This is a genomic window from Pedobacter jejuensis, assembly GCF_003725795.1.
In the GTDB taxonomy this organism is placed as follows: Bacteria; Bacteroidota; Bacteroidia; order Sphingobacteriales; family Sphingobacteriaceae; genus Pedobacter; species Pedobacter jejuensis.
Window position 1 is genome coordinate 1 of record NZ_RBEE01000045.1, and the last position, 57,671, is coordinate 57,671.

50 protein-coding genes and 3 tRNA genes (1 of these 53 running past the window's edge) are annotated in these 57,671 nt (G+C 35.5%); 17 read left to right on the top strand and 36 right to left on the bottom strand.

Features of this window, described 5'->3' with window-relative positions; translation table 11 throughout:
* Positions 1-388 precede the first annotated feature (388 nt).
* The 6 genes from tnpA (at position 389) to D7004_RS19255 (ending at position 6,750) form a co-directional block, all read left to right on the top strand.
* Positions 389-823, top strand: coding sequence for an IS200/IS605 family transposase (gene tnpA, locus D7004_RS19230; RefSeq protein ID WP_123207455.1), 435 nt, complete (start codon positions 389-391; stop codon positions 821-823).
* Positions 824-826: 3 nt separating this feature from the next.
* A complete protein-coding gene (locus tag D7004_RS19235; RefSeq protein WP_123207456.1) occupies positions 827-1,384 on the top strand; it encodes a GNAT family N-acetyltransferase in 558 nt (185 codons plus the stop codon).
* A gap of 235 nt (positions 1,385-1,619) precedes the next feature.
* Entirely contained in the window at positions 1,620-2,606 is a 987-nt protein-coding gene (locus D7004_RS19240; protein WP_123207457.1) for a pyruvate dehydrogenase complex E1 component subunit beta, read from the top strand.
* A 326-nt stretch (positions 2,607-2,932) separates the two neighbouring features.
* Positions 2,933-3,508 carry a pentapeptide repeat-containing protein gene (locus D7004_RS19245; RefSeq protein WP_123207458.1) on the top strand — a complete coding sequence of 192 codons (576 nt, stop codon included), beginning with the start codon at positions 2,933-2,935 and terminating at the stop codon, positions 3,506-3,508.
* Between the two features lie 42 nt (positions 3,509-3,550).
* Positions 3,551-3,925 (top strand): iron chaperone, encoded by a 375-nt coding sequence (locus tag D7004_RS19250; protein WP_123207459.1) that lies wholly within the window; start codon positions 3,551-3,553, stop codon positions 3,923-3,925.
* Between the two features lie 533 nt (positions 3,926-4,458).
* On the top strand, positions 4,459-6,750 hold the full coding sequence (locus D7004_RS19255) for a Tex family protein (RefSeq protein WP_123207460.1): 2,292 nt from the start codon (positions 4,459-4,461) through the stop codon (positions 6,748-6,750).
* Between the two features lie 222 nt (positions 6,751-6,972).
* Here D7004_RS19255 and D7004_RS19260 read toward each other — a convergent pair whose 3' ends face one another.
* Positions 6,973-8,052, bottom strand: coding sequence for a mechanosensitive ion channel family protein (locus D7004_RS19260; RefSeq protein WP_123207461.1), 1,080 nt, complete (start codon positions 8,050-8,052; stop codon positions 6,973-6,975).
* Positions 8,053-8,170: 118 nt separating this feature from the next.
* Between D7004_RS19260 and D7004_RS19265 the strand changes: the two genes are divergently transcribed.
* The 8 genes from D7004_RS19265 to frr all read left to right on the top strand — a co-directional run bounded on the left by D7004_RS19265 (position 8,171) and on the right by frr (position 14,363).
* Entirely contained in the window at positions 8,171-8,710 is a 540-nt protein-coding gene (locus tag D7004_RS19265; RefSeq protein ID WP_123207462.1) for an ORF6N domain-containing protein, read from the top strand.
* A gap of 385 nt (positions 8,711-9,095) precedes the next feature.
* The gene (gene rplM / locus D7004_RS19270) at positions 9,096-9,539 is read left to right on the top strand and encodes a 50S ribosomal protein L13 (RefSeq protein WP_116248884.1); all 444 of its coding nucleotides are present in this window, start codon (positions 9,096-9,098) and stop codon (positions 9,537-9,539) included.
* A 3-nt stretch (positions 9,540-9,542) separates the two neighbouring features.
* Positions 9,543-9,929, top strand: a complete 387-nt coding sequence (rpsI, locus tag D7004_RS19275) for a 30S ribosomal protein S9 (protein ID WP_055913282.1) — start codon at positions 9,543-9,545, stop codon at positions 9,927-9,929.
* A gap of 18 nt (positions 9,930-9,947) precedes the next feature.
* Positions 9,948-10,808 carry a 30S ribosomal protein S2 gene (rpsB, locus tag D7004_RS19280; RefSeq protein WP_123207463.1) on the top strand — a complete coding sequence of 287 codons (861 nt, stop codon included), beginning with the start codon at positions 9,948-9,950 and terminating at the stop codon, positions 10,806-10,808.
* A 128-nt stretch (positions 10,809-10,936) separates the two neighbouring features.
* On the top strand, positions 10,937-11,782 hold the full coding sequence (tsf, locus tag D7004_RS19285) for a translation elongation factor Ts (RefSeq protein ID WP_123207464.1): 846 nt from the start codon (positions 10,937-10,939) through the stop codon (positions 11,780-11,782).
* A gap of 111 nt (positions 11,783-11,893) precedes the next feature.
* Positions 11,894-12,988, top strand: coding sequence for an N-acetylglucosamine-6-phosphate deacetylase (gene nagA, locus D7004_RS19290; RefSeq protein WP_123207465.1), 1,095 nt, complete (start codon positions 11,894-11,896; stop codon positions 12,986-12,988).
* 64 nt (positions 12,989-13,052) lie between these two features.
* Entirely contained in the window at positions 13,053-13,757 is a 705-nt protein-coding gene (gene pyrH / locus D7004_RS19295) for a UMP kinase (RefSeq protein ID WP_123207466.1), read from the top strand.
* Positions 13,758-13,799: 42 nt separating this feature from the next.
* On the top strand, positions 13,800-14,363 hold the full coding sequence (gene frr / locus D7004_RS19300; RefSeq protein WP_123207467.1) for a ribosome recycling factor: 564 nt from the start codon (positions 13,800-13,802) through the stop codon (positions 14,361-14,363).
* Positions 14,364-14,503: 140 nt separating this feature from the next.
* On the opposite strand, the gene D7004_RS20780 is transcribed toward frr, so the two are convergent.
* Positions 14,504-14,647, bottom strand: a tRNA-Asp gene (locus D7004_RS20780).
* A 75-nt stretch (positions 14,648-14,722) separates the two neighbouring features.
* Positions 14,723-14,830, bottom strand: a tRNA-Asp gene (locus D7004_RS20785).
* A 159-nt stretch (positions 14,831-14,989) separates the two neighbouring features.
* Here D7004_RS20785 and D7004_RS19310 point away from each other — a divergent pair.
* A complete protein-coding gene (locus tag D7004_RS19310) occupies positions 14,990-15,466 on the top strand; it encodes an Lrp/AsnC ligand binding domain-containing protein (RefSeq protein WP_056848148.1) in 477 nt (158 codons plus the stop codon).
* Between the two features lie 987 nt (positions 15,467-16,453).
* On the opposite strand, the gene feoB is transcribed toward D7004_RS19310, so the two are convergent.
* The 24 genes from feoB to D7004_RS19430 all read right to left on the bottom strand — a co-directional run bounded on the left by feoB (position 16,454) and on the right by D7004_RS19430 (position 49,664).
* Entirely contained in the window at positions 16,454-18,559 is a 2,106-nt protein-coding gene (feoB, locus tag D7004_RS19315) for a ferrous iron transport protein B (RefSeq protein WP_123207469.1), read from the bottom strand.
* A 9-nt stretch (positions 18,560-18,568) separates the two neighbouring features.
* On the bottom strand, positions 18,569-18,784 hold the full coding sequence (locus D7004_RS19320) for a FeoA family protein (protein ID WP_123207685.1): 216 nt from the start codon (positions 18,782-18,784) through the stop codon (positions 18,569-18,571).
* Between the two features lie 134 nt (positions 18,785-18,918).
* A complete protein-coding gene (locus D7004_RS19325) occupies positions 18,919-21,681 on the bottom strand; it encodes an outer membrane beta-barrel family protein (protein ID WP_123207470.1) in 2,763 nt (920 codons plus the stop codon).
* 144 nt (positions 21,682-21,825) lie between these two features.
* Positions 21,826-24,630, bottom strand: a complete 2,805-nt coding sequence (locus D7004_RS19330; RefSeq protein WP_123207471.1) for an outer membrane beta-barrel protein — start codon at positions 24,628-24,630, stop codon at positions 21,826-21,828.
* 254 nt (positions 24,631-24,884) lie between these two features.
* Positions 24,885-25,301, bottom strand: a complete 417-nt coding sequence (locus tag D7004_RS19335; protein ID WP_123207472.1) for a VanZ family protein — start codon at positions 25,299-25,301, stop codon at positions 24,885-24,887.
* On the bottom strand, positions 25,294-25,674 hold the full coding sequence (gcvH, locus tag D7004_RS19340; protein ID WP_123207473.1) for a glycine cleavage system protein GcvH: 381 nt from the start codon (positions 25,672-25,674) through the stop codon (positions 25,294-25,296). Before gcvH ends, D7004_RS19335 begins: the two co-directional genes overlap by 8 nt.
* A gap of 106 nt (positions 25,675-25,780) precedes the next feature.
* A complete protein-coding gene (gene sov, locus D7004_RS19345) occupies positions 25,781-32,959 on the bottom strand; it encodes a T9SS outer membrane translocon Sov/SprA (RefSeq protein ID WP_123207474.1) in 7,179 nt (2,392 codons plus the stop codon).
* Between the two features lie 12 nt (positions 32,960-32,971).
* Positions 32,972-33,556: a Holliday junction branch migration protein RuvA gene (gene ruvA / locus D7004_RS19350; RefSeq protein WP_123207475.1), complete on the bottom strand. Its 585-nt coding sequence runs from the start codon at positions 33,554-33,556 to the stop codon at positions 32,972-32,974.
* A 51-nt stretch (positions 33,557-33,607) separates the two neighbouring features.
* Entirely contained in the window at positions 33,608-35,929 is a 2,322-nt protein-coding gene (locus D7004_RS19355; protein WP_123207476.1) for an NADP-dependent malic enzyme, read from the bottom strand.
* 105 nt (positions 35,930-36,034) lie between these two features.
* Positions 36,035-37,480 carry a lytic transglycosylase domain-containing protein gene (locus D7004_RS19360; protein WP_244214387.1) on the bottom strand — a complete coding sequence of 482 codons (1,446 nt, stop codon included), beginning with the start codon at positions 37,478-37,480 and terminating at the stop codon, positions 36,035-36,037.
* A gap of 120 nt (positions 37,481-37,600) precedes the next feature.
* On the bottom strand, positions 37,601-39,031 hold the full coding sequence (gene gatA, locus D7004_RS19365; protein WP_123207477.1) for an Asp-tRNA(Asn)/Glu-tRNA(Gln) amidotransferase subunit GatA: 1,431 nt from the start codon (positions 39,029-39,031) through the stop codon (positions 37,601-37,603).
* 15 nt (positions 39,032-39,046) lie between these two features.
* A complete protein-coding gene (locus D7004_RS19370) occupies positions 39,047-39,247 on the bottom strand; it encodes a Sec-independent protein translocase subunit TatA/TatB (protein ID WP_029287719.1) in 201 nt (66 codons plus the stop codon).
* A gap of 11 nt (positions 39,248-39,258) precedes the next feature.
* Positions 39,259-39,645: a Sec-independent protein translocase subunit TatA/TatB gene (locus D7004_RS19375; protein ID WP_123207478.1), complete on the bottom strand. Its 387-nt coding sequence runs from the start codon at positions 39,643-39,645 to the stop codon at positions 39,259-39,261.
* Between the two features lie 47 nt (positions 39,646-39,692).
* Positions 39,693-40,997: a murein hydrolase activator EnvC family protein gene (locus D7004_RS19380; RefSeq protein ID WP_123207479.1), complete on the bottom strand. Its 1,305-nt coding sequence runs from the start codon at positions 40,995-40,997 to the stop codon at positions 39,693-39,695.
* Between the two features lie 114 nt (positions 40,998-41,111).
* Positions 41,112-41,903 (bottom strand): DUF4292 domain-containing protein, encoded by a 792-nt coding sequence (locus tag D7004_RS19385; RefSeq protein ID WP_123207480.1) that lies wholly within the window; start codon positions 41,901-41,903, stop codon positions 41,112-41,114.
* Positions 41,881-43,575, bottom strand: coding sequence for a tetratricopeptide repeat protein (locus tag D7004_RS19390; RefSeq protein WP_123207481.1), 1,695 nt, complete (start codon positions 43,573-43,575; stop codon positions 41,881-41,883). The genes D7004_RS19385 and D7004_RS19390 overlap by 23 nt, the downstream gene beginning before the upstream one ends.
* A gap of 280 nt (positions 43,576-43,855) precedes the next feature.
* Positions 43,856-45,340 carry a lipopolysaccharide biosynthesis protein gene (locus tag D7004_RS19395; RefSeq protein WP_244214388.1) on the bottom strand — a complete coding sequence of 495 codons (1,485 nt, stop codon included), beginning with the start codon at positions 45,338-45,340 and terminating at the stop codon, positions 43,856-43,858.
* A 122-nt stretch (positions 45,341-45,462) separates the two neighbouring features.
* Entirely contained in the window at positions 45,463-45,735 is a 273-nt protein-coding gene (locus tag D7004_RS19400) for an acylphosphatase (protein ID WP_123207483.1), read from the bottom strand.
* Positions 45,736-45,800: 65 nt separating this feature from the next.
* Positions 45,801-46,757: an NAD(P)H-dependent flavin oxidoreductase gene (locus tag D7004_RS19405; protein ID WP_123207484.1), complete on the bottom strand. Its 957-nt coding sequence runs from the start codon at positions 46,755-46,757 to the stop codon at positions 45,801-45,803.
* Between the two features lie 6 nt (positions 46,758-46,763).
* Positions 46,764-47,027, bottom strand: coding sequence for a Txe/YoeB family addiction module toxin (locus tag D7004_RS19410; protein ID WP_123207485.1), 264 nt, complete (start codon positions 47,025-47,027; stop codon positions 46,764-46,766).
* Positions 47,018-47,215, bottom strand: coding sequence for a DUF2683 family protein (locus tag D7004_RS19415; protein WP_123207486.1), 198 nt, complete (start codon positions 47,213-47,215; stop codon positions 47,018-47,020). Before D7004_RS19415 ends, D7004_RS19410 begins: the two co-directional genes overlap by 10 nt.
* Positions 47,216-47,269: 54 nt before the next feature.
* On the bottom strand, positions 47,270-48,430 hold the full coding sequence (locus D7004_RS19420) for an amidohydrolase family protein (protein ID WP_123207487.1): 1,161 nt from the start codon (positions 48,428-48,430) through the stop codon (positions 47,270-47,272).
* A gap of 123 nt (positions 48,431-48,553) precedes the next feature.
* A tRNA-Thr gene (locus D7004_RS19425) sits at positions 48,554-48,626 on the bottom strand.
* Between the two features lie 63 nt (positions 48,627-48,689).
* Positions 48,690-49,664, bottom strand: coding sequence for an App1 family protein (locus tag D7004_RS19430; protein ID WP_123207488.1), 975 nt, complete (start codon positions 49,662-49,664; stop codon positions 48,690-48,692).
* A gap of 63 nt (positions 49,665-49,727) precedes the next feature.
* Here D7004_RS19430 and D7004_RS19435 point away from each other — a divergent pair, with 63 nt between their 5' ends.
* Positions 49,728-50,582, top strand: a complete 855-nt coding sequence (locus D7004_RS19435; RefSeq protein WP_123207489.1) for a diacylglycerol/lipid kinase family protein — start codon at positions 49,728-49,730, stop codon at positions 50,580-50,582.
* Between the two features lie 57 nt (positions 50,583-50,639).
* On the opposite strand, the gene D7004_RS19440 is transcribed toward D7004_RS19435, so the two are convergent.
* The 4 genes from D7004_RS19440 to rbfA are packed head-to-tail and all read right to left on the bottom strand — an operon-like array spanning position 50,640 to position 52,792.
* Positions 50,640-51,029 (bottom strand): hypothetical protein, encoded by a 390-nt coding sequence (locus tag D7004_RS19440; protein WP_123207490.1) that lies wholly within the window; start codon positions 51,027-51,029, stop codon positions 50,640-50,642.
* Entirely contained in the window at positions 51,029-51,682 is a 654-nt protein-coding gene (locus D7004_RS19445; RefSeq protein WP_123207491.1) for a TonB family protein, read from the bottom strand. Before D7004_RS19445 ends, D7004_RS19440 begins: the two co-directional genes overlap by 1 nt.
* 39 nt (positions 51,683-51,721) lie before the next feature.
* Complete coding sequence (locus tag D7004_RS19450) at positions 51,722-52,408, bottom strand: peptidoglycan DD-metalloendopeptidase family protein (RefSeq protein WP_123207492.1); 687 nt, start codon at positions 52,406-52,408, stop codon at positions 51,722-51,724.
* Between the two features lie 6 nt (positions 52,409-52,414).
* Positions 52,415-52,792, bottom strand: a complete 378-nt coding sequence (gene rbfA / locus D7004_RS19455) for a 30S ribosome-binding factor RbfA (protein WP_208646888.1) — start codon at positions 52,790-52,792, stop codon at positions 52,415-52,417.
* Between the two features lie 100 nt (positions 52,793-52,892).
* Here rbfA and D7004_RS19460 point away from each other — a divergent pair, with 100 nt between their 5' ends.
* Complete coding sequence (locus tag D7004_RS19460; protein WP_123207494.1) at positions 52,893-53,249, top strand: four helix bundle protein; 357 nt, start codon at positions 52,893-52,895, stop codon at positions 53,247-53,249.
* A 62-nt stretch (positions 53,250-53,311) separates the two neighbouring features.
* Here the strand turns inward: D7004_RS19460 and hflX are convergent, their stop codons facing one another.
* From hflX to D7004_RS19490, 5 genes are all read right to left on the bottom strand, one after another.
* Complete coding sequence (hflX, locus tag D7004_RS19465) at positions 53,312-54,508, bottom strand: GTPase HflX (protein ID WP_123207495.1); 1,197 nt, start codon at positions 54,506-54,508, stop codon at positions 53,312-53,314.
* Positions 54,509-54,722: 214 nt separating this feature from the next.
* Positions 54,723-55,109 (bottom strand): hypothetical protein, encoded by a 387-nt coding sequence (locus D7004_RS19470; RefSeq protein ID WP_123207496.1) that lies wholly within the window; start codon positions 55,107-55,109, stop codon positions 54,723-54,725.
* A 304-nt stretch (positions 55,110-55,413) separates the two neighbouring features.
* A complete protein-coding gene (gene trpC, locus D7004_RS19480; RefSeq protein ID WP_123207498.1) occupies positions 55,414-56,196 on the bottom strand; it encodes an indole-3-glycerol phosphate synthase TrpC in 783 nt (260 codons plus the stop codon).
* Positions 56,197-56,307: 111 nt separating this feature from the next.
* The gene (locus tag D7004_RS19485; RefSeq protein ID WP_123207499.1) at positions 56,308-56,919 is read right to left on the bottom strand and encodes an anthranilate synthase component II; all 612 of its coding nucleotides are present in this window, start codon (positions 56,917-56,919) and stop codon (positions 56,308-56,310) included.
* Positions 56,920-56,963: 44 nt separating this feature from the next.
* Positions 56,964-57,671: the 3' portion of an anthranilate synthase component I family protein gene (locus tag D7004_RS19490; protein WP_123207500.1), read on the bottom strand. 690 nt of this gene lie beyond the right edge of the window; only the last 708 of its 1,398 coding nucleotides appear in the window; the start codon falls outside the window, past its right edge; it ends in the stop codon at positions 56,964-56,966.

Here is a 57,671-nt window from a genome sequence, read left to right on the forward strand (position 1 = left end):
TTAAAGATCAGTATGTACATTTACCATTTCATTACCGTTGGTTGAAACCAACGGCAATGAATTATGCAAATGGTGAAATAAATCATCCAATTTTTTGCCCTTTCCTTGGTTGAAACGCTATGAAAATTAGGCTAATGCCATATAACTATCGCTATATACATTATCCATTTCATTGCCGTTAGTTTCAACCAACGGTAATGAATTATGCAAATCGTTAAATAAATCATCCAATTTTTTGCCCTTTCCTTGGTTGAAACGCTATGAAAATTAGGCTAATGCCATATAACTATCGCTATATACATTATCCATTTCATTGCCGTTGGTTTCAACCAACGGATTATGGATTAAATAAAAAAATGATATATTAGCTTTAGCCAAACCTTAAAATATGTCGTATGTAAAAATTTGGGTTCACTTAGTGTTCTCAACCAAAAACCGACAGCCCTATCTAACAAAGAACATCCGTTACAAACTTCAAAGCCACATCATTGAAAACTGTAAAGCAAAATCAATTTATTTACAAGCAATCAACGGTTACACAGAACATTTACATTGTTTAATCTCATTGGGCAAAGAACAAAACATAGCAAAAATTGCGCAGCTTATTAAAGGAGAATCAGCTTATTGGGTAAATAAAAATAACCTAACCAATGAAACTTTTATTTGGCAAGATGATTATTTTGCAGTCTCAGTAAGTGAATCAGGAGTAGAAAGGGTAATAAATTATATTAAAAATCAGGAAAAGCATCATCAATGGAAATCATTTAATGATGAAGTACAAGAATTCGCTAACAACTATAAATTTGACTTACAAAAGGAATAACAAATGCTAATCCTCAATTTCACTAAATTCCCAGTTCTAGAAACCGAACGCTTAATTCTACGCGAACATGCTCTTTCGGATGCTGAAAATATATTTAAAATGCGCACAAATGAAGCAGTAATGAAATATATCGACCGCGAGAGACCAAAAGATTTGACAGATGTTAAAACATTCATTACTACATTTAACGAAGGATTCGAAAATGGCGACAATCTGGCCTGGGTAATTGCACTAAAAGAGAATCCAAACCAAATGATTGGCTCGGTTGGCTATTGGCGTACTGATTATGCAAACCACAGGGCAGAAATTGGCTATATGCTACATCCAGATTATTGGAGAAAAGGTATTATATCCGAAGCTTTAAAAAGAACAATCGATTTTGGTTTTAACAACATGAATCTCCATACCATTAAGGCAAATATTAATGTCGAAAATGATGCATCACGACAAATCCTCATCAAACACGGTTTTGTAAAAGAAGCACATTTTAAACAGGATTATTATTTCAGAGGAAAATTTTTGGATAGTGAAATTTACGGATTGTTAAATCCGAAGCATTAAAATAAATATAATACCATCAATATTTTGTTAAACCAACAAACTTTAACACAATTACCACTTCATTAACAGATATTCACAATATTATTTTTAAATATCTACAAAACTCAACAACGCTTTAAATTTTTGGTCAAAAAAACAACATTAATCAACCATAATTATTACAAAATACACGCTTAATTCCCTTTGGTTTCAAAGCGATTAATAATTATATTTGCCACCGTTATTAAAATTTACAATGAGAGAAATCCAATTTAGAGAAGCACTACGCGAAGCCATGAGCGAAGAAATGCGCAAAGATGACCGCGTTTTTTTATTAGGTGAAGAAGTAGCAGAATATAACGGTGCATATAAAGTGAGTCAAGGCATGCTTGATGAATTTGGCGAAAAACGTATTATAGATACGCCAATTGCCGAACTAGGTTTCGCTGGTATAGCAACTGGTGCTGCAACAGCTGGCCTTATTCCAATTGTAGAGTTTATGACATTTAACTTTTCATTGGTAGCAATCGACCAAATCATCAACGGCGCTGCTAAAATTTTATCAATGAGCGGTGGTCAGTTTTCCTGTCCAATGGTTTTTCGTGGCCCAACGGGTAATGCTGGTCAATTAGGTGCACAACACTCTCAAAACTTCGAAAACTGGTTTGCAAACACACCAGGTTTAAAAGTTGTTGTTCCATCAACTCCTTATGAAGCTAAAGGTTTACTAAAACAAGCTATTATAGATCCAGATCCAGTTATTTTTATGGAATCTGAAGTAATGTACGGCGATAAAGGTGATGTTCCAGCAGAAGAATATTATATCGAATTTGGTAAAGCAAATGTAACCAAACAAGGTACTGATGTAACCATAGTAACGTTTGGTAAAATGTTAACCCGCGTTGTAAACCCTGCTGTTGAAGAGTTAACTAAAGAAGGTATTAATGTAGAAGTTATCGATTTGCGTACCGTTCGTCCAATTGATTACGATACCATTATCGAATCAGTTAAAAAAACCAACCGTTTAGTTGTAGTAGAAGAAGCTTGGCCATTAGCATCACTTTCAGGTGAAATTGCCTTCATGGTTCAGAAAAAAGCCTTCGATTATCTAGATGCTCCGGTTATACGCATCACTTGCGCTGATGTACCACTTCCATATTCTCCAACTTTAATTGCTGCCAGCTTACCAAATGCAGAGAAGGTAATTAAAGCAGTTAAAGAAGTAATGTACGTTAAAAAGTAATTATAAATTGTCAGTCTGAGTTTACCCAAGACTAAAAATATACAAATCCTCCAAAGCAATTTGGGGGATTTTTTTTTATTTACCACCCAAGATATCCGAACTTATATGAATCTTATGTTTCATGTATGGTAAAATAATTCGAAAACCAATGTCAGGAGCTTTTGGGTTTCAGCAGTCCCGCTGTTTGCTATAGCCTCGCAGAAAAAGCTCGGTCTGCCGCGTCCATCGGGTTTATTTTACAAAAACCTGTTCAAGAAACGCAGTTCTGTTCCAGGCAAATTCTAAAATCAGACGTTAATTTTTACCTTCGCTAAAACAAACAACCAATGTCTAATAATTACATAGCTGAGCAAACATTCAACAAAGAAGATTTCACTTTAAGAGCATTACCAAAAGCAGAATACGAAAATTGTAAATTTATTAACTGCAACTTCTCCAACGCTGATTTAAGCGGTGTAAAATTTCTCGATTGTGAATTCATTTTATGTAACTTAAGTTTAGCAAGCTTAACCAAAACCTCATTTAATGACATTATTTTTAGCGATTGTAAAATGCTTGGACTACGTTTCGAAAACTGTAACGATTTTGGTTTAGCTTTCAGTTTTGACAATTGCAAGTTAGACCACTCTTCTTTTTACAAACTAAAACTGAAGAAAACCAATTTCAAAAACACTCAACTGCACGAAGTTGATTTTTCAGAGTGCGATTTGACAAACGCCGTTTTCGACAACTGCGATCTACTCTGCGCAACATTCGATAGAACTACATTAGAAAAATCCGATTTCAGGACAGCATACAATTTTTCCATCGACCCTGATAATAATCAAATTAAAAAAGCAAGGTTTTCTAAAGCTGGTGTAGCAGGTCTTTTGCATAAATACGACATTCAAATTAGTGAATAAGTATTGCGGATTTTCGTATTTTCATTCCAAGATTTCAATGCTATGGAAAAACCAGAACCAAAAATAATTGATGAATACATTGCCTTATTCCCAATAAAAACGCAGCAAATTCTACAACAAATTCGCGAAACCATTCATAAAGCTGTACCAAATGCAAAAGAGGTAATTAGTTATAAAATGCCAGCCTTTAAACAAAATCGTGTTTTGGTTTATTTCGCCGCTTACGAGAAGCATATTGGTTTTTATCCAACTGGTTCGGGCATCGAAGCTTTTCAGCACGAATTCAAAAATTATAAATGGAGTAAAGGGGCTATTCAATTCCCAATAGATAAACCTATGCCTTTAGATTTAATCACAAGAATCACCAAATTTAAAGCACAAAAGGATTTAGAGAAAGTGGCGGAACAGAAAAAATAAGCGCCTCCTTCTTACGCAGCAAGCAACCAAAGATAGCAGCAATACCCAAAGTACCTAAACGGGATTGAAGCGGTATATCACGATTTTTCATCGGGAATTTAGTGTAAAGCCCGACGAACAATAAATAAAGCTTCTGCCATTGCTTTCCAGAAAATGGAACTACAAAATCTTAAAATCATCTAATCATTCAAATCCTGGTACGCGAAGCGATTAATTATTCACAAATTTTAGTGGAAAACTTCATCTTAAAAATCCTTAAATCCCGCAAATCCTGGTACGCGAAGCGATTAATTACACACAAATTTCAGTGGAAAACTTCATCTTAAAAATCCTTAAATCCCGCAAATCCTGATACGCGAAGCAATTAATTACTCACAAATTTCAATGGAAAACTTCATCTTAAAAACCCTTAAATCCCGCAAATCCTGGTACGCGAAGCGATTAATTACACACAAATTTCAGTGGAAAACTTCATCTTAAAAATCCTTAAATCCCACAAATCATGATTAGCTTTGCCACTTTAATTTTAAAATATGTTAACCCACCATAAAACAATTGCAACCGAATTAAAAGTTGCAGAAAAACAAGTTACCGCAACCGTAAGCTTATTAGACGAAGGTGCAACCGTGCCATTTATTTCGCGTTACCGCAAGGAATTAACGGGCAGTTTAGATGAAGTTCAGGTTACGGCAATACGCGATAGGGTTTTGCAATTACGAGATTTAGACAAGCGCCGCGAAGCCATTTTAAAATCAATGACTGAGCTTGGAAAACTAACGCCAGAGCTTGAAAAAAAAATAAACCAAGCAGAAACCATTTCGCTTTTAGAAGATATTTATTTGCCTTACAAACCGAAACGCAAAACCCGTGCTTCTATGGCGAAAGAAAAAGGTTTGGAGCCATTGGCTTTACAAATTTTCGACCAGCAGAATTTTGATTTAGAAGCTCTGGCAGATACATTCATTGATGCGGAAAAGGGTGTAAATTCTTTGGATGAAGCTTTGGCCGGCGCTCGTGACATCATTGCAGAAATGATATCGGAAAATGCAGAAGCCAGAACTAAAATGCGTACCTATTTTCAGGAAAAAGCGGTTTTTAAATCGGAAGTAATTAAAGGAAAAGAAGAAGAAGGCATAAAATATAAAGACTACTTTGAATGGAGTGAACCCGTAAAAACAGCGGCTTCTCACCGGGTTTTAGCCATGCGCCGTGGCGAGAAAGAATTGATTTTACGTCTGGATGCCTTACCTCCTGCAGAGGATGCGTTGGCGATTTTGGAAAACCAATTTATTACGGCTAACAACAGTGCATCGAGGCAAGTTCAGCAAGCTTTAGAAGATGGATACAAACGTTTGTTAGAGCCTGCAATGGAAACCGAACTTAGGGTTTTAACGAAACAAAAAGCAGATGAAGAAGCGATTCGTGTTTTTGCAGAAAATGCTCGGCAATTGTTACTGGCCGCACCAATGGGGCAAAAAAATGTACTCGCTATCGACCCCGGTTTCCGTACAGGTTGCAAAGTGGTTTGCCTGGATAAGCAAGGTCAGCTATTAGAAAACACCGCAATTTACCCACATACCGGACAAGGAAATATAAAAAATGCAGAAGTAACTATTCAAGAACTTTGTAAGAAATACGATATCGAAGCAATCGCAATTGGAAACGGTACAGCAGGTAGAGAAACAGAAGCTTTTGTTCGTGGATTAAATTTGCCAAATACAACTGTTGTAATGGTAAATGAAAGTGGTGCATCAATTTATTCGGCATCAGATGTTGCCCGAGAAGAATTTCCTACACAGGATATTACCGTTCGTGGAGCCGTTTCAATCGGTCGCAGATTAATGGACCCGTTGGCGGAACTGGTAAAAATCGACCCAAAATCTATCGGCGTTGGGCAATACCAACATGATGTTGATCAAAATAAACTGCAAGCCAGTTTGGATGATACCGTAGTTAGTGCCGTAAATGCGGTTGGTGTAGAATTGAATACTGCATCGAAACAAATTCTAGCTTATGTTTCAGGCTTGGGGCCAACTTTAGCACAAAACATTGTTGATTACAGAAACACAAATGGTGCTTTCAAAAATCGTGAAAGCTTGAAAAAAGTTCCTCGTTTGGGTGATAAAGCTTACGAACAAGCCGCAGGTTTTTTACGCATCCGCAATGCCGACAACGTGTTAGACATGAGTGGCGTTCACCCTGAGCGTTATGATGTTGTAGATAAAATGGCTAAAGATTTAGGCACAACCGTTTCAGTTTTAATGAAAGATACGCAGCTGCAGAAACAAATTAAATTACAGCAATATGTTTCGGATGAAATTGGTTTACCAACCTTAACCGATATTTTGAAAGAACTCGCAAAACCTGGTCGCGACCCGCGTGAGCAATTCGAGGCTTTCAGTTTTACCGATGGTGTAAATGAAATCAGTGATTTAAGAATCGGAATGAAGTTACCAGGCATTGTTACGAACATCACCAATTTTGGTGCCTTTGTAGATATTGGTGTGCATCAAGATGGCTTAGTACATACCAGCCAATTGGCAAATCGATTTGTAGCTAACGCGAATGATATTGTTAAAGTTCATCAAAAAGTTGAGGTAACAGTAATGGAAGTTGATGCGGCTCGTAAAAGAATTTCGCTGTCGATGAAGACGGAAGTTAGTCCGAAGTCGGAAGTGCGCAGTTCGAAGCCTAAAGAGCAAAAACCTAAACAAGATTTCAAGGCCAATAATCAAAAGCAAAACTCCAAACCACGTAATGAACCAAAAGATGCAGACGGAGATTTACAGGAAAAACTGGCGAAGCTGAAAGGAATGTTTAAATAACATCTTTAACACGCAGGCAATTAATTGAGTGGCAACCTTAAATTGTTATTTTACACTCTCACCACCTTAGACACCTAAGTAAACCTAAGCAATTTACTTTAATGGCATCAGGTTTCTAAGGTGGTTTAATATTTCCTAACTTATTATTTAAACTTAGATTGTAATTCTTCTATCTAAACAATTCGCTTTATTGGTCTTAGGCACCTAAAGTGGTTTATTAATTCATATACTCTCAAACTTGTCTTTAAACTCAAGCCTTTTCTTAGGTAAGCTTTCTGGATAGTTGTTTTGAATAAAGGTTATCATCGCTTCACGCACATTACAACGTAAATCAAATGCCCTTGATGAATTGGATGCGCTCATTAAAAACCTAATTTCTATCGAGCCATCTTTATTGGTATCTGTAACTTGTACAACATTTACTCTTTTATCCCAAAGCGGATTATTGGTTAAAAGTCTAGTTAATTCCTGCCTCAAGGGCTCAATCGGGATAGAATAATCCATATAAAGAAAAACGGTTCCAAGTAAATCAGCAGAAACCCTCGTCCAATTTTGAAATGGTTTTTCAATAAAATAAGTTATAGGTAAGATCAATCTCCTCTGGTCCCAAATATTTACGACAACATATGTTAATGTTATTTCTTCTACCTTTCCCCATTCTCCTTCTACAATTATTACATCATCAATACGTATTGGTTGTGTAAAAGCAATCTGAAACCCAGCCAATAAATTTCCAAGCGATTTTTGGGCTGCAAAACCTATTATAATTCCACCGATACCTACACCAGTAAGTAAGCCCGCTCCTATTTTACGCATACTTTCGAAACTCAAAAGCACAATTGCAGCGGTTACCAAAACGATTAAAGAAACAATAACCTTTCTTACAAATTGCAACTGGGTTCTTATTTTTCTTTCTTTTAAATTATTCTCTTTGTTTAAATCATATTTAAGAAAAAAGTAATCTTCAAGAACATTAATAACTCGAATCAGGATTAAAGCAAATGTAACAGTCAATGCTATTTCTAACGTTTTCGTTAGTGGCAATCGCCAATCAGCACTCATTACCATTAACGATAACGAAAAGTTTAAAAACAAAAGCGGAATAAATAAACCTATCGGATTTCTAAGGTGCTTGATGGTTGATTTAATAATAATTGAACTCCACCAACGTGATAACAGCAAGAATAATTTATGAATGATAAACTTTACGAAAGCACCTATTATTAATGCTACTATACCAATTATAATATTTTTTAAAAACAGAGGAATGGGATAACCGAAAATATTATCGAGATACTGCATACATTAAATTTGATGGTTAAGGATTTAACAACAGCTATTGGATATTGTTTGAGATCACAAATTGTGACCTCAAATCCAAATCAATTTTTGTATCTTACATTTTAAATCCAAAAATGATATGACAGCTAAACAAACGCTCTCAATCATCCCTGAAAATATTTTAGTTAACAAAATTTATGAAATCCGTGGACATAAAGTTATGCTGGATAGTGATTTGGCGGAGCTTTATGGAGTTGAAACGAAAAGATTAAATGAGCAAATACGTAGAAATCAAGATAGATTCCCAGAAGATTTTATGTTCCAACTTACGGAAAGTGAATGGGAATCTTTGAGGTCGCAAATTGCGACCTCAAAGATTGGAAGAGGTGGAAGAACCTATTTACCAAATGTTTTTACCGAACATGGTGTGCTAATGCTTTCTAGTGTTTTAAATAGTCAGCAAGCCATTCAAGTAAATATTCAAATTGTAAGGATATTTACAAGATTGCGAAAATGGATAAGTGAGAATGGTGAATTAAAATACGAGATTGAAGACATAAAAAGGAAACTCAACAATCAAGATAAAAACATCGAATTGGTTTTTACTTATCTAGATAAGTTGATGGATAAGAAAAACGAACCAAGAAAAAGGATTGGTTATAAGCCTGATGATTTGTAGATATTGCCAATTCACATTAATAGGATTGCAAGCCAAAGTTTTTCAAACCCGATTGCAGCAGTATCCTTTTTATTTTCTCTTAAAACTTTGACAACTTTAATAGCGCTATATAAAGAAAGTTGTCAAAGCTGAAAACAAAAAGATTTAGCGGAAAGTCCGACTAGAACACTCCCAAGCATTACTGTTATTGCTTTCCAAATCACTAAAAAACACCCCGCCTTTCAGGCACCCCTCTAAAATAGGGGAATTCCCCTCAAATCGCAAATACGATATTTATATCAACTTTTTTCTCTCCAACTATTTGATAATAAAAGTTTTCTATCTATCTTTGCAGTCCCAAATTTAATGGGAATAAATAATTGTTTAATAAATTAAATACAAGCAAGTGAATACGTTAAGTTACAAAACTGTCTCTGCCAATGCGAAAACTGTTAACAAACAGTGGATTGTTGTTGATGCACAAGGCGAGATTTTGGGGCGCTTGTCATCGAAGATCGCTATGATCATCCGTGGTAAAAACAAGCCTGAGTACACCCCACACGTAGATTGCGGAGATAACGTTATTGTTATCAATGCAGACAAGGTTAAATTGACAGGAAACAAATTCAGCGAAAAGCAATATGTTTCTTATACTGGTTATCCAGGTGGTCAGCGTTTTATTTCTCCGAAGGAGTTAATGGCGAAACACCCTCAACGTGTAATCGAGAAAGCGGTACGTGGTATGTTACCGAAAACTAAATTGGGTAAAAAATTATACACAAACCTTTTTGTGTATGCAGGTGAAACTCACCCTCATTCAGCTCAATCTCCAAAAACCATTAAACTTTAAGAAATGTCAGTTACTAACACTTCAGGAAGAAGAAAAACAGCTGTTGCACGTATCTACTTAAAAGATGGTGCTGGAGCAATTACCGTTAACGGTAAAGATCACAAAGTTTATTTCCCAACTTTACCTTTGCAATATATCGTAAACCAAAGTTTAGAAGTTTCTGAACTTACAGGTCGTTATGATATTACTGTAAATGTACAAGGCGGTGGAGTAAAAGGACAAGCAGAAGCTGTTCGTTTAGCTATTGCTAAAGCGATTGTTGAACTAGATGCGGAGAAAAAACCTGCATTACGTGCTAAAGGCCTAATGACGCGTGATATGCGTATGGTTGAGCGTAAGAAACCAGGACGTGCTAAAGCTCGTAAGAAATTCCAATTCAGTAAACGTTAATCACAGGAGGCAAAGACAATGGCAAGAACAACTTATCAAGACTTATTGGATGCAGGTGTACACTTTGGTCACCTTACCCGTAAATGGAATCCAAAAATGGCTCCTTACATTTTCATGGAGCGTAATGGAATTCACATTATAGATTTAAATAAAACTTTAACTAAAACTGAAGAAGCTGCGGCTGCGATTAAACAAATCGTAAAATCAGGACGTAAAGTATTATTTGTTTCAACAAAAAAACAAGCAAAAGGAATCGTAGCTGAGCAAGCTAAAAAAGTAAACATGCCTTTCGTAACCGAGCGTTGGTTAGGTGGTATGTTAACTAACTTTGCTACAGTTCGTAAGTCAATTAAAAAGATGGTTACCATCGATAAAATGACTAAAGACGGTACTTATGCTATCTTATCTAAAAAAGAGCGTTTGATGATTCAACGTGAGCGTATCAAATTAGAATCACTTTTAGGTGGTATTGCTGATTTAAACCGTTTACCTGCAGCTTTATTCTTAATTGATGTTAAGAAAGAGCACATCGCAGTAACTGAAGCATTAAAATTAAACATCCCAACTTTTGCGATGGTTGATACAAACTCTGACCCTTCTAACATCGATTTCCCTATCCCGGCGAATGATGACGCTACGAAATCAATCTCTTTAATTACGGATGTAATTATCAAAGCTATTGAAGAAGGTTTAGATGAGCGTAAACGCGAAAAAGATGATGAAGCTGAAAAAGAAGCAGTAGCAGCGAAAGTTGCAGCTGATGCTCCTGAAGCAAAAGAGCCTAGAGCAGCTGGTGAAAAAAGACCAACTACAAAAAAGGTAACTGCTGAAGCAGAAGTTGAAGAACCTTCATCAGAAGAAACTAAAACAGAAGAATAGTAATATTTTTTAATTGCAGGTTACTGGTTTCAGGTTTTAAGTTGGCTTAACATGAGTTTAACTTAGTACTTGTAACTTGTAACCTGTAATTGTTATAACAAGATTGTAAATTTTAAAAAAGAAATAAAATGTCTACAGTACAAATTACTGCCGCTGATGTAAACAAATTGCGCCAACAAACTGGCGCTGGTATGATGGATTGCAAAAAAGCTTTAGTAGAAGCTAACGGCGATTTCGAAGCAGCTGTTGATTTATTGCGCAAAAAAGGTCAAAAAGTATCTGCCGCTCGTTCTGGTAATGCTACTTCTGAAGGTTTGGTTTCAATCGCTGTTTCAGCGGATGGTACAAATGGCAAATTAGTTGCTTTAGCTTGTGAAACTGAACCAGTTTCTAAAGTAGAAGATTTCCGTAACCTAGCTCAGGCTGTTTTAGCTGCTGCAGTTGCTAACAACCCTGCTACTGCTGAAGAATTATCAGCAATTACATTGGAAGATGGGCGTACAGTTGCCGAAACAATAACTGAATTAACCGGTAAAATCGGAGAAAAAATTGTTATTCAAGAGTACGCAAATGTATCTGGTGAGAAAATCGTTTCTTACATTCACTCTAATGGAAAAATGGGTGTTTTAGTTGTATTTGAAGGTGCTAATGGTGCAGATATTACTGACGCTGGTAAAGATGTTGCAATGCAAATTGCTGCAATGAACCCAATTGCTGTTGATAAAGACGGTGTTGACCCTGCAACTATTGAGCGTGAAATCGAAATTGCTAAAGATGTTATCCGCCAAGAAGGTAAACCAGAAGAAATGGTTGAAAAAATTGCTGCTGGTAAATTGAACAAATTCTACAAAGACAGTACTTTATTAAACCAAGAGTTTGTTAAAGACAGTTCAGTAGATGTTCGCAAATTTTTAGATAATACTTCTAAAGGTTTAACGGTATCTGCTTTCAAACGTGTACAATTAGGTGCATAAGCATTTATAAAAATTTATTAAAACCTCTCGATTTTTCGGGAGGTTTTTTTTTGTACTTTCCTTCGCAAATTCTTAGCAGAATTATTAAAATTAGTTAACCTATCGTCTACTATGTTTACAATCGACAACACCACCATCTACCAGAATAATACTTTAATAGAAAATCAAAGTATTGAGATAAATGATGAACTAATTTTATCCACTTTACCATCTATGGGCAAGGCTAAGCACAATGAACTTGTAGTCCCTGGTTTTATAGATTTACAAATTTATGGTGCCGGCGGAAGGTTGTTTTCAGCAGAACCAACGGTTGAATCATTAACCATTATGGAAGATGATTTATTAAAAAAAGGAACAACTGGTTTTCTAGCATGCATGGCAACCAATAGCGCAGAAGTTTTTAATGAGTGTATAAAAGCAGCAAAGGAGCATCAGCAAAATGCAAGAAATTTTTTAGGCTTACACCTCGAAGGACCGTATTTGAATCCGAAACGATTGGGTGCTCATGCACCTGAGTTTGTTAAAAAAGCAACGTTAGATGAAATTAAATCTTTACTTGATTTTGGTGATGGAGTAATTAAAATGATGACCATTGCAGCTGAACTGCAAGATGATGAAGTTATTCAATACTTATTAGATAATGGTACCGTTGTTTCTTTGGGCCATAGCAATGCTACTTTTGATGAAGCAACCAATGCTTACAATAAAGGGATTCAAACCACTACACATTTATTTAATGCAATGAGTCCTATTCATCATAGGGCGCCAGGAATACCAACTGCAGTTTTTAATCACGATAAGGCAATGGCAAGTATAATTGCCGATGGACAACATGTAGATTTTGAGGTCGTGAAGTTTGCACACAAGCTTTTAAAAGAGCGACTATTTTTAATTACTGATGCCGTTACCGAATGCTCAACCGGGCCGTACCAACACATAAAAAGCGATGATAAATTTGTAATGCCTGACGGAACACTTTCAGGTTCATCTTTAACAATGTTACAGGCAGTTAAAAATTGTATTAAACATTGCAATATTAGCTTATCGGATGCACTGAATATGGCCACAACATACCCTGCAAAATTAATCGATAAATCTAGCACCATCGGCAAAATCGAAAAGGGCTTAGATGCGAATTTGTTGATTCTAGACAGCGACTTAAATTTAAAGCAGGTAATCTTTCAAGGTAAAAATCTTTCAATCTAAATAATTACATCATTTGTTTAAAAGCATAGCGGGGTATTAAAAAATTGTTGATATTTTTGAAGTCATGAAATACAAACGCATCCTACTTAAGCTTAGCGGCGAATCGCTAATGGGCGACAAACAATACGGAATTGATAATGAACGTGTTAGGCAATATGCAATCGATATTAAAGCCGTACATGATGAAGGCCTTGAAATCGCAATTGTAATTGGAGGAGGAAATATTTTTAGAGGCTTAAGTGCCGAAAAAAGCGGAATGGATAGAGCACAAGCCGATTATATGGGCATGTTAGCTACGGTTATCAACTCAATGGCTTTGCAAGATGCATTAGAAAAAGTAGGAATAAAAACCCGATTACTAACTGCTATTAAAATGGAACAAATATGCGAACCGTTTATCCGCAGAAGAGCGGTAAGGCATTTAGAAAAAGGTAGAGTTGTTATTTTTGGTGCCGGAACCGGAAATCCATATTTCACCACCGATTCTGCGGCTGCACTAAGGGCAATAGAAATTAAAGCCGATGTTGTTTTAAAAGGTACTCGTGTTGATGGTATTTACACAGCCGATCCTGAAAAAGATCCGCTGGCAACTAAATACGAAGAAATTACCTTCAGAGAAGTTTACGATAAAGGTTTGAATGTAATGGATATGACAGCCTTTACATTATGTGAAGAAAACCAAGTGCCTATTATTGTGTTTGATATGAACAAACACGGCAATTTCATGAAAATTGCCAAAGGTGAGCCAATTGGTACCTTGGTGAAATAACCATTTAAAAAAATTATTACTTTTGCAGAAATACACACAATTATGAACGACCTCATACAATTACAATTACTGGATGCCGAATCTGCTATGGATAGAGCCATCGATCATTGTGAATCTGAATTGACTAAAATTAGAGCCGGGAAAGCATCAGCAGGAATGCTTGATGGTATTTTTGTAGATTACTACGGCTCCTCTACTGCATTGGCTCAGGTTTCGAGTATTAACACACCAGATGCCAGAACCATCGTTATTCAACCGTGGGAAAAATCACTTTTAGTACCTATTGAAAAAGCGATACAGGTAGCGAATATCGGTATCAATCCACAAAATGATGGTATAGTTATTCGTTTGGTAGTACCGCCTTTAACAGAAGAAAGAAGGAAAGACCTTGTTAAAAAAGTTAAAGAAGAAGCAGAACGTGGGCGTATTACAGTGCGTAACATTAGAAAAGATGCCAATACCAAGATTCAAAAATTAAAAGGTGAAGGCGTTTCTGATGATGAAATTAAAACTGGAGAGGCTGAAGTACAAAAACTTACTGATGCTTACATCATAAAAGTTGATAAACATGCAGAAGCTAAAGAAAAAGATGTAATGACTGTTTAAGCTTTACAGATAATTTTTAGAAAAGGGACAAAGAAATTTGTCTCTTTTTTTTTGAAGTATAAATAGTAAACATTGAAAAATAAAAAGAGCAAGCCCATCCGGGATTGCTCAATTAACTAACTTATTATTCATAAAAAATGCTGTTGGGGAAGGAGTCGAACCTTCAAGGGGTAGTTAGCTACAGTTCAAAAAATTAATTGTGGTCAACCCAATAAACTGCGTTTGTCCCATTATTCCCCACCACCGAGACAAGGAGGCGTGTCTGCCAATTTCACCACCCAACATTTTAAGTGTTCAGTAAGCAGCTTCCAATTGTCAGTTATTGCTAACCGTTTACTGTATTCTGCAAACTGAAACAGCTGTAGGGGAAGGAATCGAACCTTCAAGGAGTAGTTAGCCGTTACCGGTTTTCCATATTCTCCACCACCGAGACAAGGAGGTGTGTCTGCCTGTTTCACCACCCTACATTGAGTTTAGCAATTTTGTTTAAAGAACGTTCCCTTTTTGTTAATTGCTTGATACAAATGTAAAGGAACAACCAATACCTTGCAAATATTTTAAGCATTTAATTTTATTTTTATAATATTGATAATTATTATTAAATTTGCTTAACAAAATCAGAAAATATGCTCAAAAAAGACAATTCCAATTTAGAAATTGACAACCTAGATATTGATATATTAAAACAATTAATGCAGGATGCTACTAAACCTTATACTGAAATTGCAAAAGATTTGATTGTTTCTGGAGGTACTATCCACGTTCGAATGAAGAAATTACAGGAAATGGGTATCATCAAAGGCTCTCACTTAATCATCGATCCTCAAAAAGCTGGTTATGATATTTGTGCCTTTTTAGGCATTTATTTAGAGAAAGGAATTCAATACAAAGATGCTGTAGCTCAATTGAGCAAAATTAAGGAGGTAGTAGAATTGCATTACACCACAGGTTCGTACAGTATGTTTGCCAAAATTATTTGTAGAGATACGAATCATTTACGCCATGTGCTAAACGAAGAGATACAGGCAGTTAATGGCATCCAAAGAACAGAAACTTTAATCTCTCTGGAAGAAAGTATTAAAAGGCAAATTGAGTTGGGATAGGATTTGAGAATAAGGATAAAGGAACAAAGATTAAAGACTAAATTCTCAAGCCCTTATGCGCTTAGCCGTTAATTGTAGCACTTTCACTGCCCTATAGACCCGATTGAAGTGAGCACGGAGCCACAGCTTTTTCTGCTGTGTGCGAAGTAAAACGGAAAGCGGGAACAAACTTTAATAGATGCACAAAAATTGCTCTTCTAATTTTGAAAATGAGCTTTTCTAAAGGAATCTGGCGAAATTTTATAGCATAAACCTCCAGAGCAAGGATGTAGGAACAAGGATTATAGATTTAATTTGCACTCTTAATTGTTAATCTTACCACTTTCATTGCCTTATAGACCCGATTGAAGTGAGCACGGAGCCACAGCTTTTTCTGCCGTGTGCGGAGTAAAACGGAAAGCGGGAACAAACTTTAATAGATGCACAAAAATTGCTCTTCTAATTTTGAGAATGAGATTTTCTAGAGAAATCGGGTGGAATTATTTAAGCTTAAAGAGTGAATAACGATAAAGGAACGAAGATTAAAGACTAAATTCTCAAACCTTTAGTCGCTTAGCCGTTAATCTTAGCACTTTCACTGCCTTATAGACCCGATTGAAGTGAACACGGAGCCACAGCTTTTTCTGCTGTGTGCGGAGTAAAACGGAAAGCGGGAGCAAACTTTAATAGATGCACAAAAATTGCTCTTCTAATTTTGAAAATGAGCTTTTCTAAAGGAATCTGGCGAAATTTTATAGCATAAAGCTCCAGAGCAAGGATGTAGGAACAAGGATTATAGATTTAATTTGCACTCTTAATTGTTAATCTTCACTTTCATTGCCCTATAGACCCGATTGAAGTGAGCACGGAACCACAGCTTTTTCTGCTGTGTGCGGAGTAAAACGGAAAGCGGGAACAAACTTTAATAGATGCACAAAAATTGCTCTTCTAATTTTAAAAATAATTCTTTTTAAAGAAATCTTGTAAATCTTAAGAAATCGGCCGAAATTATTTTAGAAGTTGATATGCAATTAAAGCCGCAAAATATGCCATTGCTGTCATGTATGCCAATTGAATAATCGGCCATTTCCATCCTTTTGTTTCGCGATATACAATTGCAACTGTGCTCATGCATTGCATTGCGAAAGCATAAAATAACATTAATGAAATACCGGTTGCAAATGAATATACTGGCAGGTTGGTTCTACTATTTACCGATGCCGCCATTCTTTCTCTAATGGTAGAAGTATCTGCATCACCGCCATCTACACTATAAATTGTGGCCATTGTACCTACAAAAGCTTCACGGGCGGCAAAAGAAGTTATTAAACCAATGCCAATTTTCCAATCGTATCCCAATGGCCGGATTGCGGGTTCTATCCAATGCCCTAAAATACCAACGTAAGAATTTTCTAGCTTTTCGGTCGCTATTAATGTTTTTACGTGTTCTGCTTTCGCGGTATCGAGCAAAGCCGATTGATATTTATTATCAATGTTTTCGAAGCGGTTTCCTGGACCAAAGGATGCCATAACCCATAAAATAATAGAAATAGCAATGATAACTTTACCTGCTTCGAATACAAATGTTTTTGATTTTTCGAACATGGTGTAGAATACGTTTTTCCATCGAGGCATACGATACACCGGTAACTCCATAATGAAATACGATTTTTCTTTCGATTTAATGATAATTTTCATTACCCATGCTACCAGAATAGCGGCAACAAAACTTATTAAATACATTACCATTAATGCTAAACCTTGCAAGCTTATTATACCTAAAACTGTTTTTTGAGGGATAATAAGAGAAATCAACAAAATGTAAACGGGTAACCTTGCCGAACAACTAATAAGCGGCGTAACCATTATGGTTATCATTCTATCTTTCCAGTTTTCTATATTTCTGGCAGCCATTATCGATGGAACTGCACAAGCTAGACCTCCAATCATTGGGACAACAGATTTACCATTTAAGCCAACTTTGCTCATGATTTTGTCCATCATAAAAGTAACCCTTGCCATGTAACCTGTATCTTCTAAAATGGATATAAAGGCGAATAGAATTGCGATTTGAGGTATAAATACAAAGATGCCACCAAGTCCAGCAATTACCCCATCTAGCAGTAAATCGGTTAGCATACCAGCAGGTAAATAACTATGCCCGGCTTCTGTAATATAACCAAAACCGGTTTCAATCCAGTCCATTGGATAAGATGACCATGCGAAAATCGCATTAAAAATCACAAATAAAATGAGGAGAAATATAGCAAAACCCCAAACCTTATGCGTAAGAATGGAATCCAATTTATCACTAAAACTAAATTTTTCTGCAGTTCCCTTATCTATCACTACATCTGCAAGAATAGTACTAAGGTATTTATAACGGGCAATCGTTTCCGCAGCTTGTAATTTTGATGATTCGAAATGGTTTACCTTTTCAATTTCTTCAATTTCTAATTGTTCACTTTCTGAAAAAAAGCTTAAATGCTCATGCTGATGCAAAACCTGCAAAGCATAATAGTCATTATCTGTATTAATTTTTTGCTTGACTGCTTTTATGGCTTCAGGCGCCAAAAAATTTACCTCTACGGCATTGTTTTGGGTAGCAATTTTGTTTGTGTAAGCTACAGCAGTTTTTAATTTATCAATACCAATATTATTTCGAGCTGAGATTGGAATAACCTGAACGCCCAGCTTTGCAGCTAATTTATCTACATGGATATAAATTCCTTGCTTATCAGATAAATCTGTCATGTTTAATGCCAGAACCATAGGAATACCTAAATCTGCAACCTGAGAGAACAACAACATGTTTCGTTTCAGGTTGGAGGCATCAACAATTAAAACGATAACATCGGGGTAACTGCTATTATTTTTATCGGCTAGTACCTGGAAAACAATACGTTCATCGTTACTTTTTGGATAAAGGCTGTAGGTACCCGGCAAATCTATAATTTCAGCATCTCTACCTTCAACCAGCTTTGTAAAGCCAGTTTTTTTATCAACTGTTATCCCCGGAAAATTTCCTATTTTTTGATTTAAACCTGTTAATCGATTAAACAGAGTAGATTTACCTGTATTCGGATTACCAACTAATGCAACTTTGATATTCAAACCGACTAATTATTGAATAATGATAACTGCAGCTTCACTTTTACGTAAACAAAGCTGATAACCTGCAACGCGGATAGCCATTGGGTCGCCAAGTGGAGCGAACCTTTCTACTTCTACCATTTCACCTGGCAAACAGCCCATCTCCATCAATTTGACAGACATTTCTAAATCTGTGAAAGCCATTATAGTTCCTGTTTGACCAACTTTTAGCTGCGAAAGTTTCATCTGCTTCTTGTTTTTGCCTTCAATCATCATGAATTAATGCTGACAATTAAATGTTGCGCAAGTTACCCTTTCTTTAGATTTATTCCAAATAAGATAGTTAGATTATTGTAGTATTTAGCGTTGATTATATAAGTTTATTTCAAGTTTCTTCGGTTGCCACCACCGCCGCGATTTCTGCCTCCATTGCCATTTTCACGTACATCATCGATATTCTTTCCACCCATTCTATTTAAGGCATAGGTAAAAGAAAACATAAAGTATCTTTTTAAAACGTTGTAACTAACATCTTGAATGGTATTGTTATTGGCTGTTCTGGTTATACCTTGGTTTTCATTCAGCACATCATTTATGGCAGCTTTAAGTGTTCCTCTATTTTTAAAAAATAATTTACTGATGTATGTATTTACAAGTGTAAAACGAGTGTCGAAACCCTCACCTCTCCCAGTGTTTTGATTGTAATCTGCATCAATAGACCAGCGAATATCACCAGGAAATAAATAACTTATGCTAATATTCGGACTAAAAGTATAATACCTGGTATTTGAATTGGATTGAACGGAATAAGTTGATTGATTAACGGAACCATTAACGCCAGCTGTTAAATCAAGTTTATCTAAATTTGATACCAACCTATAACCATTCGTAACCGACCAGCTATTTGTTATATTTCTTATGGCGTTCGTAAAGTTCACATCTCTATCGTAACTACCATTAACATTGATGTGAAAATTAAGGCGGTTTTCATCCATAATTGGTAAACTTAAGGATGATGAAATACTCCCGGCATAAGTACCATTAACGTTTACAGGCAATATGGCAAGCTTGCCTTGATTTACACCACTTTGAATAAGACTACTACTATTGGCAATTTTGTTTGATGTTTGCGTTAAATTCATATTCACAAATAAGGAGCGGTTTTTGCCAACAGTAAATGTATTGTAAGCAACTCTTAATGAGTTATTAAACTCTGGCTTCAAATCTGGATTACCAACCGGAATGCTTTGTGTGTTTGTATTATTTGGTATGGGTTGTAACTGATTTATGGTAGGCTGATTTGTGCTTCCACGGTAGTTAATGACAAGGCGTTTGCTGTTGCTAAAATTGTATCTGTACATGGCCGATGGTGTGTAATTAAACACATTTTGCTTTAGTACAAAATTTTGTGTTAAGTTATTATTGTTTCTATCTGTATTTTGAACTGCCAAACCAACATTCCAATTGTATTTTTTAGCATTACTATTAAAGCTAAATCCGGCAGTATTGGTTAAAATGGTATTTTCGTAAGAATTACTGTAGGTTAAATCAAGCAAATCATATTGCAATGTTGATGGATTAAAATTATAAGTAAACCTATCAGACAAATTATGATTATAGCCGTTTTGGTAGTTAAATTCTAAACTTAGTGTTTTAGATAATGGTTCGGTGTAAACCAAACGTGTGCTGTTGTTTATTGATGAAGATTTCTGATCGTTAAATTGATTGGTTAATTTTTGAGTTGTAATACCTGCATTAATCGTGTTATCGGTAATGTTATTATAATTGTCAGCATCACTATTATTTATACTTGTATTGAGATTCAAGGAGAGCGTTCTACCTCTGCGTTTAAATTTGCGCCTAAGCAAAATGTTATTGCTAATTGATGGGGATGTGCTAGTGTTGTTTAATGACTGAGTACCATTTGTGGTATATGTACTGTAATCTCTGGTATAAATGCTATTGTTTAAACTTTCATTGTTGGTATAACTTATGGTTGGCTGAATACGCAAAGATGTTAGTGTATCAATCTTAGTATCAACCATAAAATTAAACCGATGGTTTAACCTATTAGAAGTGTTGTTTTGATTATTGTTGAAAACAGTTGTGATATCGCCAAGTAAATTTTGAGTAACGCTTTTTCGTAAAACCAAATTCTCTGTTTTGTTTACAAAATAACTAGCTGTTATTTGGGTTTGGTCGGTGTAAGTATCTGCAAAATTAAAACCCAATGCATTTGTTGTGGTAAGCCCGGTGCTTCTACCTCCTGCACCACCGTTTCCGCCCAAACCACCGCCAAAGTTTTGTTTGTTTACATTGTTAAATTGTGCAACAACACTCATTTGTTGGTCTTTATTAAACCTATTTAAATTAGCATTAATATCATATCTATCATCAGAGCCATAACCAATGCTGCTGTTACCGAAATAACCATTTTTCTTATCTTTTCTGGTGGTGATATTTATAATCTTTGTTCTCGAACCATCATCAATACCAGTAAATTGGGCTTGATCAGAAAGTTCATCAATCACCTGGATTTTATCCACCATATCGGCAGGAAGGTTTTTGGTGGCCAACAAAGGGTCGTTACCAAAAAACTCTTTTCCATCTACCCTAATTTTGGTAATTGTTTCTCCCTGCGCTTTTACAGCACCCGATTTATCAACTTCAACACCTGGCAATTTCTTTAATAAATCTTCTACAACTGCATTTTCTACCGTTTTAAAAGAACTTGCATTAAATTCTAAAGTATCCCTTTTTACTGTGATTGGCGGTATTTCTGCTTTAATCTCTACGGTCTGCAAATCAATACTATTGCCCTCTAAAACAATATTGCCTAAAATAATAATGGGTTTATCTACTGAGATGATGAAATCCTTATTCACATTTTTTAAGCCAAGAAAAGCTGCATACAAACGGTAAGAACCAGGCTGCAGATTTTTGAATGAAAACGTTCCATCAGCACCGGTACTACCAGATACCACAACGCTAGAATCTTTTTGACTTTTAATTACAATTGATGCATAATCAATTGCTTTTTTATCTTTTGATTGAATGACACGACCACTAACTAAACCAATTTTTTGTTGAGCATATATTAAAGAGTACGAAAAAAGCAACAAACAGGTAAAAAGTATCTTCATCAGGTTAAATGTGTTTCTCAGTTAGGACTTCGAAGCTACATTATGGTTTGTTTTACAGAAGTAACAATTGAAATACATTTATTCTACACAAAAAAAGGTCTGCCTAAATAAATAGCCAGACCTTCATAAGTTTTTAAAGCCTGATTAAAATCTCATGCGTGGCGCACCTTGTCCACCCATTCCAGGCATTTGTACATCGTTACCAATATTACGACCACCAATGCGGGTTAGTGAATAGGTGAAAGAGAACATGTAGTAACGTTTCAATACATTGTAATTTAAATCGGTAATTGTGTTTGCAGTTGCGGTACGACTAATCCCTTGATTTTGATTTAACGCATCATTCACAGCAACTTTAAATGTACCACGGTTTTTAAAGAATTGACGACTTACGTAAGAATTAACAATGGTATATTCTGTATTAAAGCCTTCACCACGACCAGTGTTTTTAAAGTAATCCAAATCAATTGCCAAACGAATATTTAAAGGCAATACGTAAGAAATATCAAAACTTGGATTTATGGTATAAAACGTATTATTTGAATTTGGCTGAGCAGAATAAGTAGCGTTTGTTACTGTACCACCAATACCGGCTGTTATGTCCCATTTATCTAAATTCGTTACAAAACGATAAGTATTACCCAAACTCCAGTTATTGGTAACATTATTAACTCCACTAGTAACGTTTGTTCCTTTTGAATATGAACCTGTTAAAGTAGCATTCAAATTTAATTTGTTGTTCGGAATAATCGGCTGACCTAAAACGACATTCGCGTTACCGCTGTAATTTCCATCAACGTTTATATACTGCGAAGCAATTTTACCATAGTTCTCGTCGTTACGGTCTGTAACTTCCGATTGACTTGAGGCAAATGCATTGAAGGTTTGTGTTAAATTTAAAAACACCGCAAAGAAACGCATCTTGGCGAAAGCAAAATTGTTATAGCGAACACTTAATGTGTTATTAAACGCTGGCTTTAGATTGGGATTACCAATAATGACAGATTGTGTATTTGTGTTATCAAGAATAGGTTGAATCTGATCTATAGTTGGTTGTTGTGTTGTACCTCTATAGTTAAGTGTTAATCTTTTACTGTTACTAAAGTTATATCTAAATTGGGCAGAAGGAGTAAGATTAACAAAATTTTGAGTAAACACAACGCCAGTTGTTAAATTAGTATTTTCTCTGTGTGTTTGCTGCCCGGCCACACCAATATTCCAATTGTATTTTTTTTGATTAACTGTATAACTTAAACCAGCTGCATTAGTAAGAGTTTGGTTTTCGTAATGATTTGAATACGTATTATCAACAATATCAAAATTACCAGTTAAAGTATTAAAATTAAGGATGTTTCTATCGGATATACTATTATTAATTCCATTTTGATAGTTCAACTCTAAACTTGTTGTTTTCGATAATGGTTCGGTGTAAACAACTCTAGTGTTATTTGTAATGTTATGGCTACTTAAATCGTTTAGCTGATTTCTCAAGATTTGCGAGGCTACACCGTTTACGGTATTGTTGTCAAGCGTATAATTAATGTTATCTGAGTTACTATCGTTTATAGCAGTATTAATATTAAATGATAATGTCCGTCCTCTACGTTGAAACTTTTTACGTACCAAGATATTATTACTGATTACAGGAGTGGAGTTATTTGTGGTATAACTCTGGCTACCAACAGTATTACCTGTTGAAGTACTTTGCCTAACATAGTTCTGAAGACTCAAGCCATTGTTTTCTGTGTACGAAATATTTGGTTGAATTTTAATACTTGTGCTTGAATCCAATTTTGTATCAATCATAAAGTTTAATCTATGATTGTTTCTATCGCTATTGCTGTTTAAGTAATTATTTACATTTTGAGAAGTGTTGCCTAACAGCGTTTGCGTATTACTGGTTTGTTCGTTAAAAACGGATGATTTATTGAAAAAATAACTACCCTGAATTTGGGTACCATCTTTATAAGTATCGGCAAAATTTAAACCCGCAGCATTTGTAGTTGTAATACCACCGCCGGCAGATGTTCCGCCACCGCCGCCACCACGACCTCCATTTCCACCACCGCCAAAACCATTGCCTTGACCATTACCTCCACCGAAGTTTTGTTTGTTAACGTTATTAAACTGACCAATAAAACTAAACTGTTGGTCGTTATTAAACTTATTTACATTTAAACTGGCGTCATAACGATCGTTTGTGCCATAGCCAACTGTACTATTACCAAAGTAGCCTTTTTTCATGCCGCTTTTGGTTGTGATGTTTAATATTTTAGTTCGAGTTCCATCATCAACACCTGTAAATTGTGCCTGCTCCGAAAGTTCATCAATAACCTGAATTTTATCTACCATATCTGCAGGTAAATTTTTTGTAGCCAATAAAGGATCGCTTCCGAAGAATTCTTTACCATCTACTTTTACCCTTGTAACGGTTTCACCACCGGCTTTAATGCTACCATCTTTGGCAACCTCAACACCTGGAAGTTTCTTTAAAACATCTTCAACTACAGCATTTTCTCTAACCTTAACAGATTTTGCATCGTATTCTAAAGTATCTTTCTTAACAACAACAGTTGGCACTTGGGCAACAACATTAACGTCATTAAGGTTTAAACCATCATCGGCCATAGCAATATCGCCAACGTTTGCTGCAGCTTTTGCTACAGTTACATTTTTACTTGTTGTTTTTAATCCAAGAAATGCTGCTATCACTCTATAATTTCCGGCAGGAATATTTTTGAAAGAGAAAGTACCATCGGGATTGGTTTGCCCGGTTGCAACAACACTAGAATCTTTTAAGCTTTTAACTGCGACAGTTGCATAATCGACAGGTTTTTTGTCTTTGGCATTGATAATTCTACCATTAATCGAGCCAGTGTTTTGAGCGTTTGCGAGGTATCCACAAAAAATAAGAACAAGAAATATTGCTCTTTGAACGTAAATTTTCATCAAATTTTAAATATTAGTATTACAAAACTATGCTATCAGACTAAGGGAATGCTGAAAGGTTTGTTAAAGTGTGTTAAATGTTAGGTAACATTTTAAATACAGCACCAAAATTTATGGTTGGCAATAAATAAATTCTTAGAAATACCTATTTACCTTGCGAAGGATAGGATTTGTAATAAACTTTAGGGCAGTTACAGTCTTTTTTAAAAATACTACATCCGCTTAAAGCTAAAACACCTATAATGCAAATTAAACTAATCGATTTTTTCATCAAACTTTAATTTATGTAAAAGTACATAACTAAAAACTGCCATCAAACAGCCTAACATATCACAACCAAAATCCCACCATTCTGCAGAACGATATGTAAAAACTTTCCATTGCAGTATCTCAATTCCTCCACCTATAACTACACTAATTAGTATAATTTTAAAAATAGTTAAAGTTCTGAAACCAAAATTATGTTGATATTTTACTTTACCGTAAAATAGTAAAACAGATAAAACGAAAAAGAAACCCAAATGGGTCATTTTATCAAATCCAATAAAGAAAAAGCCACTACCTTCAGTTTGTGGCATTTTTAAATTACAAAGCACTAAAATAAAAAGAGTCCAAAAGATGGCCCATTTTTGCTGCTTTAGTGCTTTGTAAAATGTTAATGATTTATGCACCAACTAAAGATTGGTATGCATCAGCATCTAATAATTGGTCTATTTCAGATAAATCAGATAGTGAAACTTTTACCATCCATCCTTTACCATAAGGATCAGAATTTACCAATTCAGGGTTATCATTTAATTCAGCATTATGCTCCAATACAGAACCTGTAAGTGGCATAAATAAATCAGAAACAGTTTTAACGGCTTCAACTGTACCAAAAACTTCATCTTTTGCTACTTCTGTGCCAACGCTGTTAACATCTATATAAACAATATCACCAAGTTCTTTTTGTGCGAAATCGGTAATACCAATAAATGCTTCATTACCTTCTACTTTAACCCACTCGTGGTCTTTAGTGTATTTTAATTCTGATGGGAAATTCATTTGTTTTAAATTTATTTATGTCAAAGTTAATCAGGATTTTCCTGAATCTGGGATTTTAGCGTTAAAAAACTTCATGAAGAAATCATTCTAAACATAAAAGTTACCATCAATTTAGCGTAAACCTTAAACTAAACCCAAAGTTACTAAACGATGTATTAAAAGTTTGTGATGTATAAGGCTTCGTAATGTTCGAATCGTAAAATAGTTTTACGTTAAATTTTTGGTTTAACACGTAATCAACACTTGGCCGTAAAGTAATGTTTTTAGCGCCTGAAGAAACCTCGGCTTCCTCTACATCGGCACGATAAATAACAGTTTTATTATCCCTTATTGCCACATCCAATTTAAAATCCATGTTGTTATCCATTTTTAAGCTTTTAAACCAGCCAAATGGAAATCTGAACTTTGTGGTACGATATCCTAAACCTAAAACAACATTATTTTCTGATAACTGTGCAAGCTGACTGTTTGATAAGCTTAAACCCAATAAACGTGAACGATTTAATTCAAAGGTTGCAGTAACGTTATTTTTCAATCTTGTATCAACACCAATTAATGGCGAAAAATATTCGGAAACCGTTACCTGAGAAAACTGAAATTGCGGTAAAAAGTTATTGTTTGCATCTCTACTGCTTGAGAAACCATCATTCTCTTGATAGCGCAACAAAGAATTATAACCGTTAATGTTGTACGCAGAACGATAGCCGTGTTTGATATCAACTGATGAAAATCTATCTGCAATAAAAGCAATTCTTGTTAAACCGTTGTAAGTTAAAGTCCAGTTAGGCAAAGGTATTTTCGGAAACGAATTCATTTTTGAACTACCAGCATCTTTACCTGAATAAGCTGCAAGGAATGCCGAAATCACAACATCCTGACTTTCTTTTCCATAACCATCGGCATAACCATTTGCTGCTCCAACCGAATTTGGATTTTGAGCACCTAATCTTTGCGATATTATCAAACGATTAGACATAAATCGATTGTACAATGTAGAAACTGTGCTGGCATTATTCTCTTTAAATGCTGTTCCAATTGCGATGTATGAAATGCTGTAATCTCCTGTGGTTATTGCACTTAAATTTTCGAAAGAGGATACACTTGCCACATACCTGAAATTGGTAGAAAAATTTCGGGTTTGAGCTCGGTTTGCACGAATGTTAATTCTTAAATCCTTTATTGGCTCTAATTGGCCGGTTAATTGAAAATCTTCACGAAGGGTGTTTACATACATTTGAGTTTGCAATGTATCGGTAGTTAACCATCCATTATTTAAAGCCATTTCTCTAATGTCTCGCTGGCTGCCAAATGCAAAACCTAATCCCGGTGCACCTGTTACATTATCGATACCTAAATACCTTGTTGTTGGCAAATAGCCGGGCAAGAACGTACCCTTAGTTTGTACGTAGTTTACATTAACATTTTTTAAACTGGTTAGTATATTGATGAAGAAATTCTTAGCTCCGCCACCCTGTTCGTTGTTGCCAACATCTCTTAAAAACCCAAATTTATTATAGAGAGATGTTAGATTAAAAGTGGGATTTACCTGTATGTTCCTACTGTTTTGTACCGTGTTTCCTAAATTTATATTTGGGTCTCGCAATGTAGAAAGTGGTTCGGTTTGCCAGTTAAAGTTGGTGCCGTACTTGGTTAATAGCGTTATCCAATTTAAACCAGGTATTTTGTTTATTGGCACCGCATAAGTTACATTTAGGTTATGGTTGTAATCTGTTGTGCGACCTAAGCGTTTCAGATTTTCCCAAACGGTATCACGTTTTAAGCCTTCAATTCTGCCATCTGGTTCATCAATAATCGAATAATTGGTTGCATTAAAATCTAGCTGAAGTGAACGCGTTAAATTCCAGGCGATGCCATAAATACGGCTCATCCTAAAGTTTTTATTAAACGTAGTTCCATAACCACTTTGATAAATAGGAATGGAATTATTAGGATCGTTATTTCTTAATGTATTTTCTGCATATAGTCTATCTACATCTACCCTAAAGTTTATAGCACTTGGTAAAATACTAAAATTAAAATCTTTCAAAATGGCCAGCATATTCGATTTAATAATCTTTTCGAATGGAGCAAAACTCTTCGCTTCTTTTGAATAGCTATACTGTAAAGAGCCTCTATAATTATTCTGAATACTGCTTTGATTGATAAAATCTCGGTGGTTGTATTGTGTATAAGCATAACTTGCAGAGAAGTTTTCAATATCCCAAAGCCGTACAGGTTTGGTATTGTTTGTCCGCTCTTTACGCACATTTGTAAAGTTGATTCCTCTTCGAACGGTATAATCTTGTGCAAAGTTTAATATCGAATCCTTTTGTTCTCGCGATGCCTGATCTAAAGCATTTTTAAGTTCAATATCTGGCGTTTTTGGGTTGTATTGTGGTGTAGCAATTTGCTTAGAATAACTTACATACATCGGAATTTTTACACCTGATTTTTGAGGTAAAAATTTACCCAATTCAACAGCAGAAGAAACATCAAGCAGCGTATTATCTGCCCGGTTACGTTCACTTACTTTAGAATCGATAGAACCAAAACCGATTGTTGATTTACTTCCTGAAATGTTTACATCAGCAAAATCTGCAAGCTTTAAATTTAATCTTGCCGTTGCTGCCCAACCACCCCGTTCATCAAACTCCGTTAATCTTAACTCGTTAAACCAAACCAAAACACTTTTATCCAAACCATCATCACCTTCGCCTTCAGCCAAACTTCTAATTGGATTTTTAACACCAAGCATGTAAACCCTTACCTTACTCATATCTGGCTGACCTTTAACTACAATTGTTCTTGTGCCATCGGTATAAGTAAATGGCAAATTGATAGGCCATGGTTGTCCGTTAGCAAGTTTTGCTACATTCCGGGCAAGTTTTGCATTTTGAAATAATAGCAAATCAATATCCATTCGGTTGGCTTCCGGCCAAATCGCATCTGGGTCTGTTGTGCCGGGCGATGTTATTTTTAATGGTAAAATATATTCGTAGTAATTGTCTTGGTTGTCTGTTCCTATTCTTAAAAAAGCTTGTACGTCACCATCATTTAATACTTGGTTATTCACAGCTTCTGCATGAATATACATTTCCAAATGTTTGTAAGAGCGGAAATCGCTATAAGCCGTTTTGAAAGCTGCACGACCGTAACCGTCTCTTAAAGTTTTTACAGTAACAGATAAGGATTGTTCGTTCAATCGCGTATCTCCCCGGTAGTTACTAAAATCTCTTTCACGCACAATACCTGGAGGCGTAACATAAGGAATTGGTGAGCGTTTACCGTTTTCTTCGATATTAACTGTAGAAACTTCGATGGTAGAATTATCAGGCGTTAAGGCAGGTAAAGAAGGATCAACAATTACCTGGTCTGCAGTGTTTTTAGCATTAAACTCTCTCCATTCGCCTCTTATCAGTTGAAGCTTTGCAAAACGCATCACCATCGTATCGGCAAAATTTGTCATAAACATTCTTAAAAACCGAATGGATTTAAAATCCTGAATGTTACCTACTTTCTGCTGATAATCTCCGATAGGAATTCTGAACTGATACCAAGAAACTGCCTGCGTGTTTCCATTCGCCAACTTAACTTGAGAAGTAACTTTATCGGTAATAAAATTTTGTCCAACGGTTAAATCACCCTGGCGAACGGATACTTTATATTGAAAGTATTCATCGCTTTGCGTCATGTTATTATCGCGGTTAATGTCTTCACCATCAGGCAATGACGTTGATGCCGAGTTTTCCAAACCCAACTCATCTTGCGATTGTTGTGAGGTTTTTGAATTACCTTCGGTACCATTATATTTTTCGTAGCGCTTTAAAATTCCGGCATTGGCTTGATCTAAAAGAGGCCCTCTGAAATAAGTGTAATCATCAGATGATGGATCGGCATCCATCAAAGCAGCTGCAGCGGTATTTAATTGTGCTTTAATCGTATTTATGGCTGCTGCGAATTTTACCCTCTCATTTTCGTTTGATAAACCATCCAAACCAACATCTTGCTGCCTTCTGGCATCAGGACTATTGTCAAATGCCTGAATAACGGGTTGCAATTTTGGAACGCGACCCCAAGTTGTTTCATCGAATTTTGTAGGATCGTTAGTTTCAGGCAAACCGTTTTCTAAAGCTTTCCTTCCATCTTTTAAAATATCTTCTGAAATATTACCCAAGTTAAAATACAAATCGCCACCGGTAGAATTTGTTTTGTTGATGAATGGATCCATCACCCAAAATTCAATAAAACCAATATTTAAAGCTTCAAAATCATTCGTTTCTATTTTACGCTGAAAACCTGCCCAATTATTGCGTGGGTTTAGCAAAGCTCCATCACGGTCGAAACCTGTTGTACGGTAATTGTAAGGACCACGGACTGTTGGATAATATGCAACATTTAGTGTGGTAATATTTAAAGCTTGCCCGGTTGCGGTTTGTTTGAATGGAAAAACTTCTTGCTCTATAACTTCCCTAACATTGTGGTTGGAAAGCTCATTTCTATTGTTTCGAATATTAGCAGGCGTTGTTGAAGCAGCAGAATTGTAAAATGTTGGATCGATGTTATAAAAAGCAACTCTAGCACGATTGTAGCCATAAGCCAAATCATTAATAAGTTGCGATTCTGCAAACATTTGTGGTGTTCCGGAAAGCTGCCACGATATCGCACTTTTTAAATCGATAACCGATCTTGAAGCTTCAAAATCATCAAGATAACTTACACCGTTTTCGCTTCCAGCAAAATTTAAAGCCCGAGGATGCCCAGGAATTAATTGTGCATATTCTCCATAAAAGGTAACACTCGATGGTGCCTTTGTTGATATAAAGGGAAGTTTATCTACCAGTTTGGTTAAAAATCTGGATGGCGAACTGTAATTAACATCTGCACCCCAAATGGTATTAGAAATTGGTTCTTCTCCAAGATTTACTTTTTGAGTAAGCGGTTTCTCGGTTAAGTTCATTATTGTACCACCAAGATTCAATTTATTATTTACACGATAATCAAACCGGGTTCCGAAAAGTGAGCGTTGTTGTAAACCAAAAAGTTCATTATTTTCTGTTGTAATTCGGATGGGTTGCCCCGATGTTAATAAGGCCTGATTGATAACACTTACTCTTCCACCCTGATAATCGACTGTAAAATCTACACCTTCAGTTAATGGCATTGTACCGGCAAAAACCTTTACCGAACCTTCAGGTACGTTAATGGCATTTAAACTAAATTCTGAAGAAACATCTGATTGATAATTTCCTTTAATGATATACCTGTTTTTATTTTGAAATAGCTGTTTTGCAATAAGCTGAGTTGAATCATACAAGGCTGTGAAAGTATATTTATCAATTAAAGCTTGTTCCGCAGGCGTAAATTTTGCTGCCAAATCTTTACCGAAAGGTTCAATAATCGGGAAAATAATGCGCCCATTGGCTGGATCTATTGTTATGTAACCTGTATTGGTATTGGTAACCAAAGATGCTAAGCCCGAACTCGATAAATTGGAACCAAAAACGTTGCTACTATTCGCGGTGTAAGAATTTGTGGCAGAACCAAATGCATTATTGGCTGGAACAAAATCAAAAACCCCGTCCGACCTGCGTTCATTTTGCTGATTTAAGCGATCGAATTCTACCAGATTAATCCATTGCCTATTTGCAGTGTTTTGCCCCTCGGTCATAACAGGATTTTCTACACCACTTTCATTATCAATGCGGTAAATATCCAATTTAAAATTCTGACTACTAATTTGATAACCACCAATAGAATAGATGTTTTTCATCATCAAATCCCATGTAGGTAAATTAATTTTTGTCGTTTCGTTTTTTAATAATTTCGCATACAAAACCTTTGGGTTTGTGGCGTCGAAAGTAACATCGGTAGAAAATTCTCCAACTTGGTATTCTACACCGTTATAGGTATAGCGATAGGCAACGGCTAAAACCTCATCAGAATTTAATGCATTATTTAAGGAAAGGTATCCTAACTGGGGTTGAAATGTAAATTCCCGATCGGTTAATTTCCTGGCGTAGGTAAGTTTCGCAAAGTTATCGGTTGCACCATTGGCCTGGAAGTAAGAAATAACATCGTTAGAATTGGTAAACCTGGCACCAGCAGGTAAGGTTTGCAACAAATTATTCGATTGTTGTGGGAAACCTGTAGCGGTTGTAGCACCAGGTAGAGCAGAACCTCCTCCAGTTATTAACGCTGTGTTGTAAGGAACATTTTCTCCTAAATCAAGAAAACCTAAAACATCTCTCGAATCGGTTGTACTTCCAGATTTATTGGTAATCCAAACTTCAATTTTAGTGATTTGAATTGGCGATGTAATTATCGGTGCATTCGCGAGATTTTTGTTGTAATTATTTCTAAAATATTGTGCTAAAAAGTAGTGCCGGTTACCTTCATAATTATCAGCGCTTAAACGAAACTCATTAGATTGAGCTCCGTTGGTAATCTTAATTTCCCGCGATTGCGATTTTTGCTGCGTGTAAACACTTGTTACATTTAATTTCCCAAATTGCAATTGAGTTTTTAAACCAAAAAGTGCTTGTGTACCCGTAATTAAACTGGTGTTTAAAGGCAAACTAACATTTCCTGCTTCAATTTTTTTGATGATATCATCTGGTCCGCCGGTGTAATCCAGCTTAATTTGATTCTCAAAATCGAATTGTGCTTCCGTATTGTAATTGCTTTTAATTTTAAGTTTCGTTCCAATATTTCCAACTAAATCCATTTGAATCCGCTGGTTGAAATCGAAATTGGTTTGTACCCGCTGACGTTCATTGAACAACGGGTTTTCATTCTTATTTACCCGACCTAGAAATGTAAGTTCCGCTTCACCGCGAGGTTGAATATCGATAACTGTACCACCAAAAATCTTCTCAAAAGCCCGGCTGTTAACTTGTATTTGTGGAATTATACCTGTATTTCTAAAATCACTTACTTCAGCGTTCGAAATGCTACGCCAATTATTTCTTTTGATTTCGCTATTTACCAGCCTTTGATATTCATCAACGGTTAAATATTGTGTGTTGGTAACGTATTTATCGCCAACCAAATCTTTAATAATGTAGCGCTTATTTTTGGCATCATATTCCACTACCCTTTTAATACCATTAGGTAAAGGATAAAATGGATTGGTTGTTGGACTTAAGCCAAGCAAATGTTTTTCGCGTAAACTAAAGTTATTTTTAAGCACAGCGGTATCCGCCTTGCCTGTAACAACCTGGGATGAGGCGTTTTTAGCAATAAATAAAAGTGGGATGAGAATGAGTAGGGTAAATATTCTCTTCAAAGGCGGTTAGATCTATAAGTTTTTCAAAGCTTGTTTAATTAGTTGTTCTACCGAAAGCGTTCCCTCTGTACCCTTTAAAATCTGATCGATAGTTTTTTCTGCTGTTTGTTTGGCGAATCCGAGCATCACTAATGCTGATAACGCTTCATCTTTAACGGTATTGTGTTGAGGCATAGAAATTAATGAATCTACGCCTTCCTTTTTTAATTTATCTTGTAACTCCAAAACCAAACGTTGCGCTGTTTTAGCACCAAGCCCTTTTATCCGTTGAATTAAAGGATAATCTGCCTGAACTATCGCGGTTTGAATTTCTACAGGTGTGATGGACGATAATATCATTCTTCCCGTATTCGGACCAATACCCGATACAGAAATTAAATGTAAAAATAAACGACGTTCGCCCTCATCAGCAAAACCATATAAGGTATGTGCATCTTCTTTAACATGCAGCCAAGTGTATAATTTACACCTTTCTGCATCGGCTAGGCTACTGTATGTATTTAGAGAAATATTTATATGGTAACCTACGCCTCCGGCTTCAACCACAACATAAGCAGGGTTTTTGTGCGTTAATTTACCATCGATATAGGCGTACATTTAATTTACGATTTTAGATTTACGATTTTGGATTTACACCTTCAAATCGGCTTATTTTTTAATGGATGATTTTCCGAATAGTCCTTTTTTTTGTGCAGCGGCTAACTCTTCTTTAGCTTGAACATCTACAACGGCAATCGTTACCATATTTACAATTTCACGTACAGAACTACCCAATTGAACAATGTGAACGGGTTTGTTAAGACCCAATAAAATTGGCCCGACAGCCTCTGCACCTCCAAGTTCCTGCAATAATTTATACGCAATATTGCCAGATTCTAAGTTAGGAAAAATTAAAGTATTTGCTGGTGCATTTGCTAGTGTGCTAAATGGAAAATTTTCTTTTAACAATTCGTTATTCATTGCAAAGTTTCCCTGCATCTCTCCATCAACTACTACTTCAGGGTGCTGTTTATGAAGAATTTTTACTGCTTTGCGAACCTTTTCCGGTACGATGCCATCATTAGAACCAAAGTTAGAATACGAAAGAATTGCTACTCTAGGCTTGATGTTAAACTGTTTAACCGATTTTGCAACCAATAAAGTAATATCTACCAATTCTTCTGCTGATGGATCTACATTAACAGTTGTATCGCCAAAAAACACCGGACCCTTTTTGGTCATCATCATGTACATACCAGCAACACGTCTAACTTCTGGATCTACACCAATTACATGTAACGCTGGTTTAATGGTTGTTCCGTAATCTTTTGTTAAACCAGAAATCATGGCATCGGCTTCACCAAACTCTACCATTGATGCACCAAAATAGTTTCGGTCTCTAAGTAGTTTTACCGCATCCCGCTCAGAAATCCCTTTACGCTGACGCTTTTGATAAAGTGAAAGCGCATATTGCCTGGTTTTTTCTGGCTCAAGCATTTGATCAATAATTTGAACACCGTCTAATTCCAGAGCATGAGAGTCAATAATATCTTGTATTTTCTCTTTATTACCTAAAAGGATAGGAATTGCTATTTTTTCATCTCTAACAATTTGTGCAGCTTTTAAAATTTTGTAATTATCTGCTTCGGCAAAAACTACACGTTTTGGATCTGATTTAGCTTTATTGGTTACAGAACGCATAATTGCATCGTCCAAACCTAAACGTTTTCTTAGTTCTTCGCTGTAAGCATCCCAATCGGTTATGATTTTACGGGCAACACCACTTTCTATAGCCGCTTTTGCCACGGCGATAGAAACTTCGGTAATTAATCTAAAATCAACAGGTTTTGGAATGATATAATCTCTACCGAATTTTAAATTACGAGCATTGTAAGCAAGATTAACGGCTTCAGGTACAGATTTTTTTGCCAACTCAGCAATCGCTTTAACCGCAGCAATTTTCATCGCCTCGTTTATGCTCGTTGCTCTAACATCCAAAGCACCACGAAAAATATAAGGGAAACCTAAAACATTATTTACCTGGTTTGGATAATCGGAACGACCTGTAGCCATAATTAAATCCTTACGGGTTTTTATGGCCAGTTCGTATTCAATTTCCGGATTTGGATTCGCCATGGCAAACACAATCGGGTTTTTGGCCATGCCAACCAACATTTCCGGCTGAATAACATTACCTGCAGATAAACCGATAAAAACATCAGCCCCTTTCATGGCATCGCCAATACTTGTAATATCCTTTCTAAATGTTGCAAAACTCATTCGCATTTCATCCAAATCGGTACGATGAATATCAATTAGTCCGTTAATATCGAACATAACCAGATTTTCACGCTTCACACCAAGCGATAAATACATTTTCGAACAGGAAACTGCGGCAGCACCTGCTCCACTTACCACAACCTTGATTTTATCTATTTTCTTTTTTTGGATTTCGCAGGCATTTAATAATGCTGCACCAGAAATGATTGCTGTTCCGTGCTGGTCGTCATGCATCACAGGAATATTCATTTCCTGCTTCAACCTGCGCTCAATTTCGAAACACTCGGGTGCTTTAATATCTTCTAAGTTAACACCGCCAAATGTTGGCTCCAAAGCCTTAACGATTTTTACGAAATCATCAACATTTTTGGTATCTAATTCTAAATCGAATACATCAATATCAGCGAAGATTTTAAAAAGCAAACCTTTACCCTCCATTACCGGTTTACCCGCTTCCGGACCAATATCGCCAAGGCCTAAAACCGCTGTACCATTACTGATTACTGCAACAAGATTCCCTTTTGCAGTATATTTATAAACATCTTCTTTATTTTCAGCTATTCGTAAACAAGGCTCAGCAACGCCAGGCGAGTAAGCCAGGGTTAAATCGCGTTGAGAATTTGTTGGTTTTGTTGGAACTACTTGTATCTTTCCCGGCCGCCCTTGCGAGTGGTAATCAAGCGCATCTTGCTTTCTGTTTTTATTACTCATTAATTGTAACTAAATAGTGACGGCACAAAGGTACAATTCTTTTATGGTGGGTTGAAATAAATAAGAAAATGAATAAAGTGGGTAGGTGTAAATTGAAATATGGATTTACCCCTTACTAATTTTCAAAACCATACCGACTTGCAAACCTGCTCTTGCTAACCTGTTATCTCTTTTAATATTTTGAACGGTAGCGCCATCAAATTTTTCGGCAATTTCAGAAAGTGTATCGCCACGTTTAACTTTGTAGCTTAGATAAGAAGCCGGCGCTTTATAAACAGTGCGCTTACTGGTGTAAATTTTTAGCTTTTGTCCAGGAACGATTGTTTTAGTTTTTAAATTATTCCAAACTTTTAAATCTTGTACCTCAATACCGTATTTATCGGCAACTGAATTTAAATTCTGACCTGAAGATACCTTGTGGTAAACAACTGAAGAGGCAACTATGGTTGAAGGTTTTCTTTTACGCAATTCACGAACATCATCTGTATGGGCTTGAATAACTTGCATTTTGTTATCTAAGTCTTCATTATTAAGCACATCATACAAGCCAGCTAAATCAGCGCCTTTCATTTTAGGTAAAACCAATCTTTTGGGCATATCGGCTGTTCCATTAATAATTTTTTTCTTGTATGAAGGATTCAAAGCAAAAAGCGATTCATCTTCTACATTTAAAACTTTAGCCAGCGCCGATAAACTAACAAAATGATTTACCTGCATGGTATCTGTTTTTAAAAACAGGTTGCAGGCTTGTTCCGTAATTTGGTGTTTGTTGGAGTAGTTCATTACATACACTGCGGCAATAAATGCAGGCACATAATTTCTAGTTTCTTTGGGCAAATACGGTCTGATAAGCCAAAAATCACGTGAGCCAGCCTTGTCGATTGCCCTGGTAACATTTCCTTTGCCACAATTGTAAGCTGCAATGGCTAATAACCAATCGCCCAGTTCTTCAAATGCATCACGAAAATAAGCAGCGGCAGCATAACTCGCCTGAACCGGATCTTTACGTTCATCCACAAAATTATCCATCTTTAGTCCATAAGCTTTTCCAGTACCAAACATAAACTGCCAAATACCTGTTGCGCCAACTCTTGAAACCGCATGCGGATTCATTTGAGATTCTACTATGGCTAAATATTTTATCTCCTGCGGGATGTTATAATCTTTCAATGCCTTATCAAAAATTGGAAAGTAATAATTTGATAAGCCCATCATTTTCCCAAACATATCTTTACGTTTCGAATAAATATCGATGTATTGCTGTACGTATTCGTTATGGGGCAAAGGGACAGATTTTGCAATCGAGTCTAAACGAAGTTTGTAGATGTAGTTCTGGCTCAGTAATAATGGGTTTTCTGTTGCAAGTGGAACATTAACGGTATCGTTGTTAACAAAGATATTATTAGAAACTTTATAAAGGCTATCGGCTTTTAGAATTTGTTGCGCAAGTGAGGTGGAAAATAATCCGGTTAAAGCACAAACTGACGTAAAAAGTAATTTTTTAATCATGGGCCATTTGGTTAATTCATCACCAGATTCTGCTACTCGCAAGCCATTTTTAATTTTAGATTTGTTTACAAAAACAAACCTAAGCGAATGAGAAAAATAGAGACAAAATTGCAAAATTTAAATTGGCAACCTTAAACTCCTCTAAAGGTTGCGCTATATTTGTTATGATAGTGTGTAAGCCAAAAACTCCTGAGAGAAAGCTAGTAACTGCTCTTCCTCAAAATGCCTGGCAATAAACTGAATACTTAACGGCAAACCTACCGAATTATTGCCAAGTGGTAATGCTATTGCTGGGTTGCCACTTAAAGATGGTAAAACAGTAAAAATATCAGCCATGTACATCACCAATGGGTCTTGCATATTATCGCCAATTTTAAACGGCGTGGTTGGCGCCACAGGCGATAAAATCAGATCATAGTCCTGAAATAAACCTTCAATTTTTTCTCTGATTAACCTACGTACCTGCTGTGCTTTTTGATAATACGCATCGTAATATCCTGCACTTAAAACGAAGGTTCCTAAAAGAATTCTGCGTTTTACTTCATCCCCAAACCCTTCAGAACGAGAATGTTTATACAATTCTGTTAACGATTTTGCTTCCGTATTGCGATGACCATAATGTACGCCATCATAACGTGAAAGATTCGAAGATGCTTCAGCAGTGGTTAAAATGTAATAAGCTGGAACTAGATAATCGAGTAAATTGAATGAAACATATTCAACTGTATGCCCTTTACTTTTTAAATCTTCAATTGAGTTTAAAATTGCTGATTTTATTTCAGGGTCTAGCGCTTCGTTTTCAATCGTTTCTTTTAAAACTGCTATTCGTTTTGGTGATGTGCTATGGAGAGTAACGGAATAATCTGGAACATTTTTAGAAGAAACCGTAGAATCATATTCATCGGCACCAGCCAAAACTTGTAATAGCAACGCTGCATCTTCTACTGATGAAGTTATCGGACCAACCTGATCGAATGATGAAGCGTAAGCAATTACACCATATCTTGAAATCCTTCCGTAAGTAGGTTTTAGACCAATTAGCCCACAAAATGCTGCTGGTTGTCGAACTGAGCCACCTGTATCGGTACCCAAAGCCGATAAACACATATCTGCCTGTACCGCTACAGCCGAACCTCCGGAAGAACCACCAGGAACCAATTCGGGATTTGCTGCATTTTTTACCGCTCCGAAATATGATGTTTCGTTAGAGCCACCCATTGCAAATTCATCACAATTTAAGCGACCGATTATTACTGCATCTTCTTGTAACAAGCGCTCTACAACAGTTGATGAATAAGGAGATACAAATCCATCGAGCATTTTTGAAGATGCCGTTACGATGTGATCTTTATAGCAAATATTATCTTTAATGCCGATAACCATACCAGCAAGTTTACCTGCCGTACCATTTTCTATTTTTTGCTGAACTGATTTCGCCTGAACTTCTGCCGAATAAAAAAACACCTCATTAAATGCATTGAGGTGTTTGTTATCTTCAATTTGCTTAAAATAATAAGCCAATAAATCGGGTAATGTGAGTTGCTTTTGCGAAATGAGCGCTTGTATCCCTTTTAGAGAACTGTATTTCTTCAAAACTTAAAACTATTATTAAACGGTTTTATCACGGTTAGATGGATCAACTTGTTCTCCATCAACACCATCTTTACCATCTTTAAATTCTTTAACACCTTTGCCTAAACCACGCATAAGTTCAGGAATTTTTTTACCACCAAATAATAACAATACTACTACTGCAATAATGATTATTTCTGGTGTTCCAAGCATTGCTGCTATTGTTGTATTTAACATAACTTTTTTGTTTAAACTTTTTGACTGTCAGTTACTATTTTATCGTCGATGGGAGTGCTTTGTGGATAGGGAACATTTGCAGTTTCTGTATGCTCATCGGCTGCAACAACTGGTGCATTTGGATCAACAACAGGAGTTTCAGTTGGATGATGACGTTCGTTATTGCTAGCTACAGTTTGGTCTGCATCTTCTTTATCCAAATCCATAGCATTAATATTTCTGTGTATTTCTCTTTTTACACCGTCTGATGCATCTTTAAATTCTCTAATTCCTTTGCCTAAGCCTCTTGCTAACTCTGGTAATTTTTTACCACCAAATAACAATAGAACTACCACTAAGATGAGCACGATCTCTGATCCACCCATGTTTAAAAACTCTAATAACGTTCCTTGATACATCACTAATCTATTTTATACAAATATAACATTTATAAATTGTCTTCACTTTATTTACTAATCCAAGCTTCTGGGTTTAAGGTAGCTTGCCCCCTTCTAATTTGGAATTTTAAAATGGCATCATCACCAGTATTTGCAACAATTCCTATTGCTTGTTTTGTATCGACAGTACTACCCGTACTTACAGATACATTTCTTAAATTCTGATAAACAGTTATATATTCACCATGTATAATAATTACAACTCCTCTTCCTTGAATATATTGAACTGCTAATACCCTTCCAGCAAAAACAGCCCTTACAGTAGCACCGCTAGACGTTGTGATATCTACACCATCATTTGTATAAGGTGCCTGGTCAACCATATGTCTTCCAAATGTTTCAGTAATGCTTCCAGTGGCAACTGGCCATGGCAATCTTCCTCTATTACTTTCAAAACCAGCTGATAGTCTTGCAGATTCTGGAGTCGCTGTAAGTACTTCACTTGTTGTTTTTTCTTTTACAACTGGTGCTTTAGTAACTGAGGGAGCAGGTTTGTTTTCTAATCTTGCTTTCTCAGCCGCAGCTTTTTCTTCTGCTGCTCTTTTTGCAGCAGCGATACGGGCTTCTTCAGCTGCCTTTCTTCTTGCTTCATCAATAGCACGTTGTATTGCAGCTCTAATAGCTCTGTCTATCTGTGCCTGCTGTTTTTTCTTCGAAGCAATATCTTGCTTAAAGGTTCTTTCCTGCTTACTTAGGTTATTTAGAACAGCAGATTGCTGGCTTTTATCTTTACCTAAACGCTCTCGCTCACGCTCTTGCTCCTTTAATAAATCACTTTTCTCTTTCAATGTTCTATCCAGAACTCTGATTTTTCCGTTTAAATCTTGCTGAGTGTTCTCAATATAACCAGCTTGTTTCTTACGGTACTGACTAAATTGTTGTAAATATTTTATTCTTTTATAAGCTTGATTAAAATCTTTAGCAGCAAAAATAAACATCATCTTATCGTATGAGTTTCTGTTTCGCTGTGCAAAGCGAATCATGCCGGCGTATTCTTTTTTAAGATCGCCTAACTGACCTTGTAAAGTATGTACGGTATTTGTGTTTTGAGAGATTTGATTATCAAGATTTTTTATTTCGGAATTTATAGTTCCAATTTTATCCTGACGCAGTCGAATTTGAGCATTTATTACGTTAATTTGCTGTAAAGTAAGCTTTTTACCGCTTGTTGTTTTTGTTAAATTCTTTTGTAACTGCTCTATTTCACGCTGAATAGCTTCCTTTTTTCTTTTTAGTTCATTTGCAGTTTGAGCCGAAGCCGACAAGGCAAACACACTAAGAAAAAGAATAAATACAAGTTTGTGTAACTTCATTAAGCCAAAAGTATAAAAATTTTACAGTAAACTATATTAAAATTGATATACTTAAAGCCAATCTGGTGTTACAGAAATATCTTCACTTATTCTTCATAAAAATAGCTGTTAGAACTATTTTACTAAAGTATATCGCTTTGGTACAGTAAACGGAAAATCTACAGGAACATTGCCATCAATTTTTACGTATTGTAAATCGATATTTATTTTTTTAGCTCCAGAAAGAGTATTTATTTTTAAGGCGCCAGGAAATAACGATTCATTTAGTTTCTGATAATCGGTATAATTAACTTTTAAAGCCTGACCGCTTTTAGCATCATTCAGATTGGTTTCGGCAACTTTGAAAAGTGTATTGAAAAGCAATTTATAATCTAAATTTTCTTTTGAACCAGATACCGCATATATACCATTTTCTTGTTTAATATCCGATTTATCTGTCAAAAATTCGCCCATTGCATTGCCAGTTAGCACTGCTTGTAGCGTATTAAAGTTAACTTGTTTATTGGTAAAATTATAGATGTAGCTAAATGGCTTTTTTAGGTATTCGCTTTTTAGCTTGTTTTGAATTTTAATACTATCAGGCGTTATTAAAGCTCTGGCCACTTCAGCCATCCCACCTAATGCGGTAATACTTACCCAAATGGTTTCCTTGTCTTTCATACGAAAGTTCATGGTTACATCATTGGCATCACCAGAAATATCAAGCGTAGCTTTTGCTTTTAAGGAAAGCGTGTTAAATTTTAATTGCTTACTATTGAGCAAGTTTAATGCCTCTGCTTTTGTATTATCAACTTTAGTTTCTGTTTTAGCAGGAGGAGTTTCAACTATTACCTTTTTAGATTTACATGATGTTGATAAACCTAACATGCCTAAAATAAACAGGCTATTTAAAATATTTCTTTTCATTGATTTTCTTAGTTAGTATTTCTGAGCCATTACCAGCTTCTTTGGCTTTTTTCCATTGGATTAATGCAGCATCTTTATCACCTTTCATGAAAAGAATATCTCCATATCGCTCCAAATAAACACCATTCTTACTGCTATTGTTTTGCAAGGCCTTTTCTATCCAAGTTTGTGCCAAAGTATATTTTTGCTGCTTAAATAATATAAAGGCATAAGTATCTGTAACAGATGAGTTTTCTGGCATTGCTTGAGCTGCCTTTGCAGCATATTCAGCGGCTTTATCCAAATCATCGTTTTTAAGTGCCAGGTAATAAGCATAATTGTTCATGATAAGATAATTATCTGGCTCAGTTGAAATTGCCTTTTCGAATGCAGCTTTTGCTAAAGGAAAATTGTTTTGATTGATATAAATGTCGCCCTGTAAAGCATAAACCTGAGCTTGTAAAGCTTTATTGTCAGCATCCAATTGTAGCGCAGTTTTCAAATTATTTAAAGCCAAATCGTATTTTGCAGTTTTAAATAATGCATAAGCCATGTAGTAATATAAGCTAGCTTGATTGGGATAGATTGTTAATGCTTCATCACCAAACTTAATGGCTTCGGCATAATGCCCAAGCAAAGTTTGGATATTTATGACTTGCTCCCAAACCACATACACTTGCTCGTTAATTTTTAACGCCGCCTGATATTGAATTAAAGCATCATTTAACTTATTTTGTTGATACAGTACATCTCCATACAGCGCTAAAACTTTTGCATCTGTAGGATTTTTTTCAGCCAAACCTTTGCTTAACTCTGTTACATTTTTTGCTACAACAGGCTGCTGAATTTTGGAAAATAGTGCAGCAATTATTTTTACTTTTTCATCAATTGGCATCTCCGGGCTTTCGAATGCTAATCTTAAGGAAGCAAAAGCCATTTCATCATTTTTTTGTTTTCGATAAATATCTGCCAAGCCTAAATTAACTTCAAAGTTATTTGGCTCAATACCTTTTGCTTTCAATAAAACCTTTAATGCTTCGGTATCATTTCCCTTTTGCAACAGCAATCCTGCAGCGTACAGATAATTTTTTAAATCGGCCTGATTGCCTTCAAGCAATTTTACAATATCGCTATCACTTGGGTTTCCATTTTGCTGAAATCGCCTTTTTGCATTGGTTAACTCCCTTGATTCGCCAAATTTCTGCTCGATGGAATCATAGGTTTTTTTTGCTTCATCAGGCTGATTTAAAATAAACTGAGCATTAGCTTTATCAAAATAATAAGCTTCATTGTCGGCATCTAGTCTGATTAACTGAGTAAAAACATCAACCAGTTCAGGGATTTTATTGGTTCGCTTATAAACTTCGGCCTGCAGGCGTAAATACCATTTGTTATCGGGATTTAATTTGATAGCTTGTTTAATATTTTGTTCGGCTTCAGCTAACTTATCCATCCTAATATTAGCATTTGCCAATTCGAAATATGCAGCGTGATTTGCAGGATCTGCACTTATAACTCTTGAGAAGTTTGATGAAGCACCAACATAATTATCAGACAATTTTTCCTTCAAACCAGCAAAAAACAGCTGCTTAACTACATTGCTATCGCGGTTGCCACTTGGCATAGGAATAACCTGACCAATGGCGTTGTAACCAATAACAATTAGAAAAAGAAAAACACATCGTTTAATCATAGAAGTAAGTATTAAAGGATTGAATGAGTGAGTTCTAAGCGATATTAATATCTTAATTTTGAATGAGTGAGTTTTGAATGAGTGAATTTAAGCGATACGATTATTAATTTTGAATTAGTGAGTTTTGAATGAGTGAATTTAAGCGATACGACTATTAATTTTGAATAAATGAATTTTATTTATTCTCTCATTCAATCATTCTCTCATCCAATCACTCTCTCATTCAATCATTCTCTCATTCAATCACTATCTCATTCAATCATTCTCTCATTCAATCATTTCATTTAAGCATTTTCATCAAATCCCCTTTTTCGAAGTAAGCAATTGCAGCAATGAAAACTATCAACATCCCATTTCCAATGTAAATATTTCTATCGAAAAGAAAGAATGAAGAGAATACAATAATTGTTGAAATGATTAAATAGATTAAAATTCTTTTTAAATTATAAGGAACAGGATAATATTTTTGACCAAGGATATAGGAGATTATGGTCATAGTAGCATAAGCAGCCATTGATACCCAAGCCGAACCCATGTAACCGAATTTTGGTATCAATAAAATATTAAATACGATTGTGATGAAAGCACCAACAAGGGAAATGTATAATCCAAATCGTGTTTGATCAGAAAGGCGATACCAAACCGATAAATTCATATATATCCCTAAGAAAACATAGCCCAAAAGCAAATAAGGAACCGCAGGTAAACCTACCCAATATTCAGCCCGATGTGCTTCATCTCTGCTAATAAAATATTTCAGAATTTCGATATTCGCTATCAAGGCAACAAATAATACAGCCAATGTAATTACAAAATACTGCAGAATGGTTGCGTATGTTTTTTTTGCGTTGACATTTTTTGCATGACTAAAAAAGAAAGGTTCGGCACCAAGTCTAAACGCAGTATTAAAAATACTCATAAAAATTGCAATCTTACAAACGGCTCCATAAATACCAACTTGCGCTTCAGTAGAATATTTATCTAACAGAATTTTATCAAGATTTTCATTAATGATGAAAGATAAATTTGCAACCAGAACTGGCCAGCTGTAAGATAGCATATTCATAAACAATGCTTTATCAAATTTCAGCTGTAATTTTAAAAATTCGGGGATAAGTAATATGAAAGTAATGGCACTCGCGATAAGGTTTGCGATGAACACGTAACCAATCCATTTCGCCCGAAAAAAGTCTTTGAAAAACTGTGCTCCAGGCCAATCATTTCTAATTATTGCCGGGATGCCATAAATAAAGAAGAGACAAATACTTACGTAAGTTAAAATGTTTATGAACTTTAAAAGGCTGTAGCGGAATGGTTTTCCATCGGCTCTTAGCTTAGCAAATGGAATAATGCAGATTGCATCAGAAAACAATAGCCATAGAAAATATTGTACGTATCGTCGCTGATCTTGAAACTGCGACATATTATTATTAAGTAACCATTTTGTAATCGGGTCGGTAAATATTAACCCTGTTATTAAAAACAAAACAGCAATAAAAGCAATTACCAAAAACGAATTGTTATAAACTTGCTGTTTTTTATCTTCATGTTTATTGAGGTATCTAAAAAATGTGGTTTCCATTCCAAAGGCTAGAACAGCATTGATAAGGGACGCCCAACTGTACATTTTGGTAAAAATACCATAAACTGCTGCAGCATAAGTGCGGGTGAAGATTGGAGTAAGGATAAAATTTAGTAAGCGAGAAACTATGGTACTGATACCATAAACCATCGTTTGCCCAAGAAACTTTTTATATACCGACAATTTGTTTTAGATTATAGATTTTAGATCTTAGATTAGTTTATGCGACACTAAAATTTCGAATCAGTTATTATTTTGGGATTATTAAGTAAACGTAATTCGTAAATCTCGAACTGTAAATCTCCTTATTTTCTTAATACTTCAAAATTACGATAGTTTTTCACTTCACCTTCTTTTACCGTAACATTTTCTACACGAGAGCGATCGGGACCTTCGTTACACCAGTTCACAAATTCTTCGAGAAAAACATCGTCGCCTTCTGCCTCTATAAAAACAGAGCCATCTTTTTCATTTCTCACATAACCCTGAACCATCATCTGATTGGCAATAATTTTGGTAGTTTCTCTAAAGCCAACGCCCTGAACTTTTCCGGTAATCGTAATATCGAGATGTTTCATTAATATTTAACTGAAATATTTTAAAGATGTAAAGTTAGCAAACCGAATGTTTATTGAGACGAAAATTACAGCAATTCATTGTGTAGATCTTTAAATCTTTTTAAACTTGCTAAATATTCCTGCCAAATCTCATCTAAAATCTGTTTTGCAGGTTTTATTTCTTTCAGCATCGCAGAAACCTGTCCAATTTCTAGTTCTCCATTTTCCATATCGCCCTCAAACATTCCTAATTTCGCTCTTGCCTTGCCAAGCAATTCTGATAATTGAATTCGGTTTGCACCTTCTGCCTCTGCACTTGCAATGGCATCAGCAAACTCATTTTTGAGTAACCTTACCGGAACGAGCTTTTTCATTGCTAACCTGGTATCGCCTTCGGCGGATAAAATAATCCTATTTTTAAATGCAGGATGAGCAGATGATTCTTCTGCCACGGCAAAAGCAGAACCAATTTGAACGGCATCAGCACCAAGGACAAAAGCAGCAAGCATAGCTCTGCCGCTTCCAATTCCGCCAGCGGCGATAACCGGAATTTTTACCGCATCTTTTATCATTGGGATTAAGCACATTGTTGTGGTTTCTTCTCTTCCATTATGTCCACCAGCTTCAAAACCCTCGGCAACAATGGCATCAACCCCGGCTTCTTGTGCCTTCAAGGCAAACTTTGTATTTGCAATAACATGCGCAACTGTAATGCCTTTATCTTTCAAAATGCTTGTCCAAGTAGCCGGATTACCTGCCGAAGTAAAAATAATTTCAACTTCTTCTTGAATTACAACATCGATTATTTCCTGAATATTTGGATACAATAAAGGAATATTAACTCCGAAAGGTTTATTGGTTGCGAGTTTACATTTTTGAATATGTAACCGTAAAACTTCTGGATACATAGAACCTGCACCAATGATGCCTAAACCACCAGCATTAGAAACTGCAGAAGCTAGTTTCCAACCACTACACCAAACCATACCAGCTTGAATAATCGGGTATTTTATCTTAAAAAGTTTACAGATTGGGTTCAGCATCCGATTTTATTTTCTATAATGCCCACGAAGAGAATAAATAATAATGATCTCGGATTTTACCCCGTAAATTAAGCGATGCTCTTGGTTAATTCTTCTAGACCAACTACCTGATTGTTCGTATTTTAGTGCTTCTGGTTTACCAATTCCAGTAAAAGGGTTCATTTGAATATCTTCTAGGAGTAATCTAACCCTTTTTAAAATAGAATTATTTCCAGATTTTTTAAAGTATTTTAAATCTTCTAACGCAACTAGAGTAAACTCTATTTCCATATTTCATCCAAACTAACCTTAACGGTTTTACCATCTTTTGCTTGCTGTTTACTAATTTTCATCTTATTATTAAAATCAGCGTTATATGGATACTTGTTTTCTTCAAATGCAATATTGAAGGCTTTCATAAAAGCTTTAAGCGCAGATAGTTGCTCTTTATTTTCAGGATGTACTATTAATGTTCCCATATACTCAAAAATACATAAAACTTATTATTGAACAATAGTTACCATCATAAATCCTTAAACTAATTTTATTACAACATCATTTTCAATCGTAAAATATTTTGATAGTGAAACCAAGTTTAAACCAGGTTTTTTACCAACCTCAATTGTTCCTAATTGCCTATCTAAGCCTAAAAATTCTGCCCCATTAATTGTGGCCCACTGCAATAAGCTTTCAAAACCAACATTTTTAAGCTGTTGCAAAGTTTTCATTTCGGCTAAAATATTAAGTTGGTTATTACTGGCCAGGCTATCCGTACCCATGGTTATTTTCAGGTCTTTTTCCATCCATAAATTTACGTCTGGCAATTTATCCTCTATGTACAAATTGGCATTCGGACAAATACACCAATATAAATTATGATGATTTTGTAATGCAAATTCAATATCTTCTTTACTTGAAACCGTGTTATGCACCAATAGTAACTTTTGGTTTTTTATATTAGGCAACCAGGTTTGTAATGATGATTTTCCACTTGGTTTGAAGAAGCCAATGTCTAAACCAAGAAATTTATAGAGTTCTAAAAAACCACCAGTTTTATCTGTAAAAAACGAGTTTTCTTCTACTGTTTCCTGATTATGAATGCTAATAAATGCTTCGTCGCTTTCAGCCTCTTCATTAATTAACTTAAAAAGTTCTGGAGAAAGTGAATATGGAGCATGCGGAACTACAGAAGCCGGCAAAGGAAAAAATTCGTTCTTTATACCTATTGCATAATCCATTATAGCTTTAGCTCTTTCCGGATTAAAACCCATTGCTTCTACAAAAGTGTGGTAGTATATTTTACTCTTTTGCTTAATTTCTTTTGATGAAATTTGATTGGAGATATCTGCAACAGCAACAATTCCATTGTTATACATTTGTTTATCAGCATTTTGCATTGCCAATTTAATTTCATCGTTTTCTGCCTGGCGACCAGAAATTATCTGTTTAACAAAATCTACCAAACCCGTACGTTCGGAGATTTTACCTAACAAATGTGATAATTCTAAATGGCAATGTGTGTTGATAAATCCGGGAACAATTGCACCTTTCAGTTTTTCAATATTAAGATTTTCTCCACGCTCTTCCGTAAAAACAGCTATGATTTCACCTTCTGAGTTTACCTCTACAATACCATTTTTTATTGGCGGACTAGAAACAGGAAAAATCCAATCAGCTGAAAAATATGTTGACATAAAGCGAATCTACAATTTTAGATTTACGAATGAAAATGCTGATAAAGGCTATTAGATTTTAAAAGGGGAGTATTATTTGTAGCAGAAATTCAAACTCAATTACCTGCAATCTTAAATTAAAAGAGCCTCCTATCGGAATCGAACCAATGACCTACTGATTACAAGTCAGTTGCTCTACCAGCTGAGCTAAGGAGGCTTTTATCGGGCTGCAATTATAGAAAAAACTTTCTTTTAATTAAAATGAAAACTGTAAAAAATGTTAATGAATTAATCCGATAGATTTAGAATGTTCAATTGCTTCCTCGCTGTTTTTGTAGAGGCAAGTATGAACATTTTGATTTTCAATCTTTTGCAATAATTCCTTCGTTTCCACTTCTTTTTCGGGGCGAATGTTTCTAATATAAACGGCCTTAATGTTGTCTGGGTATTTTTCTGCAATCATCGAATAAATGTGAGGGTCTTGCTGAGAGTTATCACCAAAAAAAACAAACTTCTGGTTTGGGAAAGCATCGAGTATTCTCGTCACCCTCAGTAATTTTCCCTCATGCCCGGTTTTGCCTGTTTTAATTAAATCCTTCCAGCGTTTTAGGGTGTTTAAAAGGAAAGCTCCATCGGGCAGCTTATTGTATTTAAAGGTTTCGAGAAGGTAATCGTATAAATTCCACTCACTACTGCTTACATAAAAAAACGGATTTGGCTGATTGATTTCTGTGTTTGAAATTGCCAACAATTGATAATGATTTGCAGCATAAGGGAAAGTTTTTCTGGTGTGGGGATTTTTGATAAACAACTCTCTCAACCGCCTTCCAATTGTGGCTGAATGGGAAATCATAACCGTATCATCAACATCAGATATAAAAGCGTATTGTGTGATGTGTGGAACGTAAATTTTCCCTTCTCCAGAATTTAAAACATTCCCTTGCTCGTCAATTGCTTCTACTGTTACCTGATGCCAACCAGCAGCTACATCACTTTCTGCTTTCCATTCGAACTTAAAGAAGCCATCTGCTTCAGTTTTATTTTCTATAGCTTGTGCTAAGAATTTAAGCCGAACTGTTATGAACGGATAGGGTTTAAGTACAAAAAGCTTTAATAAATGAACAATATTTACGAAAAGATTATTGCTGTAAACCTGTTTTGTTTTAGCTCTGCGTTTAAAAACATGACCATAAACAACTAAATTTTGAGTATGCCCATATCCATGATATACTTTTACACTAACAGATTTATTCATATATATTTAAAACAGAGTTTGTAATAAGTTGTTTTGATGATGACCTAATGAGGTTGTTCTAATATGAAATTACTATTTATAATAAACCCAGGTTCGGGTAGTCACAAATTAAACTTAAAAGAAGTAATTTCTAACCATTTTGCTCAAAAAGATACCGAAGTAGAACTTTTTGAATTGCCAGATGATTGTTCGATTGATAAAATAAAAAATAAAATTGATACTGCCAATGCAGATAAAGTTATTGCTGTTGGTGGCGATGGAACCTTAAAACTGGTTGCCGAATGTTTGCTCAATACGGAAACACCGATTGGTATTATCCCCGCAGGTTCTGCAAATGGTATGGCAAAAGAATTGGGCATACCGATTGATATTACCGAGGCATTAAACTTTCTTGAAATTGGTAGTCCGAAAAAAATTCATGCTGTTAAAATTAATGATGAAATATGCATACACTTATCTGATTTAGGCTTCAATGCCTATCTGGTAAATAAATTTGATGCATTGCCAGAACGTGGTATGTGGGGTTATGCAAAAGCGACCTGGCATGCATTGTGGAACCACAAAAGGGTTGTAGTAGAATTAAAACTGAAAGGTGAAACCATAAAATCGGCAGCGGCAATGGTTGCTATAGCCAATGCGACTATGTATGGTTCGGGTTTAAAAATAAATCCAGATGGGAAATTAGATGATAAATTGTTCGAAATTATATTGGTAAAAGACTATTCCTATTTAGAAATTATTAAAATTTGGGTTACCAAATTACCGTTTAATCCTAAAAAGATTGAAGTTTTTCAAACTGATGAGGTTAAAATTGTTTCTAAACACAAAGTTCATTTTCAGGTTGATGGGGAGTACATTGGCAAAATAAATTCGGTTGAGGCAAAGATTTTACCTGACGCGATTAATGTGATTTACTAAATAGAATATTATAATCAAATTTTGAAACTATGCTTTAGTTCTAAAAGATAATTAAGATTATAATCTTTGACGGTGGATTTGAATTGTAAAATACAACCTAAAAAATTCTGCTATAAAACAGATTTTAAAAAGTATATCAAACCAGCTTTGGTTTAGATTTAAAATTTCGGGCAAAAGTGTTATAAAGCCTATTGAAAAAACCCAAACTATTAATCGAAACGGAAATTGGATGTAATAAGCAATAAAGCCTGCTTTTTTAAAAAGAAACAAACCTATTGCCGAAACAAACAATAAAACAAACATCGGTAAAGTTAAAATAACCCTGATTTGAGATAAAGTCTGATCAGGAATTTCATTGAGATGAGTTACGATGCTCCAAAATGGATAAGCTAAAAGACAGATGCTGATAACATCCAATAAGGCAAAAATTTTAGTGGTTAAACGCATTACTTACAATATTTTGCAAGATAATCTTCTGCTTTATTACTTCCCAAATTTTTAACCAGATTAAAATCTTCACACGCTCCTTGTTTATCGCCTTGCTTTATTTTTTTTAGCGCTGTATTTATTAATTCATCTAAATATTCATCGTCAATACCCAACTGAGATTTTATTGCTAATATCTGAACTTCTTGCTCTGGTTTCGCCTGACTTTTATTTTTGTAAAAATTAATTACTGCGTTTGTCAATCCTTCTTCAGCTTCATAAGCAATTATAGACGATTTAATTTGAGAGGTCGTTTTTCCTTCGCAATTATACCCAGATAACTTAAAATTTACAGGCACAATAACTGCCGTTGTAGTATCATATCCTGTCGGAACCTGCCACTTTCCACTACTCATTCGTACCAAACGCAACGCTTCGTTATCTAAATCAGAAATAATTCCCTTTGTAATTTTTGATGAATAAACATTACCAGCTAAATCTAATTTAAAACTGATATTAACAGTTCCTTGAATACAATTCTGTTTAGAAAATTGAGGATAAATTGTATTGCTTTTGAGAAATGAAGCAAAACCAGATGGTCCGTTTTTAAATTGCACCTGTGCCATTGCAAAGTGGCTGCAAAAAATCAAACCAAAAACTATAAATTTTATCATTATTCTAATCTACAAAAATATGCTCAAAGCATACGTAAATTAATAAAACGAATATTTAAGGATTAAGTTTGGATCAGGGCAATTGGCTAAATATTTTGTTCGTTCGCTAAACTTACAAACGCCTGGATAATCGCCGTTAAAACCTTCTATATCATTAATAACCTGAAAATGTAAGTGCGGTGGCCAGTAACCATTTTCTTCTTTTGCACCAAGTTCGGCTATCTTTTTGCCTGCTGCTATAAATTTACCTTCATATAAATCATCAAGAGATGCTAAACTTAAATGTCCGTAAAGCACATTAAACTTTAAACCATCAATCTCGTAACTTAAAATAATTGTTGCGCCATAATCGCCAAAGTTATTATTGTTAGCAAAGCTATGAACTACAGCATCGTAAAAATTATAAATGGGTGTTCCAACTGGTGCCCATATATCTACACCCAAATGCAGGCGCCTGGGTTCTTCTACTGTATTAAAATGAGAACTTCTAGAGTATATCGTTCTATGTTCATCATAACCTCCAATACCATAACGTGCTTCGGCACTACCTAGCTTTTGATTAACCCAAGCAGAAAATAGGTCGGTATCTTGAAGAATTTCATCGGTAAGTTCTGTGTTTTGCTTTGTGAAATCAAGCGGCAAAAGCTTATCAAAATCTTTATTAAAATCGATTACCTTTCCTAAGAAAGAAGCATTATCACGAATAACGTGTTCAAAAGTTTTCATGGAAAATTATTCGCTGTCTTCTTCTTTTTGTCTTGGTTCTTTAGCAATTTTTTCAAAAAGATTATCCATTTTTTCTACGTACTCATTGGTATCATCTACAAAAAATGTAAGTTCAGGCACAACTCTGGCCTGATGGCGAATTCTTGAACCAAGTTTGTATCTGATTTCGCCTGTATGAGCATTTACGGTATTAATGGAGAGCGATGTATTATTGGTGTTAAAAAAGCTCAGATAAACCTTTGCAACTGATAAATCGGGAGATACCCGAACACGAGTTATCGTTACCAATGTATTTGGCAAAAATGCGCCACCCTCACGCTGAAAAATCTGTGCTAATTCTTCCTGTATTACTCCTGCAAATTTCTGCTGACGTTTACTTTCCATGATAATAAAATTTTCAATTACTAATATTCAATTATCAGACCATGTTGCGGTTAATGTTGAATGAATAATAATTCTTTGTAAAAATACTTATATTTAATTAATGAGCAGCGGCACCAATTTTAATCTTGAAGAAAGAACATTTTTATTTGCTCAATCTACGAGAGCATTTTGTAAAACCGTTACGCATTCAGTGATCAATATTCAAGATATAAAACAAGTTGTTCGTTCATCTGGTTCAGTCGCGGCCAATTACATAGAAGCAAACGAATCGCTGAGTAAAGCAGATTTTATATACCGATTAAAAGTTTGTCGCAAAGAGGCCAAAGAAACTAGACTTTGGCTAGAACTGATAGACATTGAAGACAAACCTGAACTCAAACTAAAAAAATCAACCTTATCAAATGAAGCCTATCAACTCATGTTAATATTTAATGCAATAATTAAAAAATCAAGCTAAAAAATTATACTTTAGGTTTTATTTGATAATTGTTTATTGTTACTTGATTATTATAATTGCTATTAATACAACAAATTACTATCATAAGGATACCTAGCTGTGTGTGCAGCTTTTATCTTATCGTACAATAGTTTTTTAAACTCCTCGATGTTTTCTTTTTCTGTTGCTGATATAAATAAAACCGGCGATTTACCGTGGCTCATCCAACTTTTTTTGAAATCTGCAAGGTTCATCTTTCCATTTTCGAAAGCTACTAAATCATCCTCTTCAGGCGCAGCATAAGCATCAATTTTATTAAAAACTAAAATTGTGTCTTTATCGGCAGCACCAATATCTTTCAAAGTTTCATTAACAATATGTATCTGATCTTCAAAATTTGGGTGAGAAACATCTACAACATGTATCAAAATATCAGCTTCGCGAACTTCATCCAAGGTAGATTTAAAACACTCTACCAAATGGTGAGGCAGCTTGCGTATAAATCCTACAGTATCCGAAAGTAAAAATGGTAAATTCTCTATTACAACTTTTCTAACGGTGGTATCTAAAGTTGCAAAAAGTTTGTTCTCTGCAAACACTTCCGATTTCGAAAGCATGTTCATAATGGTAGATTTACCAACATTCGTATAGCCAACCAAAGCAACCCGAATTAACTGACCACGATTTTTACGTTGGGTTTCGTTTTGTTTATCTATTAAACGCAGTCGCTCTTTTAATAACGAAATCTTAGTTAAAATAATTCGCCTATCACTTTCAATCTGCGTTTCACCAGGACCACGCATACCAATACCACCTTTTTGGCGCTCTAAGTGCGTCCACATACCTGTTAATCGTGGCAATAAATATTGCAGCTGAGCAAGTTCTACTTGTGTTTTTGCCTGAGCAGTTTGTGCCCGATTGGCAAAAATATCGAGAATTAAGTTACTTCTATCTAAAATTTTAACCCCAATTTCACGCTCAATATTTCGCAATTGAGATGGCGATAATTCATCATCAAAAATAACGGTATCAATTTCTTCTGATTTTACGAAGGCCTTAATTTCTTCAAGCTTTCCTGTACCAACAAAAGTAGCACGTTCTGGCTTCAACATTTTTTGGGTGAAGTTTCTTTCAACCATTCCACCCGCTGTTTCCACTAAAAAAGCCAGCTCATCTAAATATTCCTTTGTTTGCTCCTCCTTTTCGCCAGGCGTAATTACACCCACCAAAATGGCTCGCTCCTGCTGAACCGCAGTATCATATAATTTCTGTTTTCCCATGTAAAGTGTACAAATATACACAATTTGCAAATGTGTAATTTCATTTACAAACCATATAGAAGTAATAAATGTTTTTTAAGAATCAGAAACTTAAAGTAACAGCTTTTGGTAGTTGAAGTAACGCTTTCTGAGTAATTTTAGGATAGCGCATTTAACAAATAAAAAAAGCCACATTTAACAATGTAGCTTTTAACAAAATCTAGGTAAAATAGGTTTAAAAAGAATAGGTTCCCTGTGCGCTTAATATGGTACCTGTAGAATTTCCTTCGGCTTTCATTACGCCATCCACAAAAATCTGCACTTTTAATGTTGATGTAGCTGAAGGTCCTGTACCACTAACGGCCGCTGTTGCAACAACTGCATTTGCAGGAAAAGTATATTCTGGGCTAGTCCAGGTGCTACCAGTTAAACTTGTAAAAGTTTCTGTTCCGCCTGAAACTCCGGTGGCGGTAACTGCAATATTAATGTTTGTACCAGCTGAGCCAACAGCTTTATATATAACTTTATGCGCACCACCAGATGGAGTATCGTTATCTTTTTTGCAGGCAAAGAATAAAGTTAAAATTAGCGATAGCGATAGTAATGTTTTGATTTTTTTCATAGCTTTTTAGTTTTTAATTTATTATTGCCGAAAGCCAAAAAAAATGCCAAAGCACCCTTATATTGAAAAAATGCCAGTTTACAGGTACTTGTATATACCTGTTTTTTGGTATCTATTTCTATTTTTAGCAGCTTAACGAAAACAAATGTTCTAAAAAAACCACGCTTAAATTTTCAAAAACTATCCTGTTACCAATACAAAAGTTTCATTGCGCTTGCGAACCATCAATATCAAGCAAATGGAAAAATCAAACCATTAGAAAAAATATTCTCCTTTTGGGTATTAAAAGGAATCAATCTTTTATCTAAATTTCGCTGACAAATTCTTGCATTGCCAACCCGGGATTATCCGTTTTCATAAAATTTTCTCCGATTAAAAACCCGTTAAATCCGGCAGCTTTTAAATCACTTATTATCTTAGGGTTACTGATTGCGCTTTCAGAAATTTTCAAAAACTCGTTTGGAATTTTATTAACCAAATCGAAGGATGTTTGAATGTTAACGGTAAAATCACCAAGGTTTCTATTGTTTACACCAATCGCATCTAAATGCGGACAAATGCTTCTATCCAATTCTTCAAAATTATGCACTTCTAAAAGCACATTTAAACCTAAATTTTGCGCAAATTTTCCAAAATCATTAATTTGTTTTGGTGTTAATATCGAGGCGATTAAAAGAATAATATCTGCTCCCCAGGCTTTGGCTTCTAAAATCTGGTATTCATCAATCATGAAATCTTTTCTCAAAATCGGGATATCATTTGCAGCCCTTGCGGCTAGAATATCATCTGGTTTACCTCCAAAGAAATCTACATCAGTTAAAACAGAAAGTGCAGAAGCTCCAGCATAATTGTATGCTTTTGTAACTTCAGCTACATCAGCAGTCCCATTAATTAATCCTTTCGAAGGCGAACGACGTTTAAATTCAGCGATAATTCCGGTTCTATCTTCAGCCAGTAAGAATTCTTTGAAGGAATAAGGGGTTCTTTTAAAGTGAGTGGATTGCTCCAAATCCTTAATAGAAACTAATGCTTTCGCATCGGCTACCTCTTGTTGTTTGCGTAATACGATTTTATCTAAAATATTCATTTACTTTTCTATAGGTCATCATTGCGATGTATGAAGCCATCTTCCGACGTTTGCCAGGTGTTTAACCCTAAGCATTAAGATTGCTTCGTGCCTCGCAATGACGAGTTTTTTTTAAGATGTCAACCAATTCTGCATCATCTGCTTTCCATACTCCGTTAATACGCTTTCGGGATGAAACTGAACTCCTCTTACATCAAGTGTTTCGTGTCTCAAAGCCATAATTTCATTCTTATGATCTCTGGCAGTAATTTTTAAGCATGCCGGGAAATTTTCTTTGCTCACCACCCAACTGTGGTATCTACCAACATTAATGGTTTGCGGGCACTCCCAAAATAACGATTCTTCTCCATCAACAACGGTAACCGGGGTAGCAATACCATGCATTGGTCGACCTAGATTTAAAAGTGTACCTCCAAAAGCTTCGGCAATAGCCTGTTGACCTAAACAAACGCCAAAAATACTTTTTGTTGGCGCATAAGTTTTAATAACATCAAGCAGTAAACCAGCTTCTTCAGGAATTCCGGGACCGGGAGAAAGTAAAATCTTGTCATACTGCTCAACATCGGCGAGTTCGAATTTATCATTACGCCAAACCTCAGCATCGTAACCAACTTCATTAATCAAATGAACCAGGTTATAAGTGAAACTATCATAGTTATCAATTACCAGAACTTTACCCTTACCCTCTGAAGAGTGAATATTATTGTTTATATCTCTTTCCATTTTTTTTTTAGCTTATTCACACATCATCCATCTTACATCCTACATCAAATACCTACCGCCATTTCTATCGCTTTCCGTAAAGCGGCAATCTTATTATTCACTTCCTGCATTTCGGTTTCAGGAACCGAATCTGCAACAATGCCCGCACCGGCACGATAATGCAGTTCGTTATTTTTGCTCATAAAAGTTCTAATCATAATGGCATGATTAAAATCTTCGTTAAAGCCCATAAAACCTATAGCTCCAGCGTAAAAGTTACGCCCAAGTTTTTCATTTTCATCAATCAGTTGCATGGCCTTATATTTCGGCGCACCACTTAAAGTTCCGGCCGGATAAGTGTCTGCAACTACTTTAAAAGCGCTTACATCATCCTGTAAATTGCCGCTAACCTTACTTACTAAATGAATTAAGTGCGAGTAATATTGAACTTCTTTAAAAGATTTTACTTCTACCCGATTGCAATGTCTGCTCAAATCGTTTCGAGCCAAATCTACAAGCATTACGTGTTCGGCACTTTCTTTTGGGTCTTGCTCTAACTTTTTAGCCTGTTCTGCATCTTCAATATCATTTCCACTGCGTTTAAAAGTACCTGCGATTGGGAAAATATTTGCGGTATTGTTTTTTATGGTAATCTGAGCTTCGGGAGATGAACCAAAAAGCTTAAAATTTCCATAATCAAAATAAAATAAATATGGCGATGGATTTATAGAACGCAGACATCTGTAAACATTAAATTCATCTCCAACAAATGC

Coding starts and splice junctions, on each gene's coding strand:
- tnpA (WP_123207455.1), top strand. CDS start 389: ATGTCGTATGTAAAAATTTGGGTTCACTTAGTGTTCTCAACCAAAAAC.
- D7004_RS19235 (WP_123207456.1), top strand. CDS start 827: ATGCTAATCCTCAATTTCACTAAATTCCCAGTTCTAGAAACCGAACGC.
- D7004_RS19240 (WP_123207457.1), top strand. CDS start 1,620: ATGAGAGAAATCCAATTTAGAGAAGCACTACGCGAAGCCATGAGCGAA.
- D7004_RS19245 (WP_123207458.1), top strand. CDS start 2,933: ATGTCTAATAATTACATAGCTGAGCAAACATTCAACAAAGAAGATTTC.
- D7004_RS19250 (WP_123207459.1), top strand. CDS start 3,551: ATGGAAAAACCAGAACCAAAAATAATTGATGAATACATTGCCTTATTC.
- D7004_RS19255 (WP_123207460.1), top strand. CDS start 4,459: ATGTTAACCCACCATAAAACAATTGCAACCGAATTAAAAGTTGCAGAA.
- D7004_RS19260 (WP_123207461.1), bottom strand. CDS start 8,052: ATGCAGTATCTCGATAATATTTTCGGTTATCCCATTCCTCTGTTTTTA.
- D7004_RS19265 (WP_123207462.1), top strand. CDS start 8,171: ATGACAGCTAAACAAACGCTCTCAATCATCCCTGAAAATATTTTAGTT.
- rpsI (WP_055913282.1), top strand. CDS start 9,543: ATGTCAGTTACTAACACTTCAGGAAGAAGAAAAACAGCTGTTGCACGT.
- rpsB (WP_123207463.1), top strand. CDS start 9,948: ATGGCAAGAACAACTTATCAAGACTTATTGGATGCAGGTGTACACTTT.
- tsf (WP_123207464.1), top strand. CDS start 10,937: ATGTCTACAGTACAAATTACTGCCGCTGATGTAAACAAATTGCGCCAA.
- nagA (WP_123207465.1), top strand. CDS start 11,894: ATGTTTACAATCGACAACACCACCATCTACCAGAATAATACTTTAATA.
- pyrH (WP_123207466.1), top strand. CDS start 13,053: ATGAAATACAAACGCATCCTACTTAAGCTTAGCGGCGAATCGCTAATG.
- frr (WP_123207467.1), top strand. CDS start 13,800: ATGAACGACCTCATACAATTACAATTACTGGATGCCGAATCTGCTATG.
- D7004_RS19310 (WP_056848148.1), top strand. CDS start 14,990: ATGCTCAAAAAAGACAATTCCAATTTAGAAATTGACAACCTAGATATT.
- D7004_RS19320 (WP_123207685.1), bottom strand. CDS start 18,784: ATGAAACTTTCGCAGCTAAAAGTTGGTCAAACAGGAACTATAATGGCT.
- D7004_RS19325 (WP_123207470.1), bottom strand. CDS start 21,681: ATGAAGATACTTTTTACCTGTTTGTTGCTTTTTTCGTACTCTTTAATA.
- D7004_RS19330 (WP_123207471.1), bottom strand. CDS start 24,630: ATGAAAATTTACGTTCAAAGAGCAATATTTCTTGTTCTTATTTTTTGT.
- gcvH (WP_123207473.1), bottom strand. CDS start 25,674: ATGAATTTCCCATCAGAATTAAAATACACTAAAGACCACGAGTGGGTT.
- ruvA (WP_123207475.1), bottom strand. CDS start 33,556: ATGTACGCCTATATCGATGGTAAATTAACGCACAAAAACCCTGCTTAT.
- D7004_RS19355 (WP_123207476.1), bottom strand. CDS start 35,929: ATGAGTAATAAAAACAGAAAGCAAGATGCGCTTGATTACCACTCGCAA.
- D7004_RS19370 (WP_029287719.1), bottom strand. CDS start 39,247: ATGTTAAATACAACAATAGCAGCAATGCTTGGAACACCAGAAATAATC.
- D7004_RS19375 (WP_123207478.1), bottom strand. CDS start 39,645: ATGTATCAAGGAACGTTATTAGAGTTTTTAAACATGGGTGGATCAGAG.
- D7004_RS19380 (WP_123207479.1), bottom strand. CDS start 40,997: ATGAAGTTACACAAACTTGTATTTATTCTTTTTCTTAGTGTGTTTGCC.
- D7004_RS19385 (WP_123207480.1), bottom strand. CDS start 41,903: ATGAAAAGAAATATTTTAAATAGCCTGTTTATTTTAGGCATGTTAGGT.
- D7004_RS19390 (WP_123207481.1), bottom strand. CDS start 43,575: ATGATTAAACGATGTGTTTTTCTTTTTCTAATTGTTATTGGTTACAAC.
- D7004_RS19400 (WP_123207483.1), bottom strand. CDS start 45,735: ATGAAACATCTCGATATTACGATTACCGGAAAAGTTCAGGGCGTTGGC.
- D7004_RS19405 (WP_123207484.1), bottom strand. CDS start 46,757: ATGCTGAACCCAATCTGTAAACTTTTTAAGATAAAATACCCGATTATT.
- D7004_RS19410 (WP_123207485.1), bottom strand. CDS start 47,027: ATGGAAATAGAGTTTACTCTAGTTGCGTTAGAAGATTTAAAATACTTT.
- D7004_RS19415 (WP_123207486.1), bottom strand. CDS start 47,215: ATGGGAACATTAATAGTACATCCTGAAAATAAAGAGCAACTATCTGCG.
- D7004_RS19420 (WP_123207487.1), bottom strand. CDS start 48,430: ATGTCAACATATTTTTCAGCTGATTGGATTTTTCCTGTTTCTAGTCCG.
- D7004_RS19430 (WP_123207488.1), bottom strand. CDS start 49,664: ATGAATAAATCTGTTAGTGTAAAAGTATATCATGGATATGGGCATACT.
- D7004_RS19435 (WP_123207489.1), top strand. CDS start 49,728: ATGAAATTACTATTTATAATAAACCCAGGTTCGGGTAGTCACAAATTA.
- D7004_RS19440 (WP_123207490.1), bottom strand. CDS start 51,029: ATGCGTTTAACCACTAAAATTTTTGCCTTATTGGATGTTATCAGCATC.
- D7004_RS19445 (WP_123207491.1), bottom strand. CDS start 51,682: ATGATAAAATTTATAGTTTTTGGTTTGATTTTTTGCAGCCACTTTGCA.
- D7004_RS19450 (WP_123207492.1), bottom strand. CDS start 52,408: ATGAAAACTTTTGAACACGTTATTCGTGATAATGCTTCTTTCTTAGGA.
- rbfA (WP_208646888.1), bottom strand. CDS start 52,792: ATGGAAAGTAAACGTCAGCAGAAATTTGCAGGAGTAATACAGGAAGAA.
- D7004_RS19460 (WP_123207494.1), top strand. CDS start 52,893: ATGAGCAGCGGCACCAATTTTAATCTTGAAGAAAGAACATTTTTATTT.
- hflX (WP_123207495.1), bottom strand. CDS start 54,508: ATGGGAAAACAGAAATTATATGATACTGCGGTTCAGCAGGAGCGAGCC.
- D7004_RS19470 (WP_123207496.1), bottom strand. CDS start 55,109: ATGAAAAAAATCAAAACATTACTATCGCTATCGCTAATTTTAACTTTA.
- trpC (WP_123207498.1), bottom strand. CDS start 56,196: ATGAATATTTTAGATAAAATCGTATTACGCAAACAACAAGAGGTAGCC.
- D7004_RS19485 (WP_123207499.1), bottom strand. CDS start 56,919: ATGGAAAGAGATATAAACAATAATATTCACTCTTCAGAGGGTAAGGGT.